Origin of the sequence: Janthinobacterium leeuwenhoeki (assembly GCF_051380795.1) — a bacterium.
Lineage (GTDB): Bacteria > Pseudomonadota > Gammaproteobacteria > Burkholderiales > Burkholderiaceae_D > Janthinobacterium.
Genome location: NZ_JBNYXT010000010.1, coordinates 56,333 through 113,051 on the forward strand (window position 1 = coordinate 56,333; position 56,719 = coordinate 113,051).

Annotated in this window: 50 protein-coding genes (2 of these 50 cut by a window edge); 23 read left to right on the forward strand and 27 right to left on the reverse strand. The window is 62.7% G+C overall.

The window, feature by feature from the left end; genetic code table 11:
- Together ACQ4WS_RS10945 and ccoS are read left to right on the forward strand one after the other, a co-directional pair.
- Positions 1–268: the final stretch of a heavy metal translocating P-type ATPase gene (locus ACQ4WS_RS10945; protein WP_436476124.1), read on the forward strand. It extends 2,159 nt beyond the left edge of the window; 268 of the gene's 2,427 nt are visible here — the last part of the coding sequence; its start codon lies off the left edge, out of view; it ends in the stop codon at positions 266–268.
- Positions 269–271: 3 nt separating this feature from the next.
- Entirely contained in the window at positions 272–457 is a 186-nt protein-coding gene (gene ccoS, locus ACQ4WS_RS10950; RefSeq protein ID WP_436476126.1) for a cbb3-type cytochrome oxidase assembly protein CcoS, read from the forward strand.
- Here ccoS and ACQ4WS_RS10955 read toward each other — a convergent pair.
- From ACQ4WS_RS10955 to ACQ4WS_RS10970, 4 genes are read right to left on the reverse strand one after another with little or no spacing between them, the layout of a single operon-like run.
- Positions 445–1,767, reverse strand: a complete 1,323-nt coding sequence (locus ACQ4WS_RS10955) for a hypothetical protein (RefSeq protein ID WP_436476128.1) — start codon at positions 1,765–1,767, stop codon at positions 445–447. The genes ccoS and ACQ4WS_RS10955 overlap by 13 nt on opposite strands.
- Positions 1,768–1,784: 17 nt before the next feature.
- On the reverse strand, positions 1,785–3,107 hold the full coding sequence (locus ACQ4WS_RS10960) for a hypothetical protein (protein ID WP_436476130.1): 1,323 nt from the start codon (positions 3,105–3,107) through the stop codon (positions 1,785–1,787).
- A gap of 17 nt (positions 3,108–3,124) precedes the next feature.
- A complete protein-coding gene (locus ACQ4WS_RS10965; RefSeq protein WP_436476132.1) occupies positions 3,125–4,597 on the reverse strand; it encodes a virulence factor in 1,473 nt (490 codons plus the stop codon).
- Positions 4,597–6,681, reverse strand: a complete 2,085-nt coding sequence (locus ACQ4WS_RS10970) for a T6SS effector phospholipase Tle3 domain-containing protein (RefSeq protein ID WP_436476134.1) — start codon at positions 6,679–6,681, stop codon at positions 4,597–4,599. The genes ACQ4WS_RS10965 and ACQ4WS_RS10970 overlap by 1 nt, the downstream gene beginning before the upstream one ends.
- A gap of 297 nt (positions 6,682–6,978) precedes the next feature.
- Here ACQ4WS_RS10970 and ccoN point away from each other — a divergent pair, with 297 nt between their 5' ends.
- From ccoN to ACQ4WS_RS11000, 6 genes are all read left to right on the forward strand, one after another.
- Entirely contained in the window at positions 6,979–8,406 is a 1,428-nt protein-coding gene (gene ccoN, locus ACQ4WS_RS10975; RefSeq protein WP_436476136.1) for a cytochrome-c oxidase, cbb3-type subunit I, read from the forward strand.
- Between the two features lie 15 nt (positions 8,407–8,421).
- The gene (gene ccoO, locus ACQ4WS_RS10980) at positions 8,422–9,036 is read left to right on the forward strand and encodes a cytochrome-c oxidase, cbb3-type subunit II (protein ID WP_436476138.1); all 615 of its coding nucleotides are present in this window, start codon (positions 8,422–8,424) and stop codon (positions 9,034–9,036) included.
- A 1-nt stretch (position 9,037) separates the two neighbouring features.
- Positions 9,038–9,241, forward strand: coding sequence for a cbb3-type cytochrome oxidase subunit 3 (locus ACQ4WS_RS10985; RefSeq protein ID WP_436476140.1), 204 nt, complete (start codon positions 9,038–9,040; stop codon positions 9,239–9,241).
- Positions 9,234–10,154: a cytochrome-c oxidase, cbb3-type subunit III gene (gene ccoP / locus ACQ4WS_RS10990; protein ID WP_436476142.1), complete on the forward strand. Its 921-nt coding sequence runs from the start codon at positions 9,234–9,236 to the stop codon at positions 10,152–10,154. Before ACQ4WS_RS10985 ends, ccoP begins: the two co-directional genes overlap by 8 nt.
- A 4-nt stretch (positions 10,155–10,158) precedes the next feature.
- Positions 10,159–11,541: a cytochrome c oxidase accessory protein CcoG gene (gene ccoG, locus ACQ4WS_RS10995; protein WP_436476144.1), complete on the forward strand. Its 1,383-nt coding sequence runs from the start codon at positions 10,159–10,161 to the stop codon at positions 11,539–11,541.
- A 146-nt stretch (positions 11,542–11,687) separates the two neighbouring features.
- Positions 11,688–12,212, forward strand: coding sequence for a FixH family protein (locus tag ACQ4WS_RS11000; RefSeq protein ID WP_436476146.1), 525 nt, complete (start codon positions 11,688–11,690; stop codon positions 12,210–12,212).
- Between the two features lie 3 nt (positions 12,213–12,215).
- Here ACQ4WS_RS11000 and fnr read toward each other — a convergent pair whose 3' ends face one another.
- A complete protein-coding gene (gene fnr, locus ACQ4WS_RS11005) occupies positions 12,216–12,974 on the reverse strand; it encodes a fumarate/nitrate reduction transcriptional regulator Fnr (protein WP_034782711.1) in 759 nt (252 codons plus the stop codon).
- Between the two features lie 240 nt (positions 12,975–13,214).
- Between fnr and ACQ4WS_RS11010 the strand changes: the two genes are divergently transcribed.
- On the forward strand, positions 13,215–16,289 hold the full coding sequence (locus ACQ4WS_RS11010; protein WP_436476148.1) for a response regulator: 3,075 nt from the start codon (positions 13,215–13,217) through the stop codon (positions 16,287–16,289).
- Positions 16,290–16,360: 71 nt separating this feature from the next.
- Here the strand turns inward: ACQ4WS_RS11010 and ACQ4WS_RS11015 are convergent, their stop codons facing one another.
- The 4 genes from ACQ4WS_RS11015 to modA are packed head-to-tail and all read right to left on the reverse strand — an operon-like array spanning position 16,361 to position 19,320.
- Complete coding sequence (locus ACQ4WS_RS11015) at positions 16,361–17,128, reverse strand: TOBE domain-containing protein (protein ID WP_436476259.1); 768 nt, start codon at positions 17,126–17,128, stop codon at positions 16,361–16,363.
- 25 nt (positions 17,129–17,153) lie between these two features.
- Positions 17,154–17,855: a sulfate/molybdate ABC transporter ATP-binding protein gene (locus ACQ4WS_RS11020; protein ID WP_436476261.1), complete on the reverse strand. Its 702-nt coding sequence runs from the start codon at positions 17,853–17,855 to the stop codon at positions 17,154–17,156.
- 17 nt (positions 17,856–17,872) lie between these two features.
- Positions 17,873–18,544, reverse strand: coding sequence for a molybdate ABC transporter permease subunit (gene modB / locus ACQ4WS_RS11025; RefSeq protein ID WP_436476150.1), 672 nt, complete (start codon positions 18,542–18,544; stop codon positions 17,873–17,875).
- Between the two features lie 17 nt (positions 18,545–18,561).
- Positions 18,562–19,320 carry a molybdate ABC transporter substrate-binding protein gene (gene modA, locus ACQ4WS_RS11030; protein WP_436476152.1) on the reverse strand — a complete coding sequence of 253 codons (759 nt, stop codon included), beginning with the start codon at positions 19,318–19,320 and terminating at the stop codon, positions 18,562–18,564.
- Between the two features lie 140 nt (positions 19,321–19,460).
- Here modA and ACQ4WS_RS11035 point away from each other — a divergent pair, with 140 nt between their 5' ends.
- Positions 19,461–20,693 (forward strand): putative DNA modification/repair radical SAM protein, encoded by a 1,233-nt coding sequence (locus ACQ4WS_RS11035; protein ID WP_436476154.1) that lies wholly within the window; start codon positions 19,461–19,463, stop codon positions 20,691–20,693.
- Complete coding sequence (locus tag ACQ4WS_RS11040; RefSeq protein ID WP_436476156.1) at positions 20,669–22,153, forward strand: UdgX family uracil-DNA binding protein; 1,485 nt, start codon at positions 20,669–20,671, stop codon at positions 22,151–22,153. Before ACQ4WS_RS11035 ends, ACQ4WS_RS11040 begins: the two co-directional genes overlap by 25 nt.
- On the opposite strand, the gene ACQ4WS_RS11045 is transcribed toward ACQ4WS_RS11040, so the two are convergent.
- From ACQ4WS_RS11045 to ACQ4WS_RS11065, 5 genes are all read right to left on the reverse strand, one after another.
- Positions 22,105–23,118: a bile acid:sodium symporter family protein gene (locus ACQ4WS_RS11045; protein WP_436476158.1), complete on the reverse strand. Its 1,014-nt coding sequence runs from the start codon at positions 23,116–23,118 to the stop codon at positions 22,105–22,107. The genes ACQ4WS_RS11040 and ACQ4WS_RS11045 overlap by 49 nt on opposite strands.
- Before the next feature lie 201 nt (positions 23,119–23,319).
- Positions 23,320–23,682, reverse strand: coding sequence for a BON domain-containing protein (locus ACQ4WS_RS11050; protein WP_436476160.1), 363 nt, complete (start codon positions 23,680–23,682; stop codon positions 23,320–23,322).
- Positions 23,683–23,960: 278 nt separating this feature from the next.
- Positions 23,961–25,328, reverse strand: coding sequence for a sigma 54-interacting transcriptional regulator (locus ACQ4WS_RS11055; RefSeq protein WP_436476162.1), 1,368 nt, complete (start codon positions 25,326–25,328; stop codon positions 23,961–23,963).
- The gene (locus ACQ4WS_RS11060; protein WP_436476164.1) at positions 25,325–25,867 is read right to left on the reverse strand and encodes a hypothetical protein; all 543 of its coding nucleotides are present in this window, start codon (positions 25,865–25,867) and stop codon (positions 25,325–25,327) included. The genes ACQ4WS_RS11055 and ACQ4WS_RS11060 overlap by 4 nt, the downstream gene beginning before the upstream one ends.
- Positions 25,864–27,276, reverse strand: coding sequence for a HAMP domain-containing sensor histidine kinase (locus ACQ4WS_RS11065; RefSeq protein WP_436476166.1), 1,413 nt, complete (start codon positions 27,274–27,276; stop codon positions 25,864–25,866). Before ACQ4WS_RS11065 ends, ACQ4WS_RS11060 begins: the two co-directional genes overlap by 4 nt.
- A gap of 299 nt (positions 27,277–27,575) precedes the next feature.
- Here ACQ4WS_RS11065 and ACQ4WS_RS11070 point away from each other — a divergent pair, with 299 nt between their 5' ends.
- On the forward strand, positions 27,576–30,446 hold the full coding sequence (locus ACQ4WS_RS11070) for an insulinase family protein (protein WP_436476168.1): 2,871 nt from the start codon (positions 27,576–27,578) through the stop codon (positions 30,444–30,446).
- Between the two features lie 28 nt (positions 30,447–30,474).
- Here ACQ4WS_RS11070 and ACQ4WS_RS11075 read toward each other — a convergent pair whose 3' ends face one another.
- Positions 30,475–30,879: a VOC family protein gene (locus tag ACQ4WS_RS11075; protein ID WP_436476263.1), complete on the reverse strand. Its 405-nt coding sequence runs from the start codon at positions 30,877–30,879 to the stop codon at positions 30,475–30,477.
- Between the two features lie 304 nt (positions 30,880–31,183).
- Here ACQ4WS_RS11075 and ACQ4WS_RS11080 point away from each other — a divergent pair, with 304 nt between their 5' ends.
- Positions 31,184–31,936, forward strand: coding sequence for an SDR family oxidoreductase (locus ACQ4WS_RS11080; RefSeq protein ID WP_436476170.1), 753 nt, complete (start codon positions 31,184–31,186; stop codon positions 31,934–31,936).
- Here ACQ4WS_RS11080 and ACQ4WS_RS11085 read toward each other — a convergent pair.
- Positions 31,933–32,115 carry a hypothetical protein gene (locus tag ACQ4WS_RS11085; RefSeq protein ID WP_436476172.1) on the reverse strand — a complete coding sequence of 61 codons (183 nt, stop codon included), beginning with the start codon at positions 32,113–32,115 and terminating at the stop codon, positions 31,933–31,935. The two genes, ACQ4WS_RS11080 and ACQ4WS_RS11085, sit on opposite strands and share 4 nt — an antisense overlap.
- 28 nt (positions 32,116–32,143) lie before the next feature.
- Here ACQ4WS_RS11085 and ACQ4WS_RS11090 point away from each other — a divergent pair, with 28 nt between their 5' ends.
- Positions 32,144–32,734 (forward strand): MFS transporter, encoded by a 591-nt coding sequence (locus ACQ4WS_RS11090; RefSeq protein WP_436476265.1) that lies wholly within the window; start codon positions 32,144–32,146, stop codon positions 32,732–32,734.
- Here the strand turns inward: ACQ4WS_RS11090 and ACQ4WS_RS11095 are convergent.
- Positions 32,731–33,390 carry a helix-turn-helix transcriptional regulator gene (locus ACQ4WS_RS11095; protein ID WP_436476174.1) on the reverse strand — a complete coding sequence of 220 codons (660 nt, stop codon included), beginning with the start codon at positions 33,388–33,390 and terminating at the stop codon, positions 32,731–32,733. The genes ACQ4WS_RS11090 and ACQ4WS_RS11095 overlap by 4 nt on opposite strands.
- A gap of 123 nt (positions 33,391–33,513) precedes the next feature.
- Here ACQ4WS_RS11095 and ACQ4WS_RS11100 point away from each other — a divergent pair, with 123 nt between their 5' ends.
- From ACQ4WS_RS11100 to ACQ4WS_RS11115, 4 genes are all read left to right on the forward strand, one after another.
- The gene (locus ACQ4WS_RS11100) at positions 33,514–33,996 is read left to right on the forward strand and encodes a DUF2165 family protein (protein ID WP_436476176.1); all 483 of its coding nucleotides are present in this window, start codon (positions 33,514–33,516) and stop codon (positions 33,994–33,996) included.
- Between the two features lie 66 nt (positions 33,997–34,062).
- Positions 34,063–35,163: an efflux RND transporter periplasmic adaptor subunit gene (locus tag ACQ4WS_RS11105; RefSeq protein WP_436476178.1), complete on the forward strand. Its 1,101-nt coding sequence runs from the start codon at positions 34,063–34,065 to the stop codon at positions 35,161–35,163.
- Between the two features lie 15 nt (positions 35,164–35,178).
- Positions 35,179–38,277, forward strand: coding sequence for a MexW/MexI family multidrug efflux RND transporter permease subunit (locus ACQ4WS_RS11110; RefSeq protein WP_436476180.1), 3,099 nt, complete (start codon positions 35,179–35,181; stop codon positions 38,275–38,277).
- Positions 38,274–39,662, forward strand: a complete 1,389-nt coding sequence (locus ACQ4WS_RS11115) for an efflux transporter outer membrane subunit (RefSeq protein WP_436476182.1) — start codon at positions 38,274–38,276, stop codon at positions 39,660–39,662. Before ACQ4WS_RS11110 ends, ACQ4WS_RS11115 begins: the two co-directional genes overlap by 4 nt.
- Before the next feature lie 183 nt (positions 39,663–39,845).
- On the opposite strand, the gene ACQ4WS_RS11120 is transcribed toward ACQ4WS_RS11115, so the two are convergent.
- Together ACQ4WS_RS11120 and ACQ4WS_RS11125 are read right to left on the reverse strand one after the other, a co-directional pair.
- Positions 39,846–40,244, reverse strand: coding sequence for a DUF4440 domain-containing protein (locus ACQ4WS_RS11120; protein ID WP_436476184.1), 399 nt, complete (start codon positions 40,242–40,244; stop codon positions 39,846–39,848).
- The gene (locus ACQ4WS_RS11125; RefSeq protein WP_436476186.1) at positions 40,241–41,662 is read right to left on the reverse strand and encodes an MFS transporter; all 1,422 of its coding nucleotides are present in this window, start codon (positions 41,660–41,662) and stop codon (positions 40,241–40,243) included. The genes ACQ4WS_RS11120 and ACQ4WS_RS11125 overlap by 4 nt, the downstream gene beginning before the upstream one ends.
- Before the next feature lie 127 nt (positions 41,663–41,789).
- Here ACQ4WS_RS11125 and ACQ4WS_RS11130 point away from each other — a divergent pair, with 127 nt between their 5' ends.
- Together ACQ4WS_RS11130 and ACQ4WS_RS11135 are read left to right on the forward strand one after the other, a co-directional pair.
- Complete coding sequence (locus ACQ4WS_RS11130; protein WP_436476188.1) at positions 41,790–42,692, forward strand: LysR family transcriptional regulator; 903 nt, start codon at positions 41,790–41,792, stop codon at positions 42,690–42,692.
- Positions 42,693–42,831: 139 nt separating this feature from the next.
- Positions 42,832–43,665 carry a hypothetical protein gene (locus tag ACQ4WS_RS11135; RefSeq protein ID WP_436476190.1) on the forward strand — a complete coding sequence of 278 codons (834 nt, stop codon included), beginning with the start codon at positions 42,832–42,834 and terminating at the stop codon, positions 43,663–43,665.
- Positions 43,666–43,687: 22 nt separating this feature from the next.
- Here the strand turns inward: ACQ4WS_RS11135 and ACQ4WS_RS11140 are convergent, their stop codons facing one another.
- The 4 genes from ACQ4WS_RS11140 to ACQ4WS_RS11155 all read right to left on the reverse strand — a co-directional run bounded on the left by ACQ4WS_RS11140 (position 43,688) and on the right by ACQ4WS_RS11155 (position 47,707).
- The gene (locus ACQ4WS_RS11140; protein WP_436476192.1) at positions 43,688–44,743 is read right to left on the reverse strand and encodes a bifunctional nicotinamide-nucleotide adenylyltransferase/Nudix hydroxylase; all 1,056 of its coding nucleotides are present in this window, start codon (positions 44,741–44,743) and stop codon (positions 43,688–43,690) included.
- Positions 44,740–46,455 (reverse strand): NAD+ synthase, encoded by a 1,716-nt coding sequence (locus ACQ4WS_RS11145; protein ID WP_436476194.1) that lies wholly within the window; start codon positions 46,453–46,455, stop codon positions 44,740–44,742. Before ACQ4WS_RS11145 ends, ACQ4WS_RS11140 begins: the two co-directional genes overlap by 4 nt.
- A 95-nt stretch (positions 46,456–46,550) precedes the next feature.
- Positions 46,551–47,063, reverse strand: coding sequence for a ClbS/DfsB family four-helix bundle protein (locus ACQ4WS_RS11150; RefSeq protein ID WP_436476196.1), 513 nt, complete (start codon positions 47,061–47,063; stop codon positions 46,551–46,553).
- Complete coding sequence (locus ACQ4WS_RS11155) at positions 47,063–47,707, reverse strand: ArsR/SmtB family transcription factor (RefSeq protein ID WP_436476198.1); 645 nt, start codon at positions 47,705–47,707, stop codon at positions 47,063–47,065. Before ACQ4WS_RS11155 ends, ACQ4WS_RS11150 begins: the two co-directional genes overlap by 1 nt.
- 59 nt (positions 47,708–47,766) lie before the next feature.
- Here ACQ4WS_RS11155 and ACQ4WS_RS11160 point away from each other — a divergent pair, with 59 nt between their 5' ends.
- The gene (locus tag ACQ4WS_RS11160; RefSeq protein WP_436476200.1) at positions 47,767–48,255 is read left to right on the forward strand and encodes a DUF2938 domain-containing protein; all 489 of its coding nucleotides are present in this window, start codon (positions 47,767–47,769) and stop codon (positions 48,253–48,255) included.
- Here the strand turns inward: ACQ4WS_RS11160 and ACQ4WS_RS11165 are convergent.
- Complete coding sequence (locus ACQ4WS_RS11165; protein ID WP_436476202.1) at positions 48,252–50,696, reverse strand: DUF3772 domain-containing protein; 2,445 nt, start codon at positions 50,694–50,696, stop codon at positions 48,252–48,254. The two genes, ACQ4WS_RS11160 and ACQ4WS_RS11165, sit on opposite strands and share 4 nt — an antisense overlap.
- Before the next feature lie 268 nt (positions 50,697–50,964).
- Here ACQ4WS_RS11165 and ACQ4WS_RS11170 point away from each other — a divergent pair, with 268 nt between their 5' ends.
- Together ACQ4WS_RS11170 and ACQ4WS_RS11175 are read left to right on the forward strand one after the other, a co-directional pair.
- Positions 50,965–52,644 (forward strand): methyl-accepting chemotaxis protein, encoded by a 1,680-nt coding sequence (locus tag ACQ4WS_RS11170; RefSeq protein ID WP_436476204.1) that lies wholly within the window; start codon positions 50,965–50,967, stop codon positions 52,642–52,644.
- A gap of 242 nt (positions 52,645–52,886) precedes the next feature.
- The gene (locus tag ACQ4WS_RS11175; protein ID WP_436476206.1) at positions 52,887–53,966 is read left to right on the forward strand and encodes a DUF1295 domain-containing protein; all 1,080 of its coding nucleotides are present in this window, start codon (positions 52,887–52,889) and stop codon (positions 53,964–53,966) included.
- A gap of 307 nt (positions 53,967–54,273) precedes the next feature.
- Here ACQ4WS_RS11175 and ACQ4WS_RS11180 read toward each other — a convergent pair whose 3' ends face one another.
- The 3 genes from ACQ4WS_RS11180 to msuE all read right to left on the reverse strand — a co-directional run.
- Complete coding sequence (locus ACQ4WS_RS11180; protein ID WP_436476208.1) at positions 54,274–55,299, reverse strand: methionine synthase; 1,026 nt, start codon at positions 55,297–55,299, stop codon at positions 54,274–54,276.
- Positions 55,300–55,324: 25 nt separating this feature from the next.
- Positions 55,325–56,302: a DUF1852 domain-containing protein gene (locus ACQ4WS_RS11185; protein ID WP_070283014.1), complete on the reverse strand. Its 978-nt coding sequence runs from the start codon at positions 56,300–56,302 to the stop codon at positions 55,325–55,327.
- Between the two features lie 65 nt (positions 56,303–56,367).
- On the reverse strand, positions 56,368–56,719 hold the 3' portion of the coding sequence (gene msuE, locus ACQ4WS_RS11190) for an FMN reductase (RefSeq protein WP_436476210.1). 227 nt of this gene lie beyond the right edge of the window; the window shows 352 of its 579 coding nt (coding positions 228–579); its start codon lies beyond the right edge, outside the window — the gene reads right to left on this strand; its stop codon occupies positions 56,368–56,370.

The following is a 56,719-nucleotide window of genomic DNA, read 5'->3' on the forward strand; positions in this document are numbered from 1 at the left end:
CGCCATGGGTTCCGGCGCCGCCCTGGCGCAGGCGCATGCGGACACGGTGCTGCTGTCGAGCCAACTGGTGTCCGTGCTCGATACGGCGAAAACGGCCGCGCGCAGCATGCGCATCATCCGCGAAAACCTGGGCTGGGCCACCCTGTACAATCTGACGGCCATCCCGGCCGCCGCGCTGGGTTTCCTGAACCCCTGGCTGTCCGGCGTCGGCATGGCTGCCAGCTCGGCGGTCGTCATCGCCAACGCCCTGCGCCTGCGGAAAGCCTGAACCATGGAAGCACTCTACCTCCTCATCCCCTTAAGCGTCGTGGTCGTCTTCATCGCCCTGTGGGTGTATTTCACGGCCTCGGACAGCGGCCAGTTCGACGACCTCGTCGGACCGGGCCTGCGCGTGCTGCAGGACGACGATACGCCGCCGCCCGAAGCGGCCGCCCCTGCGCCCACTCAACGCGAATAGCCTTGCGACCCCGGCCGCGCATCGAAGCGCCGGCCCCACCACGGTAAAAACACGGTATTGCCGCCACGTGCGCGGAACCACGGCTGTTCGTGGTCGACGGGCCGCACCACGGCCGGCGGCGCCACCACCACGGCAGTCACGCTCTCGCTGTCGCTGCTGCCAGCCACCAGCACGGGCCGGCCCACGTGGTTGGCATAAGCGATGGCCAGCGCCACGTTCGTCAGCACCGTGCCGGCACCCGTCTCGCCCAGCAGCGCCGGCATATTGAACGTCTGCTTGTTGAAGTCGAAGTCGGGCAATTGCTGCGTCAGGCTTTGCGCCAGCGGGCCGAGCCGTTCTGACGAGAACGGATAGACGGCACCCGCATCGTGGATGACGTAGCCGATGGCGTCATCGTTCAATTGCGCATTGCGGGCGGCAGCGTCGATGGCAGCGCTCCACGCCTGCACGGCGCGCGGGGACTGTCCCTTGTCTGCGCTGAAATCGGCGACCTTGCGCGTGGCGGGAAAGCCCAGCCAGGCCAGCGGCGCGCGGTCCGTCTTGTAGCCGGGACCGGCCAGCACCAGCAAGACCATGTTTTCATTGATCTGCTCATCCTTCGGCGGATAACTGGGCGCATCCCAGTTCATCACCCACACCGTCTTGTCGGGATTGGCTTGCAGGTAAGCCAGCCCCGCCGCCAAGGACGTAAAGCCCGCGTTGGCGCCGCCCATGGTGATGCGCACGTCGGGTGGCGTGGCCGTGGTCCAGGAATCGGGGAAGGAGGGGTTGCCGATGCTGAAGGTATCGACAATCTCCTCGCGCACATATTGCGCCGCTTCTACTGGATCAAGCCGTCCAGCCGGCAAGGCATATTCGATATGGATGCCGGCCAATTCGCGGCGCGTGGATTTGTCGGTCAGCGAATGGGCGTTGTAAAAATATTCTTCGTTCGAGAAATAAATATCATGAAACAGCGTGATCAATTCCTCCACATACTTTTCATGATACCCATTGAATGTTTCCCGCCCCTTGTTGCCGGAAGCAATCATGCCTATCGATTGCACCTTGCCAAAACGCACAGGGTTCTCTTTCACTTTGCTATCGTCCTTGTTCGGCTTGGCCAGGCCCAGTGTCCGCAACAGTTGCCATTCAGTCGGATAGTCGCGCCGCTGCAGGGGATTGAGCCACTGCACGCCCACGACTTGCGCCATGTACGGCTGCGCAGGCACAGCGGGTACGACGACGGCAACCGGTGCCACGACAGGCACCTTGCTGGCGCAAGCCGATAGCAGCATGGTCAGCATCGTTAGCATCAGAAAACGCTTCATCGCTGCTCCTGTCGAGATTAGCGCGAGTACCCTTGCGACCCCGGCCGCGCATCGAAGCGCCGGCCCCACCACGGTAAAAACACGGTATTGCCGCCACGTGCGCGGAACCACGGCTGTTCGTGGTCGACGGGCCGCACCACGGCCGGCGGCGCCACCACCACGGCAGTCACGCTCTCGCTGTCGCTGCTGCCAGCCACCAGTACGGGCCGGCCCACGTGGTTCGCATAAGCGATGGCCAGCGCCACGTTCGTCAGCGCCGTGCCGGCACCCGTCTCGCCCAGCAGCGCCGGCATATTGAACGTCTGCTTGTTGAAGTCGAAGTCGGGCAATTGCTGCGTCAGGCTTTGCGCCAGCGGGCCGAGCCGTTCTGACGAAACAGGATAGGTGCTGCCGGCATCGTGGATGACGTAGCCGATGGCGTCATCGTTCAATTGCGCATTGCGGGCGGCAGCGTCGATGGCGCCGCTCCAGGCCTGCACGGCGCGCGGGGACTGTCCCTTGTCGGCGCTGAAATCGGCGACCTTGCGCGTGGCGGGAAAGCCCAGCCAGGCCAACGGCGCGCGCTCCGTCTTGTAGCCGGGACCGGCCAGCACCAGCAAGACCATGTTTTCATTGATCTGCTCATCCTTGGGCGGATAACTGGGCGCATCCCAGTTCATCACCCACACGGTCTTGTCGGGATTGGCTTGCAGGTAGGCCAGGCCCGCCGCCAGTGACGTAAAGCCCGCATTGGCGCCGCCCATGGTGACACGCACCTCGGGTGGCGTGGCCGTGGTCCAGGAATCGGGGAAAGAGGGGTTGCCGATGCTGAAGGCATCGGTAATCGTTTCAACGACATACTTTCCCGCCTCGTCCGGATCAAGGCGTCCAGCCGGCAAGGCATATTCCACATGAATACCAGCCAGTTCACGGCGCGTGGATTTGTCGGTTAGCGAATGAGCGTTGTAAAAATACTCTTTGCTGGAAAAATATATGTCATGAAAGTGATAGATTAATTCGGTAATATATTTGTGATGGTAGCCTTTAAAGGTTTCGCTACCCTTATTACCGTAGGCAATCATGCCGATCGATTGCACCTTGCCAAAACGCACAGGATTTTCCTTTACTTTGCTATCGTCCTTGTTCGGCTTGGCCAGGCCCAGTGTCCACAGCAATTGCCATTCGGTTGGATAATCGCGCCGCTGCAGGGGATTGAGCCACTGCACGCCCACCACCTGTGCCATGTACGGCTGCGCGGGCACAGCGGGTACGACGGCGGCAACCGGTGCCACGACAGGCACCTTGCTGGCGCAAGCCGATAGCAGCATGGTCAGCATCGTTAGCATCAGAAAACGCTTCATCGAAGCTCCTGTCGAGATTAGCGCGAATAACCCTGCGACCCCGGCCGCGCATCGAAGCGCCGGCCCCACCACGGTAAAAACACGGTATTGCCGCCACGTGCGCGGAACCACGGCTGTTCGTGGTCGACGGGCCGCACCACGGCCGGCGGCGCCACCACCACGGCAGTCACGCTCTCGCTGTCGCTGCTGCCAGCCACCAGCACGGGCCGGCCCACGTGGTTGGCATAAGCGATGGCCAGCGCCACGTTGGTCAGCGCCGTGCCGGCACCCGTCTCGCCCAGCAGCGCCGGCATATTGAACGTCTGCTTGTTGAAGTCGAAGTCGGGCAATTGCTGCGTCAGGCTTTGCGCCAGCGGGCCGAGCCGTTCTGACGAGAACGGATAGACGGCACCCGCATCGTGGATGACGTAGCCGATGGCGTCATCGTTCAATTGCGCATTGCGGGCGGCAGCGTCGATGGCGCCGCTCCAGGCCTGCACGGCGCGCGGGGACTGTCCCTTGTCGGCGCTGAAATCGGCGACCTTGCGCGTGGCGGGAAAGCCCAGCCAGGCCAACGGCGCGCGCTCCGTCTTGTAGCCGGGACCGGCCAGCACCAGCAAGACCATGTTTTCATTGATCTGCTCATCCTTGGGCGGATAACTGGGCGCATCCCAGTTCATCACCCACACGGTCTTGTCGGGATTGGCTTGCAGGTAAGCCAGCCCCGCCGCCAAGGACGTAAAGCCCGCATTGGCGCCGCCCATGGTGACACGCACCTCGGGTGGCGTGGCCGTGGTCCAGGAATCGGGGAAAGAGGGGTTGCCGATGCTGAAGGCATCGGTAATCGTTTCAACGACATACTTTCCCGCCTCGTCCGGATCAAGGCGTCCAGCCGGCAAGGCATATTCCACATGAATACCAGCCAGTTCACGGCGCGTGGATTTGTCGGTCAGCGAGTGCGCGTTGTAAAAATACTCCTGATTAGAAAAGTAAATATCATGAAACAACATAATCATTTTGTACACATATTTCTCGTGAAACCCTACGAATGATTCTTCACCATCATTACCAGAAGCAATCATGCCGATCGATTGCACCTTGCCAAAACGCACAGGATTTTCCTTTACCTTGCTATCGTCCTTGTTTGGCTTGGCCAAGCCCAGTGTCCACAGCAGTTGCCATTCGGTTGGATAGTCGCGCCGCTGCAGCGGATTGAGCCACTGCACACCCACCACCTGCGCCATATACGGCCACGCGGGCACGGCGGGTACGACAGCAGCAACCGGTGCCGCGACCGGTGCCTTGCTGGCGCAGGCCGAGGTCAGAAAAAGCACGGCAAGCGCCAGCAGGGCTGGCATCAACAATAGTCGTTTCATCAGCAATCCTTCTTCAAGAGGAACGTCGATTGGCGGGGCCTGCAATACCGACCAGAGTGCAATGCCAAACGCCAGGCTAAATACGCACATGCTCCAGCCCAGCCTGCGCGGAAGAGTAGCAATCAAGTTGCGCATCAGGAGGTCTCCGGGCGCTTGTACATACGCTCATCCACTATCTCGGCAGGCATCCTTCCCGTACTGCCATCACATTGAACCCATTCCAGCAAAGATAATTGATTAAATTTTCCAGTGGAGAAATACTCAAAAAAGCTCTTGCTGGGCTTATCTTTCCCAACATCTTCCAACAACCGCCAATCTGCAATCACTCGTAAATTTCGCATCGCCTTCTCGCCGATATGACACACCCCAATCGCCACGTCATACGCCAGCGCCTTTTCAGCGTGCCGGGGATTGGTCAGGATGGTGGAGTGGTCGGTGGCATGCGTGTCGCAGGTTGCCGCCAGTTGCGCCTGGATTTCCTGCTTGCGCCATTCCAAATATTCCGGCGTGGCGGTGGACAGGTCGTCCTCCATCATCGCCTTGCCGTCATTGCCGTCCAGCTTCTCGCGGCGGGCCTTCATGCGCAGGCGGGCATGGTCTTCGTAGCGCAATGCCGCCTCTGTGTCGCGGTTGCCCTGCGGCGTGCCACCCACGCTTGTATCGGCATACGGCTCGCCTTTCTGACGCACCTTGTCCGCCTGGCGGTGCGTGCCGGGCGGCTCGATATCCTGATCGAACTGTAAGCTGGGTACGCCAAAGCGCATGGCCTGCGGTGCAAACACTTCCGGCAAGGCGAGCGCCGTCACGGGGATGCGCCAATCATCGGGCGGCACGGCATTGATGGGTGTCTTCAGCATCTTCATGAGGGCCGACATGGCGGCGGCCGTGCGCACGCTCGCCGCCTTGCCGGCCACACTGGTGCTGGCGCGCATGCCCTTGTCAGGATCGTATTTGGAGATCGGCGAATGCGGATGCCAGAAATCGGCGCTGCCCCGCGCGGGCTGGCGATAGTGATTGCTCCAATAGTCATAATCGCCGTGCTGGCCCACGGGAAAGCCTTGCGCAAACACCCGCTGGGTAAACACGCCGTCACCGCGCGTGGCCTTGATCTCTTCGGCGCTGAGACCCAACCAGCCGATGCCCTGGATGGGCGTGGCGGAAATCACCTGGTCGTGCGGATTGCAATACAGGGTGACGCGCCCGCGCGTGCCTTTCTGCGGGCCGCAGCCATGGCTGGCCTTGTCCTTGTCCAGGCTGAAATCATGTGTCTCGTTGTCCGCCATGCGGCGCAGGCAGGGATCGATGGCCGGTTCCGACGCCTGGCCCCGCACGATGTCGAAAAATGCCGCCAGGGTCTGGCGGCGCGCCTTGCCGCTTTGCCGGCCCACATTGCCATCGACATCCCTGACTTGCCCCTGCAACCAGCCTTCCGTGTCGTTTCTGCGCAACAGGCTGTACGGAGGGTTGCACAAGACATAAGTATCGGCCACGCAACGGCCACTTTTGCCTGCCGCATCCCGCACGTCGGGCATCTTGTTGCCCAGAAACGCGGCAGCGATGCCCACCATATTGCCCTGGCTGTGACACACCAGCGTGATGGGCACGTCGGCCTGCTGCCGGCGGATGGCCGCCACCAGGTGCGCCAGGCGCAGCGCGGCCAGCACAAAGTAGGGGCGCGGCGGGCAGGCATACACGATGCGGTCGTTGACGGGATTGAGATGCTCGATATGAATGAACAGGAAGAGGGCGTCCGACAAGCCCTCGCCCCACAGGTCCGGCAGCGAGGAGCAGCCATTGGCGAACGGGCCGCCGCCCCAATAATCGTGTTCGTTCAGGTAGACCGAATCGCCATACTGCTGCAATTCCTTGTCGCTGGCCTTGTAGCCCCAGCGGAACTGGATCACGGGCGAGAAGTGCGCTTGCGGCTCGATGAAGGTGCTGGCCGTATAGTCGGGATCGACATAGCCGTCATCGCTCAACTCGCTCCGGTAGCCCACCGGCGTCAATTGTCCGGCCTCGGGCGTGGCGTGGCACAGGTGCTCGTCGCAGCGCTTCATGCGCGTGTTCAGGCCCTTGCACAGGCCTGCTTCGGCCGCGCGGTACCACTCGCCGTCGGAATTGACGCCATGCACGAAGATGACGATGCCCGGCGACGGCATTTGCTGCAGGCAGTCGAGCAGGCTGTAGCTGAACAGGGACGTTCCGTTGAACTTTCCCACAACCAACTTAATATCTTCACCATCCGCTGGCGCGCTATCGGCATGACTCATGGCTAGCCCTCATCATGACTGGACTGTCCACTGTAAACCGTTGCTAATCTACATGTTTTAAGCTACATCAAGCCAGCGGTTGCAGGGATCTTGCATGGGTTTTTTGACCGAAATATCACTATATTTCGATGCCAGTTCGCTACGCTTATTTCATATAGGGAATTTTGATCCACATCAAAGTTTTTTCGCGGTCAAACACTTACTCTCTGGCCACCATCATAAATAGTAATTCCAGGGAGAGTCTTTGTGGATCAATCGCTGAACTATAACTACAAGATCGTGAAGCAATTCGCGGTCGCTACTGTGGTATGGGGCATCATCGGCATGCTGGTTGGCGTTATCATCGCCGCTCAGCTGGCCTGGCCTGCCCTGAACCTCGACATACCATGGCTGACATACGGACGCTTGCGTCCGCTGCACACGAATGCGGTGATTTTCGCCTTCGGCATCTGCGGCCTGTTCGCCACCTCGTACTACGTCGTGCAACGCACCTGCCAGGTGCGCCTGTTTTCCGACAAGCTGGCCGCCTTCACCTTCTGGGGCTGGCAAGCAGTGATTCTGGCAGCGGTGGTCACCCTGCCGCTGGGCATGACGCGCGGCAAGGAATACGCCGAGCTGGAATGGCCCATCACCATCCTCATCGCCGTCGTCTGGATCGCCTACGCCATCGTCTTCTTCGGCACCCTGATCAAGCGCAAGGTCAAGCATATCTACGTGGCCAACTGGTTCTTCGGCGCCTACATCCTGGCCGTGACGATCTTGCACGTGGTCAACGGCGCCGTCAGCCCCGCTTCAGCCACCAAATCCTACTCCGCCTACAGCGGCGTGCAAGACGCGATGATCCAGTGGTGGTACGGCCATAACGCGGTGGGTTTCATCCTCACCGCCGGCTATCTGGGCATGGTTTACTACTTCATCCCGAAACAGGCCGAGCGCCCCGTGTACTCGTACCGCCTGTCCATCGTCCACTTCTGGGCGCTGATCTTTACCTACATGTGGGCCGGCCCGCATCACCTGCACTACACGGCCTTGCCTGACTGGACGCAATCGATCGGCATGGTCTTCTCCCTGGTTCTCTTGGCACCAAGCTGGGGCGGCATGATCAACGGCATCATGACCCTGTCGGGCGCCTGGCACAAGCTGCGCACCGACCCGATCCTGAAATTCATGATCGTCTCGCTGTCGTTCTACGGCATCGCCACCTTCGAAGGTCCGATGATGTCGATCAAGACCATCAACTCGCTGTCGCACTACACCGACTGGACCGTTGCCCACGTACACGCGGGCGCCCTGGGCTGGGTGGGCTTCATCACCATGGGTTCGATCTACTACCTGCTGCCGCGCCTGGCGGGCCGCACGCAGATGCACAGCACGCGCCTGGTCGACGTGCACTTCTGGGTGGCCACCATCGGCATCGTGCTGTACATCGCCGCAATGTGGATCGCCGGCGTGATGCAGGGCCTGATGTGGCGCGCGGTCAATCCGGACGGCACCCTGACCTACACCTTTGTCGAGAGCGTGAAAGCAACGTATCCGTACTACGTGGTGCGCGTGGCCGGTGGCCTGCTGTATCTGTCGGGTATGTGCATCATGGGCTACAACACCTGGATGACCTTGCGCGGCAGCAAACTCCCCGTCGCCCGCATTCCGGAACTGAACGCGGCGCACGCCTGATAGGAGCGAAAGCAAATGAAATTTTCACATGCATGGATTGAGAGAAACCCCTGGCTGCTGATCGCCCTGGTCACGGTAGTGATCAGTATCGGCGGCGCTGTCGAGATCGTCCCCCTGTTCTTCCAGAAGAGCACGACGGAGCCGGTCGCCGGCCTGAAGCCGTACTCGCCGCTGCGCCTGGCTGGCCGCGACATTTACGTGCGCGAAGGCTGCTACAACTGCCACTCGCAGATGGTGCGCCCGCTGCGCGCGGAAACGGAACGCTATGGCCACTATTCGGTCGCTGGCGAGTTCGTCTACGACCGTCCGTTCCAGTGGGGTTCCAAGCGCACGGGGCCGGACCTGGCCCGCGTGGGCGCGCGCTACAGCGACGAATGGCACCGCACGCACTTGAACAACCCGCGCGACGTGGTGCCCGAGTCGAACATGCCGGCCTACCCATGGCTGGCGAAAACCAAGCTGGTGCCTGACGAGATCATGCCAAAGATGCGCGCGCTGAAACGCCTTGGCGATCCGTACAGCGATGCGGAAATCGCCGCCGCGCCGGCCCAGCTGCAGGACAAGACGGAAGAAGACGCCCTGGTCGCCTATCTGCAAGGCCTCGGTACATTAATCAAAACAAGGAATTAGCATGGCAATCGAAAACCTGTTTGACAGCGCCAGCAGCGTCATGACGGTGGTTTCCTTTACGACGTTCGTGGGCATCCTGTGGTGGACGTTCAGCCGCAGCAACAGCGACTTCGACGCGGCGGCGCGCCTGCCGTTCGACGATGACGCATTGGACTATCCGGCCGAGGCCGAGATGAGCGTGGCGAAGGAGCGCAACCATGGCTGATTTTACCAATGGCTTCTGGAATATCTACATCATCGTGCTGTCCCTGCTGGGCATCATCGGCTGCGGCGTGCTGCTGTACTCGCAGTCGAAAATCAAAGTGGTCGACGGCGCCCCTGCCGATGGCACCACGGGCCACGTCTGGGACGAGGACTTGAAGGAACTCAACACGCCGATGCCGCGCTGGTGGATGTGGTTGTTCTACATCACCATCGTCTTCGCCCTGGCGTACCTGTTCCTGTACCCGGGCCTGGGCAACTATGCCGGCAGCCTGGGCTGGAAATCGACGGGCCAGTACGAGGAAGAGCTGAAGAAGGCGGAAGCCGACTACGGCCCCCTGTTCAACAAGTACCTGAGCCAGGACTTGAAGACGGTGGCCGCCGATCCGCAGGCGCAAGCCATCGGCCAGCGTCTGTTCCTGACCTACTGCGCGCAATGCCACGGTTCGGATGCGCGCGGCAACAAGGGCTTCCCCAACCTGACCGACAAGGACTGGCTGTATGGCGGTGAACCCGACATCATCAAGACCACCATCCTGCATGGCCGCAATGGGCAGATGCCACCGATGGGCGCCGCCCTGGGTTCCGAAAAGGATGTCGAGAACGTGGCCCATTATGTGCTGAGCCTGTCCGGTTCCACCTCGGATCCCGTCAAGTCGGTGCTGGGCAAGGCCAAGTTCGGCGCCTGCATGGCTTGTCACGGCGCCGATGCGAAGGGCAACCCGATGCTCGGTGCGCCTAACCTGACGGACAAGATCTGGCTGTACGGCGGCAGCGCCGATACCATCATGGAAACCGTGCGCAAGGGACGCAGCAACACCATGCCGGCCTTCAGCGATTTCCTCGGCGAATCCAAGGTACACGTGCTGTCGGCGTATGTCTGGAGCCTGTCGAATCCCCAGACGCCCGTGAAATGACGTAATGGAACCTCAAGTCATCAAGATGTATGCGGCCCGCGAGCAGATCTACCCTCGCGAGGCCAAAGGACGCTACGCTACCTGGCGATGGGTATGCGTATGGCTTACCCAGCTGGCGTTCTACGGCTTGCCGTGGTTGACCTGGAATGGCAGGCAAGCCCTGCTGTTCGATTTGACCACGCGCAAGTTCTACATTTTCGGCGTCGTGCTGTGGCCCCAGGATTTCATCTATCTGGCGGCCCTGCTGATCATCTGTGCGTATTTGTTGTTCCTCGTCACGGCCATTGCCGGGCGGGTGTGGTGCGGGTTCTCTTGCCCGCAAACGGTATACACGGAAATTTTCCTGTGGGTCGAACGCCGCATCGAGGGCACGCGCAGCGCGCGCATGGCCCTCGACAAGCAGGGCCCCTCCGTGCGCAAGGCCTTCAAGAAGACGGCCAAGCACCTGGCATGGGGCGCCATCGCCCTGTGGACGGGCTTTACCTTTGTCGGCTACTTCACGCCGATCAAGGAACTGGCGCGCGAGGTGACCACCCTCAATTTCGGTCCCTGGGAATGGTTCTGGGTCTTGTTCTACAGCCTGGCAACCTACGGCAACGCAGGCTGGCTGCGCGAGCAGGTGTGCAAATACATGTGCCCCTACGCGCGCTTCCAGAGCGCCATGTTCGACCAGGACACCCTGATCATCACCTACGATACCAAGCGCGGCGAACCACGTGGCGCCATCAGCAAGAAGGCCGGCAACAACGACAAGCTGGGCGATTGCATCGACTGCACCCTGTGCGTGCAGGTGTGTCCGACCGGTATCGATATCCGCAACGGCCTGCAGTATGAATGCATCGGCTGCGCCGCCTGCGTCGATGCCTGCAACAGCGTGATGGACAAGGTCGAGCGGCCGCGTGGCCTGATACGCTACAGTACCGACCATGCGATGGAAAACAACTTCAATTCGAAGCAGATCCGCCAGCGCGCCATGCGCCCGCGCGTGCTGATCTACACTTCCATCCTGGCCCTGATCATCATCGCCGTATGTACTTCGCTGGCCCTGCGCACGCCCCTGAAAATGGACGTGATCCGCGACCGCGGTTCGATGGGACGCGAAGTGGAAGACGGCATGATCGAAAACGTCTACCGCCTGCAGATCATGAACACCTCGGAGCAAATCCAGCATTTTAAAATCAGCGCTTCCGGCTTGCCGGGCCTGACCTTGCTGACGCGCGAAGAAGTGACCTTGCAGCCGACGGAAACGCTGGGCTGGCCGATACGCCTGCGTGCGCCGCACGGCGTCGGCGAGAAAGGCTCGAACAAGATTGCGATCGAATTGCACTCGCTGGACGACCCGTCGCTGCATGTGCGTGAAAGCGCGGTATTCATCGTGCCGCGGTGATGTTGATTCGGGGTCGGACCCTCTGGGTCCGACCCCGGTATTTCGCCGTAGGGGTAGCATCAAACATGCGTTAGCTTTACTTTATTTTCAACCCAGAAGCAAAAGCTGGGGTCAGACCCAAAGGGTCTGACCCCAAGGAGAACAAAATGTCCGACAGTCTCAAGCTGCAAGCCCCCGTTGCCCCGTGGTACAAGCATCGCTGGCCATGGTTGCTGATGATCGGCCCCGGCCTGTCCGTGGTCGTCGGCAGCTTCATGGGCTATATCGCGTTTACGCAGCCCGATGCGCTGGTGGTGGGCGACTATTACAAGCAGGGCAAGGCGATCAACCAGGATTTGAAGCGCGACACGATCGCCAGCGACCTGGCGATGGATACCAGCTTGTCGTATGACGTGGCGTCAGCGCGCCTGACCGGTTCCGTGCACAGCTTCGGCAAGGCTTACCAGGGGCCGTTGCAGCTGCACCTGGCGCATGCGACCCTGCCGGAAAAGGATATCAAGCTGCTGGTGCAGCCCGATGCGGCCGGCAATTTTAGCGTGGCGCTGCCGATGCTCGAGCGCAGCCGATGGCAAGTGCTGGTGGAAAACGACAAACGCGAGTGGCGCCTGTCCGGCATCTGGACCTGGCCGCTGCAGCGCAGTATCGCGCTGCATGCGGATGAAGAACTGTAAGTCTTATTTGCAAACGTCCGTGCCGGCGGTGATGGCTTTTAATTTGGCCGGCTGCAGGATTTCGATCTCGCGGTTGGAGACGCGCAGCCAGCCTTCCTTCTTGAATTTGGACAGCAGGCGACTGACGCTTTCGATGGTCAGGCCCAGGTAGTTGCCGATTTCCTCGCGCGACATGCGCAACTGGAAATTGCTGCCCGAATAACCGCGCGCCTCATAGCGCGAGGCCAGGTTGACGATGAAGGCGGCAAAGCGCTGCGTCGCCTGCATATTGCCCAGCAAGAGCATGACGCTTTGCTCGCGCGTGATTTCCTGGCTCATCATGCGGTGGAAATGGCGCAGCAGGGTCGGCATATTGCCCAGCAACTGTTCCAGGCTGGAAAAGGGAATTTCACACACTTCGCTGTCTTCCAGCGCCACCGCATTGCAGTGGTGGCGGTCGGCGCTGATGGCGTCCATGCCCAGCAGTTCGCCGGCCATCTGGAAACCCGTCACCTGCTCTTCGCCGCCCGGATTGATCTGGTATGTCTTGAAGTGCCCCAGGCGGATTGCATACAGGTTCTGGAACGAGTCGCCGATGCGGAACAGCGAGGCGCCGCGCACGATCTTGCGGCGGCGGCCGATGATCTGGTCCAGCCTGTCCATATCGCCCACATCGAGGCCCATCGGCAGACACAATTGATGCATGCTGCAGGTCGAACATCGCGCACGCAACGCCTCCACGTTCACTGTAGGCAAGGTGGGAGTGAGTAGCGCTTCAGTCATGTCGGTACCTTTTATAAAATGCAATAACAAGTTTACTGCATACACGGTTGCCGTGTGCCAATTTCACCGCAATTGCGCTGAATAAACGACGTTCTGACTTTAATTACATGGCAACATCGTCAAAAGCCCTTGCGGGGAAGGGCAATTTACGCGGCGCCGCTTGCCAAGTTAATGTTTTGATAGGAAAATTCCTGACAGCGTCGTCTGCCGCCTGTGCCGCCCGGTACTGAAAAGGAAATCATGAAGCCTCTCGGCATTAAAGCAAAAGTCGCGCTGGCCACCAGCCTGACCTCGATCGCCATGATCGCCCTGGTCACCATGATCCAGGTGCAACACATGCGCGACGACTTCACCCGAGTACTGCTGAGCCAGCAGTCGTCCCTGATCAGCCGCACCGCTGCCGAACTCGACGACAAGCTGGGCATGCTGCTGCAAATCGTCACGCTGACGGCCAGGCAGCAGCCGCCGGAACTGATCGCCCAGCCAGCCCAATTGCGCGAATATTATGCGCGCCGCTCTATGCTGGCGCTGTTCGATGACGTGCTGGTGCTCGACGCGCATGGCGCCATCGTGGCCGACATGCCGCAGGTGGCCGGGCGCATCGGCATCAACGTCGCCGAGCGCGAGTACTTCCAGACCGTGCTGCGCACGCGCCAGCCCATGATCACCGAACCCATGCTGGGCAAGTCGAGCGGCATGCCCATCGTGCAGATGGTGGCGCCCGTACTGGCCGCCGATGGCCAGGTGGCTGGCGTGGTGATCGGCGTGCTGCGCCTGTACAAAGACAACCTGCTGGGCCGCTTGCGTTCGGAAAAGATCGGCAAGAGCGGCTATTACTTCATCCTCACGCGCGGCGCCGTGCCGCGCTACGTGCTGCACCCCGATACCAGCCGTTTGCTGCAGCCGCGCCAGCCGAACGCCAACCTGAGCACCACCGAGTTGCTGAAGCAAGATGGCGAAGGCAGCATGGTCAGCACCAACAGCGGCGGCATCACGGCCGTCAACAGCTTCAAGCGCCTGAAATCGGTGAACTGGCTGCTGGCCGCCTCGCTGCCCGTCGCGGATGCCTTCGCACCGTTCGATGGCGTGCTGTACCGGCTGGTACTGTGGAGCATCCTCGCCTCGCTGCTGGCCGCAGCCGTGCTGGGCTGGGTCACCGTGCGCCTGCTGTCGCCGCTGGTGCGCCTGCGCGACACCCTGCTGGCCCTGCGCACCAGCGGCGGCCGTTTCACCCCCGTGCCGGTGCAGCAGCGCGACGAGATCGGCGAACTGACGGAAGCGTTCAACGGTCTGATGGGCGAACGCGACCGCCTGCAGCAGGAACTCGAAGCGCGCGCGGCGGAGCTGGAACAGGAACGCGACCGGGCCGAGGCGGCCAACCGCGCGAAAAGCGATTTCGTGGCCAACATGAGCCATGAAATCCGCACGCCCCTCAATGCCGTGCTGGGCATGGTGTATCTGCTGGGCAATACAAAGCTCGATACGGAACAGCGCAAGTATCTGACCATGGTGCGCGTGGCGGGCCAGTCGCTGCTGGGCATCCTCAACGACGTGCTCGACTATTCGAAGATCGAGGCGCGGCGCATGGAATTGTCGCCCGTCGAATTCGACCTCGACGAAGTCATGAATACCCTGGCGACGACGATGACGATGAATGCGGGCGAAAAGGAGCTGGAACTGGCCATTGCCGTCGAGCCCGACGTGCCGCGGCGCCTCATGGGTGACGCCCAGCGTCTGCAGCAAATCCTCGTCAACCTGGCCGGCAACGCCATCAAGTTTACCGAGAGCGGCGAAGTGGTGGTGGCCGTCAGCCTGGCCGAGAGCGAAAACGGGCGCGCCTGGCTGCGCTTCGAAGTGCGCGACACGGGCATCGGCATGACGGAACTGCAGCAACAGCAGCTGTTTTCCGCGTTTTCACAGGGCGACCAGAGCATCACGCGGCGCTTCGGCGGCACGGGCCTGGGCCTGGCCATCAGCAAGCAGCTGATCCACATGATGGGCGGCGATATCGCCGTCGCCAGCAGCGAAGGCAAGGGCAGCCGCTTCTGGTTCAGCGTGCCCTTCGACATGCTGGCGCAGCCGGCCGAAACGCGGCGCACGCCGGCCCTGGGCCAGCTGCGCCTGCTGGTGGCCGATGATAACCGCACCACGCGCGAACTGATCGTCAAGCTGATCGAGGCCTGGGGCTGGCTGGCCGACGAAGTGGACTCCGGCTTTGCCGCCATCGAGCTGTACCGCGAACGCCTGGCGCAGCAGCAGCCGTACGACGTGGTGCTGGCCGACTGGCACATGCCCGTGATGGACGGTCTGGCCACGGCCAAGGCCATCCGCCAGGCGGCCAGCGGCCAGCGCCAGCCCATCGTGGTGATGGTCAATGCCTTCGCCCGCAACCACCTGGAGGAAATCTCCAGCGCGGCCGAAGCCGATGTCGTGCTGATGAAGCCGATCACGGGATCGAGCCTGTTCGATGCCCTGCACCAGGCGCTGATCGCCAAGAACGATGGCGACGAGCAGCGCATGCTGCACCAGCCGCTGGGCACGGAACTGGCCGGCGTGCATTTCCTGCTGGTGGAAGACAATCATTTGAACCAGGCCGTGGCGCGCGGCATCCTCGAACACATGGGCGCCACCCTGGACGTGGTGGGCGACGGCTTGCAAGCCGTGGAACGGCTGCGCACGGAAGCGCTGCGCTACGACATCGTGCTAATGGACATGCAGATGCCCATCATGGACGGTTTCAGCGCCACCCACATCATCCGCACGGAACTGCGCTTGAGCCTGCCCGTGATCGCCATGACGGCCGGCGTGCTGGCGTCCGAACGCGAGCGCTGCATGACGGCCGGCATCAGCGATTTCATCGCCAAGCCCGTGGTGGTGGAAGAGATGATGGAAGTCATCCTGCGCCACCTGCCCAAGCACCCGCACATGCAGATGGCCGGGCCGGCACGTGTCGCCGATGAAGAGGTATTTTCCATGGCGCCGCTGATGCGCGTGATGGGACGCGACGCGAAGGGGCGCGGCGTGCTGCGGCGCATGGTGGAAGACGCGCTGAACAAGGGCATGACGCCCGTGCGCGATGCCGAAACGGCATTGCAGGCAGGCCGCCACAGCGACGTGGCGCGCATCCTGCACAGCGTGCGCGGCTCCGTGGGCACCCTGGGCACGAAACGCCTGATCCGCGCCGCGTTCGCCACCGAGGAAGCCATCGATGCGGGCCGCCTGGACGCCGTGCCGGCGCTGCTGGCGCAGACGGCGCAGGAACTGGAACTGACGCTGGCGGCAGCGTCCGAGTGGTTGTCGCGGTTGAAGGATTAGGCGCGTTTGAACCCAAGAGATAAAGGCCGGGGTCGTACCCTCAGGGTACGACCCCAGTCCTTGCTTTGGGTTTAGGCGGGCACCCCCAGGATCACACTGGACGCCTTGAACATCGCCGTCACATTGCTGCCGATTTCGATGCCCAGCTCGCTGCTGCTCTGGTTGGTGATGATGGCGGCGATCGTGCCGCCGCGTGGCAAGTCCAGCACCACTTCCGTGTTGACGGCGCCCGTCTGCACGCGCGTCACCAGCCCGGCCAGCTGGTTGCGCGCGGAAAAGCGCACGCCCTCGCTGTCCGCCACGAGGATGATGGACGAGGCCTTGATCAGTGCAAACGCTTCCGCGCCCGGCACCAGGCCCAGGCTGGCGCTGCTGCCCTGCGTGACGATGGCGACGATGTGCTGGCCACCGGGCAATGCCAGCGTGACTTCATCGTTGACGGCGCCCTGTTTCAGTTCGGTCACCTTGCCGAGGAATTGATTGCGTGCCGTGGTTTTCATGGCCATTCTCCGTATGAGTAAAAGATCGTCGGCGATGCCTTCGGCCTGGCTGCCCAGTTGGCGCAGATAGCGCGCATGCTCGCGCTCGATGATGCGGAAATTGTCGACCAGCTGGCGTCCCCGTGGTGTCAGCCGCGTGCCGCCGCCGCCCTTGCCGCCCGTCAGGCGCTCGACCAGCGGCTCGCCGGCCAGGTTGTTCATGGCGTCGATGGCGTCCCAGGCCGCCTTGTAGCTCATCTTGACGAGTTTGGCCGCCTGCGTGATGGAGCCGCATTCGGCGATGGCGCCCAACAATTCCACCCGGCCGGCGCCGCCCAGATGCTCGCCGCCCACCGTCATCCATACCGAGCCTTGCAGGCCGATTTTATCCAATGCGTTCCCCCAATGCCATGTGTTCTTCCCTGTTATCGATCTGTCCGTCGCGCAAGTACAGCACATGCTCGCCCAGGATGCGCGCATCTTCCGGATCGTGGGTGATCAGGATCATGGGCACGTCCAGGCGTTGCTGCCACTGGCTCAGTTCCAGCCGCATTTTGACACGCAGGGCCGGATCGAGGGCGGCAAACGGCTCGTCGAGCAGCAGCGCGGCCGGCTCGGCCACGAGCGCCCTCGCCAGCGCCACCCTTTGGCGCTGGCCACCGGACAACTCGTCGGGAAACTGGTGCGCCAGTTCCTGCAAGTGAAACGCGGCTAGCCAATGCTCGACCTTGGCCAGCTTTTCGCGCGCGCGCGGGTTGAACCAGCCCCGCGCCAGACCAAAGCCCACGTTCTGGCGCACCGTCAGGTGCGGAAACAGGGCGTAATCCTGGAACAGATAGGCGACATTGCGCTGCTGCGGCGGCAAATTGATGCCGGCGGCGGAATCGAACAGGGTGCGCCCGTTCAGGCGGATATGGCCCGCGTCAGGCGTGAAGAGTCCGGCAATGGCTTTCAGGGTCATGCTCTTGCCGGCGCCGGACGGGCCATACATGGCGATGCGCTGGCTGCTTGAGGTGCATTGCACCTGCATGTCGAAACGGCGCTTACCGGAGCGCAAGGTGGCGCGAATGTCGAGGTCGAGTTGCATGGGCGTCATCATGGCCGTCATTTGTGCGCGATGCGCCCGGGCGCCAGGCGGCCAGCCGACAGCAGCACCACGATGCAGACAAAGGAGATAATCAAGACCAGCGTATTGGCCACGTCGTCCTGGCCCGCCTGTACGGCTTCATACACAGCCACCGACAGGGTCTGCGTCTTGCCGGGGATGCTGCCGGCCACCATCAGGGTGGCGCCAAACTCGCCCAGCGCGCGCACAAAGCCCAGCAGCACGCCTGCGAGAATGCCGCGCCAGGCCAGCGGCAAGGTCACGCGGAAGAAAATCGCCATTTCCGAGATGCCCAGCACGCGGGCCGCCTGCTCCAGCTGGCCGTCGACGGCCTCGAAGGCGGCGCGCGCCGGCTTGAAGACGAGGGGAAAGGCGACCACGGTGGAAGCGATCACGGCGCCCTGCCACGTAAAGATGAGGTTGATGCCGAAGTTGTCCTGCAGCCAGACGCCCAGGGTGCCGCGCCGGCCCAGCAGCACCAGCAGGTAATAGCCCAGCACGGTGGGCGGCATCACCATCGGCAGGGTCAACAGGGCGTCGAGCAGCTCGCGCCCAGGAAAACGCGTGCGCGCCAGCAGATAACCCGTGCCGATGCCGAGCAACAAATTGAGCGCCGTGGCCCACGCCGCCACTTTGAGCGACAGGGCCAGCGCGGTCCAGGCGATATCCATGCGGGCGCGTGCTTAAGTTATGGTTTCTTGAATCCGTACTTGGCCAGGATGGCTTGCGCCGGCGCCGTCTGCAGGTAGCTGACGAAGCGCTTTGCTTCGGCCGCATTGCTGCTGCCCTTGATGGTGGCGATCGGGTACAGCACGGGCGAGGCCAATGGCACCTCCAGCACCACGTTGACTTTATCCTTCATGATGGCCGCGTCGGTGGCGTAGACAAAGCCCGCATCGACTTCGCCGCGCGCCACATAGTCGAGCGACTGGCGCACGTTCTGCGTGCCGATGGCCTTGGTCTGCACGGCGTCCCACAGCTTGGCCTTCTTCAGCGCGCCTTCGGAGTAACGGCCGACGGGCACGCTGGCCGGGTTGGCGATGGCCACGCGGGTCACGCCCTTGTGCGTCAGGTCGCTCAAGCTCTTGATGCCCAGCTTGCTATCGTGCGGCACGATCAGCACCAGGCTGTTGCTGACGAAGTCCATGCGGTCGGCCGGCAAGACGAGACCCTGCTTTTGCGCCGCATCCATGGTTTCCTGGTCTGCCGAGGCAAACACGTCCACGGGCGCGCCCTTGACGATCTGTTGCAGCAGCACGCCCGAGGCAGCGAAGTTCAGGGACACCTTGCTGCCCGGATACTGCGCCTCGTAGCTTTGCGCCGCATCCTTGAACGCATTCGTCAGGCTGGCCGCGGCCGACACCACTACTTCGCCGGCAAAGGCGGAGGTGGCGGCAGTAGCGAGCAGGGCGACGCCAAGCAGGCGGGCGAGGGAGGTGAGGCGCATGATCGTATCCTTGTAAGTGAACGCTGAACAAGGAGCGTAATATACACCCATATATAGCGTTCTGCCATGGCGCAAGTCAAGCCAACACAAGGTGGTATCCCTGATATACTGTATATAAACACAGTATATTGAGGTGAGCCATGGAATTGACGGACAAGCTGGAAATCCTCGCCGACGCGGCCAAGTACGACGCGTCCTGCGCCAGCAGCGGCGCGCCCAAGCGCGATTCCATCGGCAAGGATGGCTTTGGCGCCACCTCCGGCATGGGCATTTGCCACAGCTACACACCGGACGGACGCTGCGTCTCGCTGCTGAAAGTACTGCTGACCAATTACTGCCTGTACGATTGCCAGTACTGCGTCAACCGCCGTAGCTCGAACGTGCCGCGCGCGCGGTTTACGGTGGCCGAGGTGGTCAAGCTGACGGCCGACTTTTACCTGCGCAACTATATCGACGGCCTGTTCCTCAGTTCCGGCATCATCCAGTCGGCCGACTACACGATGGAGCAGCTGGTGCAAGTGGCGCGCGAGTTGCGCGAGGTGCACCAGTTCCGCGGCTATATTCATCTGAAAACCATTCCCGACGCCGATCCTGCCCTGGTCGCGCAGGCGGGCCGCTATGCCGACCGGCTCAGCGTCAATATCGAATTGCCGACGCAAGACAGCGTGCAAAAACTGGCGCCGGAAAAAAGCGTGCATACGATTAAACTGGCGATGGGCGCCATCCGCCGCAAGCTCGATGAGAAAGCGGAAGAACCGCGCTCGCCGCGCTTCGCGCCGGCCGGGCAAAGCACGCAAATGATCGTCGGCGCCGACGCCAGCGACGACCAGCAGATCCTCTCCACGGCCGAGACCTTGTACGGCAGCTACAAACTCAAGCGCGTGTACTACTCGGCCTTCAGCCCGATCCCCGACAGCCCGAAAAGCGTGCCGCTGGCGCCGCCGCCCATGCTGCGCGAACACCGGCTGTACCAGGCCGATTTCCTGCTGCGCAGCTATGGTTTCCAGGCCAGCGAACTGCTGCCCGCCACGGGCGGCAACCTGGCGCTCGATATCGATCCCAAGCTGGCCTGGGCGCTGGCACACCGCGAACATTTTCCGCTGGACTTGAACCGTGCGGCACAGCACATGATCGCCCGCGTGCCCGGCATTGGCCTGCGCAACGCGCAGCGCATCGTCGAGCTGCGCCAGCTGCGGCAAGTGCGCTACGCCGACCTGTCGCGCCTGCGCTGCAGCATGAAGAAAATTGCGCCATTCATCATCACGGCCGACTACTTTCCCGCGCGCGATACCACCGCCTCCGAACACCTGCGCCGGGCCATGGCGGAAGCGCCGCAGCAGATGCATTTATGGCCCGAACTGCAGGCGGCATGAGCCCTGTCGTGCGCTTGGCGCAGTCGTTCGACGAGTGGCGCGCTGCCGCGCGGGAACTGATCGCGCGCGGCGTACCGCCTGCGGACGTTGTCTGGCAGTCGCAAGCCGGTGATGGCGACCTATTTTCCTCCACGCCGGAGGCAACGGATACCAGCGCACCACTGCTGCGACTGCCCCGTCCCCTGGTGGAATTACTGGAAAGCGCCGCCTGTTTCAGCGCCCCGGATCGCTGGGCCTTTCTGTATCAGGTGCTCTGGCGCTGGCAGCTGGGCCAGCACGACGTGATGTCGCCTGCCGATACGGACGGCGCGCGCCTGCACGCCATGGCCAAGGCCGTGCGCCGCGAAGAGCACGACATGCACGCGTATGTGCGCTTCCGCGAACGCAGCGAAGCCGAGGGCGCGCCCCGCTTCGTGGCCTGGTTCGAGCCCACGCACGACGTGCTGCCGCAGGTGGCGCGCCACTTCGCCCGCCGCATGGGCGCCATCAGCTGGATGATCGCCACGCCCCAGGCCAGCATGCTGTGGAATGGCGCGACCTTGCACGCGGGACCGGCCCTGCTGCGCGGCGCGGCCGATATCGACGATGCGGGTGAAGCCCTGTGGCTGACCTATTACCGCAGCATCTTCAATCCCGCGCGCCTGAACGCCGGCCTGCTGCGCAGCCATATCCCCTCGCGTTTCTGGAAAAACCTGCCGGAAGGCGCCATCGTGCCCGCCATGCTCAGCGGCGCAGCGAATGGCGAGCGCCGCACGGGCCAGACGGCCAGCGTAGGCCAGCGCAGCGGCGCCACCATGATCCCGATTGCCGCCGAGCGCGCCCAACCCGCGCGCGCGGCAACCACCACCCTTGACCAGTGCCGCCGCTGCGAACTATGGAAAAGCGCCACTCAGGCCGTGCCCGGCGTAGGGCCCGAACAGGCGCACATCATGCTCGTCGGCGAGCAGCCGGGCGACAAGGAAGACCTGGCGGGCTTGCCGTTCGTCGGCCCGGCCGGTGCGCTGCTGGACCAGGCGATGCAGGAAGCGGGCATGGCGCGCGACAGCATCTATCTGACCAACGCCGTCAAACATTTCAAGTGGGAACCGCGCGGCAAGCGCCGCCTGCACAAGACACCCGCGCAGCGTGAAATTCTCGCCTGCCATGGCTGGCTGGAAGAAGAAATCGATCGTGTCAAACCACAGGTGATCGTGGCGCTGGGCAGCACGGCGCTGAAGTCCGTGCTGCAAGATGCGGCGGCGAGCATGACGCCGCTGGTCGGTACGCCCATCCATCACGATGGACGTTGGGTGGTGACCGTATATCACCCGTCGTATGTGCTGCGCGCGCCGGACGAGGCGAGCCGGCGGCAGGCGTATGCGGTGATAGTCGACGGCTTGTACCAGGCGATGCGGCTACTACAAGGCCAGGATCACAGCGTCGACGCTGGCACTTCCTGCCCCTCGTCACGCCGCGCGTAGCGCTGCGCAATCACGGCGCAGATCATCAGCTGAATCTGGTGGAACAGCATCAGCGGCAGGATCACCATGCCCAGCGAATGGGTGGCAAACAGCACCTTGGCCATGGGCACGCCGCTGGCCAGGCTTTTTTTCGAGCCGCAAAAGACGATGGCGATTTCATCCTCCTTGGAAAAACCAAGGCGGCGGCTGATGAACGTCATCAGGCCCAGAACCAGCGCCAGCAGCAAGATGCTGAACAGGCCCAGCGCTACCAGGGTTTCCACCGAGATCGTATGCCACAGGCCTACACTGACGGCTTCGCTGAAGGCCGTGTAGACCACCAGCAAGATCGAACCCTGGTCGACGAATTTCAGCATGGCCTTGTGGCGGTCGACCCAGCGGCCTATCCAGCGGCGCAGGAACTGGCCAGCCAAAAACGGCAGCAGCAGCTGCATGACGATGGAGAGTACCGCATCGACCGACGACTTGCTTTCCGCGCCCTTGGCCACCAGCAAGCCCACGAGGATGGGGGCAAGGAAGATGCCAATGAAGTTCGAGGCCGAGGCGCTGCAGATGGCGGCTGGCACATTGCCTCGCGCCATGGCTGTCAAGGCGATCGACGATTGCACGGTGGACGGCAGCGCGCACAGGAACAAAATGCCCACATATAAATCGGGCGTGAGAAACGTCAGCGCCAGCGGACGCAGGGCTAGGCCCAGCAGTGGAAACAGGATGAAAGTACTGGCCAGCACCAGCAAGTGCAGCCGCCAGTGCATGACGCCGGCCACCACGGCTTCACGCGACAGCTTGGCGCCATGCAGGAAGAACAGGGCGCCGATGGCGACGGTGGTGACGTGGCCGAAGACCACGGCCGTCGTGCCCGTACACGGCAGGAAACTGGCCAGCGCCACGGTAACGAGCAGGGCGATGGTGAAATTATCGGGTTGCAGATTGCGCAACAGGGCAGCGGGAGAAAAAGAAGACATGCGGTAGCCTGGTAACGGCGCAGCCTTGCAACGCTGTGCCGGGGATGACAAGCAGCGCCGGGAGCGGCGCCAGTGCCGGCTATTCTAACCCTATCGCCGGGCTACCTGCCTGGAAGCAGGCGTGGCTTGTGGACACAATGGCACAAAAAAATGCCCTGTCCGCAGACAGGGCAACCCGGAGTAAAGTACAGCGCGAGGGGTTTAGCCAGCGGCTTTGACTTTCAGCTCGTTCTTGATTTCTTTCACGCCGCTCACGGAGGCGACGATCTGCACGATGCGGTCACCCGCTTCGGCGCTCGGTACGTCGCCCGACAGGACGACCACACCTTGCTGGGTTGCTACCTTGACTGGCAGGGCAGCGGCTTGCGCATCGGCGCTCAGGGCGGCCTTGGCCGAGGAAGTGATGGTTTCATCAGGGACGGCAGCAGCAGCGTTGGCGGCCACTACAGTGTCAGCAGGAGCTTGTGCTTTTGGGGCGGAGTCAGCTGCATGCGAAGCGGTGATCGAGGCGCCCGACAGTACGATAGCGGCGACCAGGGTATTGAACAGTTTCGATGTTTGCATGGTAGTTCCTCTCAATGAAGTTAAAAGCTTCTTACTTGGCTATAGCAATAAACAGCAACACTTTGAAGCGTCACATCTACCCATACAGCAAGCACCGTGCCAGCTTTTAAATTGCATTCAAAATCAATGACTTACATGCAAACCCGATTTTTTTCTGCGCGTTTCAGACGAATCTGGCCGGCAAAACGGGGCTTTTTGTCGCCAGACAGCGACAGCTTGTGGCCAGAGCGTCAATATTTCGCGCCAAGCCCTTGATTTTCCACGCTTTATTTTTGTCGCTATTCAGCGACAGGGTCGCCATCCGTGCGGAACAGGGCCGGCGTCAGCTCGTATTTCTGTAATAAACGGTAGAACTCCGTGCGGTTGCGGTCGGCCAGGCGGGCCGCGTCGGCCACGTTGCCGTCCGTCAGGCGCAGCAGCTGAATCAGGTAGTCGCGCTCGAAGCGCTGCTTGGCTTCGTTGTAGCTGAGCGCTTCCAGGGACGGTACGCGCAGGGCCCGCTGCACCAGGGACAAGGGCACCAGCGGCGCCGTGGCCAGCGCGCACACTTGCTCGACGACATTGACCAGCTGGCGCACATTGCCGGGCCATGGCGCGGCCACCAGCGCAGTCAAGGCGTCGGGGGCGAAGCCGTTCAGGGGTTTCTGGTACTTGGCCGCCAGTTTCTGCAAGAAATGGTTCGCCAGCAGGGAGATATCTTCGCGCCGCTCGGCCAGCGGCGGCAGGGTCAAGGTCACAACATTGAGCCGGTAATACAGGTCTTCGCGAAACTGGCCTTCCGCCATGGCCACGTCGAGGTCGCGGTGCGTGGCCGACAAGAGCCGCACGTCGACCGGGCGCGTCTGGTCGGCGCCGACAGGGCGCACGGCCCGCTCCTGCAGCACGCGCAGCAATTTCACCTGTAGCGGCAAGGGCATGTCGCCGATCTCGTCCAGAAACAGGGTGCCGCCATCGGCCGCCTGGAACAAGCCTTCGCGGTTGCCGACGGCGCCCGTAAACGAACCTTTGACGTGACCGAACAGTTCCGATTCCAGCAACTGCTCGGGAATGGCGCCACAGTTGACGGCGATAAACGGCGCCTTGGCGCGGCGGCTGGCGTTGTGCAGGGCGCGCGCCAGCAATTCCTTGCCCGTGCCGCTGGGGCCGCGGATCAGGATGCTGGCGTCCGATCCCGCCACCAGCTTGGCTTCGGCCAGCAGTTCGGCCATCTGCGAACTGCGGCTGATCAGCTCGGCACGCCAGCTCTCGTCGCCGGACGCCGGCGCCGGCATGACGGTGGACAAGTTGATGGCATACGCCACTTTTTCCATGAGCAGCTTGCCATCGAACGGTTTCGTCAGATACGCAAACGCGCCGCGCGCCGTCGCGTCGACGGCGTCGGGAATGGTGCCGTGGGCCGTCAGCAGGATGACGGGCAGGGCCGCATGCTGGCGGCGGATTTCATCGAACAGGGCCAGGCCGTCGCGACCCGGCAATTGCACATCGGTAATGACCAGGGCCGGCAATTCCACGGCCAGGCGCGCCAGCGCCGCTTCCGCGCTGCCCACGGCCGTGACCCGATAGTTGCCCGCCTTCAGGCGGATGGTCAGCAAGCGCAGCAGGTCGGGATCGTCGTCGACCAATAAAATGTGGGCGTGCTCGCTCATTTCGACGCTCCCGCGGCTGGGCGCACGGACAGGCTGCGCTCGATGTTTTTCAGCGCTTCCAGTTTTTCATTGAGCAAGTCGTTACGGCGCTGGGCGTCGCGCAGCTGCGCATTGAGCTTGTCGATGCCCTCTTCCTGGCGGCGCAGTTCCGCATACTGGCTGCCCAGCAATTGCGCCAGCGGCGCCAGCAGTTGCGCGTCCTTGCCCGTGGCCGTGGCCAGCGGCTCGAGCAAGGCTTGCGCGCGGGCCAGGTCGCCGGGGCCGCGCAAGGCCGCTTGCAGCATGGCGCGGCGTAGCGTGTTGTGCGGCGCATGGTCGGCTTTCGCCAGGTCCAGCTGCGCTTTCACCAGTTCCGACGGCGTCATCAGGCGCAAGGCGCCTTGATACGCCAGCAGCTCGGCGAGCTGCGGGTCCATCACCACCACGACGCGCGGTGGCGTTTGCACCAGCACGGACGTCTGGGTGGGGGGCTTGGCGGCGCAGGCGCCCAACAGCAGCGCGCAGGCGGCCATGCCGGCCAGGGAAATTCTCGTCATCATAAGGGCAGTTCTATCCGAAAATGTGCGCCGGCCTGGCGCGGTAAAAGAGTGACGCTGCCATCGTGGGCGGCGATATATTCGCGCACGATGGACAGGCCGATGCCATTGCCGTTGCGCGCGCCGGCCGCCTGGCGCACTCCCTGGTAAAACGGTTCAAAAATACGCGCAGCATCCTCGGGCGCCACGCCGGCCCCCTCGTCGATGCAGTCGATGCGCACGCGGCCGCCTTCGCAAGACAGGGTGAAACGCACGGTGCCGCCTTCCGGGCTGAAGCGCACGGCATTCGACAGCAAATTCGCCAGGGCCGTCGCCAGCTTGTCGCGGTCGGCCTGCACGATCAGGGATACTCCCTGCACCTCGACCGTCAAACGGCGCGCCAGCCATTGCAGGCGCTGCGCGGCCACCACATCTTGCAGCAAGACCAGCAAATCGACCTTGCTGCGCGCCAGATGCTGGGCGTCAAAAGCGGCGGTATTGTAGCGCAGCAAGTCTTCGATCTGGGTTTGCAAGGACGCCGTGTTTTGCTGCAGGATGCCGGCGATTTCGCGCTGGCCATCGCTGAGTTTGCCGGCCACTTCATCTTCCAGCAAGGCCACGCCTTCGCGCAGGGCCGCCAGCGGCGTTTTTAACTCATGCGAGATGTGGCGCAGAAAACGTTCCTTGTCGGCATCGAGATCCGCCAGGCGCTGGCGCAACCAGTCGAGCTGCTGGCCCAGGCGGCGCGTGTCGGCCGGACCGCCGACGACGATGGGCTGGTCATAGCGCTTTTCGCCCAGGCGCTCGATGGCCGTCTCGATGCGGCGCAGCGGGCGCGACAATAGAAAGCCGAAGCAGGTGGCCAGCACGGCCGCCAGCAGCACGGCGCCACCCACCAGCACGCCCAGCAGGCGGCGCTGGCGTTCCAGCTCGGCCAGCAGGGCATCGTTGCGGCTGCCGATTTCCGTTTTGCTTTCGCGCGCCAGGCTGTCATTGATCTGCGTCATGCGGGCAAACGCGCGGTACACAACGGCGTGGCCATCGCGCTTGCGGCGCTTGCCTGCTTGCAAGACTTCCCACGCCGCTTGCGCCTGCACCGTCCATTCGTCGGCCAGCTGGGGCGCGAACTCGGGCGTGGCGCGGTTCAGCACTTGCAGCGCCGCCGTCGCTTCATCGCGGGCCGCCGCGTAGCGCTCGCGGAATACGGGATCATCGAGCACGAGGAATTGGCGCGCGCTGCGCTCCATGGCCAGGGTGCGCTCGGACAAGCGCTGCGACTGTTCCGTCAGGGCAATCGCCTGCGCCGCCGTCTCGCGCCCCAGCCGCGCCAGGTGTTCCAGGGTCAGCAGGGCTTGCACGGATGTGGCCGTCAAAATTCCCGTCGTCAAAATGAAGGCGGCAAATAACAGTTGGCGAAAGGACAGTCTGGACAAGGTAAGCGCCTTCGGTTCATTCAACAAGGGGGAAAAGGCGCATGGTACGCTAAGCTTACATTCGGAGACGCCAGCCACCCTGAAATGATCAATTTGTTAATTTTGTCGCTTTTCCGGCTGCCAGCAAGGCCCCGGCGGCGGCGCACGAATACTCCTAGTACAATAGGGAAAAACTTCACGCAGGCGTCAAAGTAGCCCTCCGCCTTGGCGACAGGCCCTGGCATTACGCCACTTTGCCCCCAGATGTGATGCAGCCCCACAGACTATCCGAATCACCTACCGCAGAGATCCCATACCGCATGAGCACATTTGAAAAAGTCAGCAGCAACTTCATTCCAGTCTTGCAGGCAACCATCGAGCAATATGTCGAGCCAGCAACGGGCATGCGCCATATCCACATGCATACCGAGCAGGCTGAGATGGTGTTCCTGGTGGCCTTTCCCACTGTGCCGGAAGTGAGCGACGGGCGCGCCCACATCCTGGAACACCTGGCCTTGTGCGGCTCGTCGCGCTACCCGGTGCGCGACCCCTTCTTCTCGATGCTGCGCCGCTCGACGGCCACCTTCATGAATGCGATGACCTATCCGGACCGCACCGTGTACCCGTTCGCCAGCACCGACCGCAAGGATTTTTTCAACTTGCTCGACGTCTACCTGGACGCGGCCTTCTTCCCGAACCTCGATTACCTGAACTTCCGCCAGGAAGGCTGGCGCCATGCGTTCGAGGGCGACAAACTGGTGTACCAGGGCATCGTCTTCAATGAAATGAAGGGCGCCTTCAACAGCCCCATGCGCGCGCTCGACAGCGGCATCGCCAGCGCCTTGCTCAAGGGCACGACGTATGAAGTGGAATCGGGCGGCGATCCGCTGAATATCCCCGAGCTGACGCATGAAATGCTGAAAGAATTCCACGCCAGCCACTACCATCCGTCGCAAGCCGTGATCATGACGGCCGGCAATATCGAAGCGTCGGCCGTGCAAGAACAAGTGGCCGAGCGCGTGCTGTCCAAGCTCAGCGGCTTCTCCGAACGCCGCCTGCCGCAGCTGGCCCCAGCGTGGACCGCGCCGCAGGAAAACATTGTCAAAATTCCGTCGCAGGAAGCGCGCGATGATGAGTTCGGCCTGCAATTCGCCTGGCTGATGGGCGAGTCGAGCGACCCCATCGCCTACTATCACGCGCATTTGCTGTCGCATGGCTTGCTGGGTGAATCGTCGGCGCCCGTCATGCGCGCCATGGAATCGGCCGGCTATGGCCGCCCATCGGACATGAATGGCCGCGACGCGGGCATCCGCCAGATGGTGTTCCACATCGGCATGGAAGGTTTGACCCAGGAACAGATCGCCGATGCGCACCAGCGCATCTGGACGGCGCTGGAAGAAACGGCGGAAGAGGGCATACCCGCCGCCGTGCTGCACGCCGCCTTGCGCGACATCAAATACAGCCAGCGCGAAATCAGCAGCGGCCGCATGCCTTACGGCCTGGGCCGCTTGCTGCACGCCTTGCCGCTGGCCATGTATGGCGGCGACGTGATGGACGCCTTCGACAATGCGGCGATTCTGGAAACCCTGGAACAGCAAATCGAAGACCCGGCATTCTTCAAGCAACTGGTGCGCGAGCTGATCGCCAATCCGACCCGCTTGACGACGCACGTGGTGCCCGACAGCGCCTACTTCACGGACCGCGCCGCCCAGGAAGACGCCAAGCTGGCGGCCCTGCAAGCGACGCTGACGGATGCCGAGCGCGAACACATCGTGGCCGAGTCCGCCGCGCTGGAAGCGCATCAGCAACTGCCATCGAATTCGGAAGTCTTGCCGCGCATCCGCCCTGGCGACGTCAGCGCCGCGCCGCGCCCGGCACTGCCGATCCCGCCCGCCGTCGATGGCGCCGTGGCGTTCAGCATTGCCTCGAACGGCATCAGCTATGCCAACGTGCTGTACGACGTGTCGAGCCTGCCGGAAGCGTCGTGGCCATGGCTGCGTCTGTACACGGACCTGGCGCCGGAACTGGGCGTGGGCGAGATGTCGTTCGACGATGCCAGCGCCTGGCGCCAGAGCATGGTGCCCTCGTTCCACATCGGCCTGGAAGCCATCCCGCGCCCAGAGCAGGCGATGCGCGTGGAACTGTCGTTCTCGGCCAGCGGCTTGCGCGAAGAACACGCGGCCATTGCCGCCGTGCTGTCGGCCTGGATCGCCAAGCCCCGCTTCGATGAAGAAGAGCGCCTGGCCTTCCTGATCGAAAGCCTGGTGCAAGACAAATTGAGCAGCCTGGCCGAATCGGGCAACCGCTACGCCATGCTGGCCTCGGCAGCTCCCCTGTCGCCCACGCGCCGCTTCGACGACATCGTCGGCGGCCCGGCGGCATTGCCGTTCTACCGACGCTTGCAGCAACTGAGCAAGACGTCGGCAGGCTTGCAGGAAATCGCCCGCGAACTCGACACCCTGCACGCGCACATCATCGCCCAGCAGCCGACCGTGCTGTGCGCCGGCCTGGAGCAGGATGGCATCACCCTGGCCCGCTTGCTGGAATTGCCGGCAGCCAGCACGGATACCGCTGCGCCGACAGAGGCAGCAGCAGCTGCCGCATTGCCGCTGGCCAACACGGCCCTGCATGCGACAAGCCAGATCAACCATTGCTTCGTTTCCTGGGCCGTGCCGGGCGTGCACAATCCGGATGCCTCGGCCCTGGCTGTCGCCGCTGAACTGATGACCAACCAGGTGCTGCATACAGCCCTGCGCGAAAAAGGCGGCGCATATGGCGGCAGCGCCAGCTACGCGGCCGGCGCCGGCACGTTTACATTGAGTTCCTACCGCGATCCGCGCCTGGCCGGCACGTTTGCCGACTTCGGCACGACCCTGGATCACATCCTCGATGGCGATTTCTCGCAAGAGCAGGTGGAAGAAGCCATCATCTGCGTCATCAAGGGCCTCGACAAGCCGCACTCGCCGTACGCGGAAGCGCTGACGGCGTGGAACATGCAGCAGCGCGGCACGACGGAAGCCGTGCGCCAGCAGTTCCGCACCGGCGTATTGACTTGCACCTTGAGCCAGATCAAGGACGTCACGCGCACCTGGCTGAAAAATGGCCAGCCTAGCCGCGCCGCGTTTGCGGGCAACACGACGCAAGACCTGGCCGGGCTGGAAGTGGTCGATCTGCTGGCGCTGGCCAGCTAAGAGCGCCGTACCGGATTCAATACCGCAACTATTGCGGTATTGAATTAGGTTCCATATACATCAGCTCCCACTGATGCCCATCCGGGTCCTGAAAACTGTGGCCATACATGAAACCGAAATCCATCGGCTCCTTGTAGATGCTGCCGCCTGCCTGGACGGCCTTCGCCACCAGGTCATCGACTTCGCCGCGGCTCTCGGCCGACAAACACACCAGCACTTCCGTCGCCACCTTGGTATCGCACAGCTGCTTGGGCGTGAATTGCTTGAACTTGTCGTGCGTCAATAACATCACGAAAATATCGTCGGCGACGATCATGCACGTCGCCGTTTCATCCGTGAAATGGGCATTGAAACTGAAGCCCAGCGCCGTGAAGAACGTCACGGAACGCTCGAGCGACTGGACGGGCAGATTGACAAAGATTTTGCGGGCCATCATGTCTCCTTGCTGTGAGATGAAAGATCCTGCCCGCCGATTCTACACCGGCTTTTCAGCCCTAAGCGCGCGCCACGGGCTGGCGGCCAGTGGAACAATACAGCGCCAGCGATTTCCCCATGCCGCCCACGCAAGTGCTCATTGCGCGTCCCTAACGATTATCATTTAATAATTATCATTTTTATAGTAGATGGCAGCACAAATGCGCTAAGCTGTGCCTGCAGCGTGGCCGCTGCCTGACGTGGCTCGCCAGCATTGATCGATGTTATCCGCAGCACTGCGCTGCCTCCACAAGGAATTCATCATGATTCAAACAATTGCAGGGAAAGTCGTCGTCATTACCGGTGCCAGCAGCGGCCTGGGCGAAGCCACCGCGCGCCACCTGGCCGCACTCGGCGCCAGCGTCGTGCTCGGTGCGCGGCGCATGGATTTGCTCAATACCATCGCCGAGGAAATCACGGCCGCCGGCGGCCAGGCCGCCATTGCCCAGACCGACGTCACGGTGCCTGCCGACGTCAAGAATCTGATCGACACGGCCCTGGCCGTGTTCGGCAAGGTCGACGTGCTGATCAACAACGCGGGACTGATGGCCATCGCGCCGATGAGCGCCTTGAAAGTCGACGAGTGGAACAACATGATCGATATCAACATCAAAGGCGTGTTGAATGGCATCGCCGCCGTCCTGCCACATTTCCAGGCGCAAAACAGCGGCCACTTCATCAATATCTCGTCGGTGGCGGGACAAAAAGTTTTCAGTCCGGGCGGCACCGTCTACAGCGGCACCAAGTTTGCCGTCAGCGCCATATCGGAAGGCTTGCGCCACGAGCTGGCTGCCAGCGGCGGCACCATCCGCACCACGGTCATTGCGCCGGGCGCCGTGGACACGCCACTGAGCCAGGGCAGCAGCCACGCCGAGAGCGCCAAGGCTGTCAAGGAGTTCTACGAGATTGCCATTCCCGCCGCTTCGGTGGCGCGCGCCATCGCGTATGCGATCGAACAGCCGGCCGACGTGGATATCAATGAGATCGTGCTGCGTCCCACGGCGCAGGCGTTTTAAGCGGCATCTTGTTGCAGCGACTCGATGATCAGGCCAGCCAGCCGCTCGACGGGCGGCCTGGACACGCTGGAGGCACGCAGCAGTTCCAGCGATAGCGGGGGCAGGGCGGGCAATCCCGCCGCCACGTGATCGAGCGCGCGCACGGAAGAGGGCAAGCCCAGGCTGGTGCGCACCGTCACGCCCAGCCTGGCATCGCGCTACGGCTTCATGCCCGTGTTTGGCGCCCTGGCCCTCGTATGCGGCCTGTCGGCGTTTTTCACTTGGAGATCGATACATGAGCCCGATTTCTCTTTCGAGGCCGCCACGGCCCCGCAAAACGCGTCCACGGGCCTGATTGGGGGAAGGCCTGCACCGCCCTTGCAAGGTCCACTCAAAAACCGCAAGGTCTGGCGCTTGGTGGCGGCCATCGGCTTGCTGTGCGTGCCACAGTTTGCCGTGCTCAGCTTCGCCACCGTCTTCCTGCACGACCATGGCCACCTGGGCCTGGCAGCCATCACGGCCGTGATGGTGGCCCTGCAGGCGGGCGCCATGGTGATGCGCATCTGGAGCGGACGCCACACGGACCGCCACGCGAACCGGCCCGCTTACCTGCGCGGCTCGGCCCTGGTGGCGCTGGCTTCGTTCGTTTTGCTGGGATGCATCGCCTGGCTGGACGCGCCGGGCTGGCTGTTGATGGCCGTCGTGGTGGCGGCCGGCATCGCCATCCCGCATTTGCTGGCGGCCAGCAGCTGGCCCGTCGTGTGGTGGCTGGCGGGGCTGGTGGCGCTTGCTACCCGCCCGCTGTTTCCGAAAGCTTAGGACAGCACCCGGATCCGATAAACGCAGCGCATGGCGTTAGCCAGCAAATGCTGCTCGCGCACGATGCTGGCGTTAGGCCCCACCACTTCCTGGAACAGCTGCAATTCGGAGCGGCAAAAGCCCTGGCAGGTGCGCGCGGCGGCGCAGATGGGGCAGTGGTCTTCGATCAGCAGCCAGTCAGTCCCGTCCGCTTCCACGCGCGCCATATAACCCTCTTCATCGCGCACGGCCGCCAGTTGCTGCAAACGCGTGGGCAAGTCCGGCGCCGAGCACGCAAGCGCATACGCGCTGCGGCTTTCCTCTTCGCGCTGCGTGATGAGTTTATCCAGCCCCGCTTCGCCGAACAACTGGCGTACCGAACCGATCAGCTTGATCGTCAGCTGCGCGTGCGTGTCGGGAAAGCGCGCATTGCCCGCCTCCGTCAAGACCCAGTTCTGGCGCGGCCGGCCTGCGCCCGCCTGCGCTTCCTGGCGCCCCTCGATCAGGCCCGCCGCCACCAGCTTTTGCACTTGCTGGCGCGCCGCCTCGCCCGTCATGTCCAGGGTCTTGGCCAGGGTGGCCGTGGAGACGGGTCCCTTGGTCTTGATGAAATACAGGATGCGCTCCGTCGTTTGCGGCGCCTCGCTATTATCCAAACGTTTACTTGTGTAATTCATTTCGCTCAACTATCATGGGGCCAGTTAACCAACTAATTGCTTGCATAATAGGCCGCTAGCTCTCCGCTGTCGAGGAGTTTCCACGTCCGCATGCAGGCAAGACACACTTTGGACTGGAATCCCATGCAGCTGCAGCACTCCATCTGGCTATTTCACGCCATCCTCGCTACCGGCCTGGCCATTTGGCTGCCCCTGGCCGCCATCAACAACTTGTACGCCTTCCATGGCGCCGTCTGGGCCATCGGCAACACCATGCGCATGGATCCACTGCGCCAGGACCCGACCATCCAGACGCCGCTGCTGCACCGCGCGCTCACGTCCTTGACCCTGCACCGGCTATCGCTGGGCGTGGTGCTGGCGCTGCAACTTGCCGCCGCCATCGCCGCCTGGACGGGCGTGACGCTGTTTCTCGGCGGCGGCCTGGCGCCTGCCTTGCCCTGGCTGAACCTGGCCCTGTGCGCCATGGCTGCCTTTTTGCTGCTGATGCACCTGGGCGGCCTGTGGTTCGGCTACTGGATCGCCCAGGAAGGCTTGCAGACGACGCATCTGGTGCTGCTGCTGTGGACCATCGCCCTGTTTGTACTTTTCAACGCGCAGCGGACCTGATCAGCCTCCGCTGCGCCTCTTCTTCCCGTTGTCTTTATCCCTTTGACTGCTGTAAAGGACTTCATCATGAATACGAAACTCGTCGGCGCCTCCGCGCTGGCCATCACCCTGGCCGTCGCGGGCGCCGCGCTGACCCCACGGGCCGACTCGCATGCGGCCGATGCCGCCGCCACTCCCGCCACCAAGGTAGCCCTGGTGCCCGTCGTGCTGGGCACGCAAGAGCGTTTTTTTGCCGGCGTGGGCGAACTGGAAGCGGCGCGCCAGGTGCAGGTGGCGGCCGAAACGGGCGGGCGCATCACGCAGATCCGCTTCGAGTCGGGCCAGACCGTGGCGGCCGGCGCCGTGCTGGTGCAGCTGAATGACGCGCCGGAACAGGCGGCCCTGCTGCGCCAGCGCGCGCAGCTGAAAAACGCGGAAAGCAGCCATGCCCGCACGGCGCAAATGGTCAGGGAGAAGGCAGCCACGCAGGAGCAGCTCGATAGCGCCCTGGCCGCGCGCGATGCGGCCCTGGGCGACGTGCGCCAGACGGAAGCGCTGATCGCGCAAAAGACCATCCGCGCGCCGTTCGCCGGGCAGCTGGGCATCCGCAAGGTGCACGCAGGCCAGTACCTGAACGCGGCCGATACGGTGGCCAGCCTGATCGACACGAAGTCGCTGCTGGTGAACTTCGCCCTCGATGAACAAAGTAGCACAAAGCTGGCGCCGGGGCAGGCCGTGCAAGTGCTGGTGGACGCCTACCCCGGCGACGTCTTCACGGCAAAGATCAACGCCATCGATCCGCTGATCGCCCGCTCGCGCATGGTGCAGGTACAGGCGACGCTCGCCCATCCCCGCAGCGCCCTGAAGGCGGGCATGTACGCCAATGTGCGCGTGGCGCGCGAGGCGGGCCAGCAGCTGACGGTGCCGGAAACGGCCGTGACCTACAGCGCGTACGGCGACACGGTGTTTGTCGCGCAGCAGGAGGGAAAACAGCCGCTCACCGTGAAGCGCGTGGGCGTGAAACTGGGCGAGCGGGCAGGGGGCCGCGTGGCTATCGTTGACGGCTTGCGCGAGGGCCAGCGCGTGGTCGCTTCAGGCCAGCTGAAACTGGCCGACGGCATGGCCGTGCAGGCGGTCGCCAATACCCTGGACGAGGCGAAACGCGCCGCGCCCAAGGCCGGCTCGTAAAGGAAAGACATCACCATGAAATTTACCGATTTATTCGTGCGCCGCCCCGTGCTGGCGCTGGTGATCAGCACCCTGATTTTGATGCTGGGCGTGATCGCCATCAAGCAACTGCCGATACGCCAGTATCCGATGCTCGAATCGTCCACCATCACGGTGCACACCACGTATCCAGGCGCCTCGGCGGAACTGATGCAGGGTTTTGTCACGCAACCGATTGCGCAAGCCGTATCGTCGGTGGAGGGCATCGATTACCTGACGTCCTCGTCGGTGCAGGGCAGCAGCACGGTGACCGTGCGCATGGAACTGAACCGCGATTCCACACAGGCTTTGACGGAAGTCATGGCCAAGGTCAACCAGGTACGCTACAAGCTGCCCGAAGGCGCCTTCGATCCTGTCATCGAGCGCTCGGCCGGCGATTCCTCGGCCGTCGCCTACGTCGGCTTTGCCAGCGAGAGCGTGTCCGCGCCCGCGCTGACGGACTACCTGGCGCGTGTGGTGCAACCGATGTTCGCCACCATCGACGGCGTGGCGAAAGTCGACGTGTATGGCGGCCAGCAGCTGGCCATGCGTTTGTGGATAGACCCCGCGAAACTGGCGGCGCGGGGCTTGACGGCGGCCGATGTGGCCGATGCCGTGCGGCGCAATAACTACCAGGCGGCGCCCGGCAAAGTGAAAGGGCAATTCGTCGTCTCGAACATCAGCGTCAATACGGATCTGACCAGCGTGGCGGAGTTCCGCGACATGGTCATCACCAAGGGCGGCGATGCCAAAGACAGCGCTGCCCTCGTGCGCCTGAAGGATGTGGGCACGGTGGAACTGGGCGCGGCCGCGACAGAAACGAGCGGCATCATGGATGGCGTGCCGGCCGTGTACCTGGGCCTGTCGCCCACGCCGGGCGGCAATCCGCTGGTGATCGTCGACGGCATCAAGAAGCTGCTGCCCGAAATCCAGAAAACCCTGCCGCCAGGCGTAAAAGTCGAGCTGGCGTTCGAGACGGCGCGCTTCATCCAGTCGTCCATCGACGAGGTGACACACACCCTGCTCGAAGCGCTTCTCATTGTCGTCATCGTGATCTACCTGTGCATGGGCTCCTTGCGCTCCGTGCTGATTCCCGTGGTGACGATTCCGCTGTCGATGCTGGGCGCGGCGGCGCTGATGCTGGCCTTCGGCTTCAGCATCAATTTATTGACCTTGCTGGCGATGGTGCTGGCCGTGGGCCTGGTGGTCGATGACGCCATCGTGGTGGTGGAAAACGTGCACCGGCATATTGAGGAAGGCAAGACGCCCGTGGCGGCCGCGCTGGTGGGCGCGCGCGAAGTGGCCGGTCCCGTGATCGCCATGACGATCACCCTGGCGGCCGTGTATGCGCCCATCGGCATGATGGGGGGTCTCACGGGCGCGCTGTTCAAGGAATTCGCGCTGACCCTGGCCGGCGCCGTGGTGGTGTCGGGCGTGGTGGCGCTGACCCTGTCGCCCGTGATGAGTTCCTTGCTGCTGCAGCCGAAACAGTCGGAAGGGCGCATGGCGCGGGCCGCCGAGCACTTCTTCGAAGGCTTGACCTCGCGCTATGCGCGCCTGCTGGACCGCTCGCTGCACCACCGCTGGCTGAGCGCCGGTTTCGCCGCGCTGGTGATGCTGAGTTTGCCGTTTTTGTACCTGCTGCCGCAGCGCGAACTGGCGCCGGCGGAAGACCAGGCCAGCGTGCTGACGGCGATCAAGGCGCCGCAGCATGCCAACCTCGATTACGTAGAACGCTTCTCGTACAAGCTCGATGACATCTATAAGAACGTGCCGGAGACGGCGTCGCGCTGGATCATCAACGGCGGCGAAGGGCCCGCGTCGAGCATCGGCGGCATCAACCTCACGCCATGGGCCGAGCGCTCACGCAACGCGGCCGTCATCCAGGCCGAATTGCAGCACGCCGTGGGCGATGTAGAAGGCACCAGCATCTTCGCCTTTCAGCTGGCGCCCTTGCCGGGATCGAGCGGCGGCTTGCCCGTGCAGATGGTCTTGCGCAGCGCGCAGGATTACGCGACGCTGTTCCGCACCATGGAAGACGTCAAGCAGCGCGCCCGCGACAGCGGCCTGTTTGCCGTCGTCGACAGCGACCTCGATTACAACAACCCCGTGGTGAAGGTACGCGTCGACCGCTCGAAGGCGAACAGCCTGGGTATCCGCATGCAGGATATAGGCGAATCGCTGGCCGTGCTGGTGGGCGAGAATTACCTGAACCGCTTCGGCATGGATGGCCGCGCCTACGACGTCATCGCGCAAAGCCCGCGTGAACAGCGACTCACGGCGCAAGCCCTGACGCAGCAGTATGTGCGCGCCGACGATGGCAGCCTGCTGCCCCTGTCGGCCGTCGTCTCGGTGACGGAACAGATCGAGCCGAACATGCTGACGCAGTTCAACCAACAAAATGCGGCCACCTTCCAGGGCGTGCCGGCGCCGGGCGTGACTCTGGGCGATGCCGTGGCCTTCCTCGACGGTGTGGCGAAAACCCTGCCACCGGGCTTCAGCTACGACTGGCAATCGGACGCGCGCCAGTTCGCCACGGAAGGCAATGCGCTGCTGCTGGCTTTTTTGGCGGCCGTCGTCGTGATTTACCTGGTGCTGGCGGCGCAGTATGAAAGCCTGACGGACCCCTTGATCATCCTGATCACGGTGCCGCTGTCGATTTGCGGCGCGCTGATTCCGCTGGCGCTGGGCTACGCCACCGTGAACATCTACACGCAGATTGGCCTCGTGACCCTGATCGGCTTGATCAGCAAACACGGCATCTTGATGGTGGAGTTTGCCAACGAATTGCAGGTGCATGAAAAGCTGGACCGCATCACGGCCATCCGCAAGGCGGCGCAAATCCGCTTGCGCCCCATCCTGATGACGACGGCCGCCATGGTGGTGGGCCTGGTGCCGCTGCTGTTCGCTTCCGGCGCGGGCGCCAACAGCCGCTTCGGTCTGGGCGTGGTGATCGTTTCCGGCATGTTGATCGGCACCTTCTTCACCCTGTTCGTGCTGCCCACCGTGTACACCTTTTTGGCCCGCCGCCATACGGCCGACCATGCCACGCCGCGTGCGCGCGACCTGTCGCAGGCGCTGAAGGAATCCCTATGAAAAATTACCGCTATCTTGTCGCCCTTTTCCCCCTGCTGGCCGGCTGCGCCGTCAGTCCCGCCTACGTCACGCCAGGCACGCCAGACGTCCATCTGGCCAGTCCGCAGCAAGCGCAATTTGCGCCTGGCGCGAGCGCCGTCAGCGAGGCCGCCTGGTGGACGTTTTTCGACGATGCGCGCCTGTCGCAACTGATCGCCAGCGCGCTCGAACACAACCTCGATATCGCCCAGGCGCAAGCGAATCTGCTGGCTGCGCGCGCCCACTTCGACGAGCGCCGGCTCGATGAACTGCCTGCCGTCACAAGCCAGGCGGGATGGCAGCGCCAGGTGCAGCAAAACTCAGCCGATAGCCGCGCCGCCAGCACCAGCACGCGCGTGGGCTTCGATGCGCAATGGGAGATCGACCTGTTCGGCCGCCTGGCGCATATCAGCCGCTCGGCGCAGGCACGCGCCGATGCGGCACAGGCGGACTTGCGGCAGGTGCAGCTGACGATTGCCGCCGAGGTGGCACGCAATTACTACGAGGCACTGGGCTACCAGCAAAATCTGGCGCTGACGCAGGCGCAGGTGCAAAGCTGGCGCGATACGGTGGCCCTGATCGACGCGCGCATCCGCGCCGGCAGCGGCTTGCCGGAAGAACGCCATAACGCGCTGGCCAATCTGGCGCGCAGCGAGGCGATGCTGCCGCCCTTGCAGGCGGGCTTGCGCCAGGCGCAGTACCGGCTCGATGTCTTGAGCGGCCAAGCGCCGGGCGCCATCGCCCTGGCCACTCAGCCGCAGCAACAGGCGCCGCTGGCGGGCCAGCTGCCGCTGGGCGACGTCAACCAGCTGATCAAACGCCGTCCCGACGTGGTGCGCGCCGAGCGCCTGCTGGCAGCCTCCAGCGAAGACGTGGGGGCCGCCACGGCCGACCTGTATCCGCGCCTGAGCCTCGGTGGTTTCCTGGGCTTCTTTGCGCTGCGCGGCAGCGGCGTGTTCGACGGCGGCGCGCGCGCCTTCGAGGTGGCGCCATCCGTCAGCTATCCAGCCTTCCGCCTGGGCAGCGTCAAGGCACGCTTGCGCGGCACGCAGGCCGAAGCGCAGGGCGCGCTGGCGCGCTATGCACAAGCCATCCTGGTGGCGCAGGAAGACGTGGAAAACGCCGTCACGCAGCTGGCGGAAAACCAGACGCGATTGGCCTCCCTGCTGCAGTCGGCGCGCCACGGCAATGTCGCCCTCGATATCGCCAGCACGCGCTATCAAGGTGGTTCCGGCAGCTACCAGGCGGTGCTGGAAAACCAGCGCGCGCTGTTCGATATCCGGCGCGAAGCGCTGCGGGCGGAAACGGCGTCCTACATCGATGCGATTGCCCTGTACAAGGCGCTGGGATGGGGGCAAACTATGTGATCTTTTTAGCTCAGAAACGCGCGCGATGTTCACACAAGGCAGCTGGCTGCAGATGCTGCGCATCGACGAAAAAATTTATTGAGCACGGTATTAGGGCTGAAAAAAGGCGGTGGCCTGGCAGTGATTTCCCCCTTTTTTCCATCGCTCCGGCGCAGCAAAAAGATTTGCACGATGTAAGCTGGATCAAGCGGCCCACGTCTCGTGCAAATGGCGCCACAGCAGGGAGCCAGCCGGTGTTTTTTCATACACGACGGTCGATAGCCGTTCGGTGCTGTCGCTGCCCGGCAGCGACTGGTATTCGCGGTAGGACACGGTGGCGCCGGCTGCGCTGTCCTGGATTAAAATGAGGTCGGAAAGTCGCATCTGCAAACCCGGACGGCTGCCGCCGGCGGCGCGGAAAAACGTTGTCAAGCCGGCGTGATCGAGCTGCTTGCCACCGGGCGCCACCATCGTGAAAGCGGGTGAAAAACGCGCCAGCAATTCGGCGCAATGTGCTGGCGCCGCCGCCTCGCCAGAAAGCCATGCACAGATCAGTACATGCGTGGATAAAACGTCGTCAAAATAGGGGTTCGATGCATTCATTTTTTGCTTGCTCCATGGTGATGTAAAAGGTCGAGAACGGCGCGGTTATCGATGCGCGTGCACAGCCCCAAAGGCAGCACGCACGAAGCTGCGGCGAGGGCAAAGCACCAGTGAAAGACCTGCGCCACGCGCAGGTGCCGGGCGGGGTCATCCAGCGAGCCTATGCCCTGCGCCGCCAGCAAGCCATTCAGGAGTACGCTGAGCAGCGCCACACCCAGGCAAAAGCCCAGCTGGCGGTTGATATTCCACACGGCGCTGGCCTGGCTCAGTTGCCCGTCCGGCGTGCGCAAGAAGGCCGTGCTTTGCGCCGTGCTGCTGCACAAGCCGCCGCCAAAACCCATCACGGCATACGCCCAAGCGAGCCAGAATAATTGACCCGCCGAGTCCACCCGCAGCAGCATCAGCATGCCCGCCGCCTGCAGCAAGGCGCCAGCGATGAACAGGGGTTGCGGACCCACGCGGCGATAGCTTTTACCGGTCAGCGAAATGGCGGCAAACGAGGCCAGCGCCCACGGCAGCATCAGCGCGCCCGCCGTTGACGCCGACATGCCCAGTACGCCCTGCAGGTACAGCATGGCCAGCAGGCTCACACCCATGAAGACGCCCGGCACCAGCAAATACATGAGCATGGAGACGCGCAGCAGGGGTTCGGCGGCCAGGCGCAGGTTCAGCAGCGGCGTGGATTTGCGCAGCGCGCCGCGCACATAGCCCCATGCGCAGGCGGCGCCCAGCGCCAGCACGCCGGCGCCGGCGGCCAGCTCGCCCGGCGTACCCAGCATGGTCAGGCCCAGCAACAGCAGCAAAATCGCCGTGCTGCCCGCCAGCAGGCCGCTGACGTCGATGCGGGGAACGGCCCCGCGGGGCGGATCGGGACGCAGCCAGCAGGCGGCCAGCAGCAGCGCCAGCGCGGCAAATGGTACGTTCAAATAAAAGATCGCCCGCCACGACAGGCTGTCGACGATGACGCCGCCCAGCGCGGGCGACAGGGCTGGCGCCAGCAAGCCCACCAGCATGATGACGGAGGACAGGCCGGGGCGCTCGGCAGGCTGGTATAGCTGATAGGTCATGCTTTGCCCCAGCGGAATGAGCAAGCCACCACCCAGGCCCTGCACGCAGCGCCAGATAATCAGCGTCTCGATCGAGGGTGCCAGGCCGGCGCCGATGCTGGCGCATAAAAAAGTTAGCAACGATGCCATGAACACGGTTTTGCTGCCATAATAGGCAGCAAGCCAGGCGCTGGCCGGGATGACGATGGTCAGGCCGAGAATGTAGGCGGTGCTGATCCAGGCTAGCTGCGCCACCGAGGCGTGCAAGGCATGGCCGATGTCGGGGTAGGCGACGCTGGTGATGAACATGTTGATCAGGTCGACGAAAAAACCCAGCAGATAGATGGCCGCGACCTTTTTGCGATAGTCCATGGTGCTCCGAATGGCAAACAGCCAGCTTAAGCGCGCAGCGCCATTTGCGTAACGGGCCAGGCCAGATTACACTGTCAAAGAAATTTTGACAAACCTCTACAACCCGCATGCCTCCTCATTCTTATTTATGATCAGTCTTGACCGCCTGGGTATTTTCATCGCCATCGTCGATGCCGGTTCGCTGACGGCGGCCGCCGCCGTGCTGGGCCAGAGCAAGGCCGTTGTCAGTTTCAACTTGAAACAGCTGGAAGCGGAACTGGGCGTGTCGCTGCTCACGCGCAGCACGCGCAGCCTGGCGCTCACCGACGTGGGGCGGCGTTTTTACGAGGATTGCCAGCGCGTGCTGAGCGAAGCGCACGGCGCCATCGAAACGGCGCGCCAGGGCCACCAAGGCTTGCGCGGCACCCTGCGCCTGACCACCACCGTCGAATATGGCAGCCGCACGGTGATCCCCGCGCTGATCGCCTTTGCCGCCGCCCACCCGCAGTTGCAGATCCAGCATTCCTCGTCGTCGTCGCATGAAGACCTGATCTCCGGCGGCTACGACCTGGCCATCCGCATGGGTTCCCTCAACGATTCGAGCTACCGCGCCGCGCTGATCGAGCCATACGCGATCTGGCCCGTCGCCTCGCCCGCCTATCTGGCCAGCCTGCCCGCCAGGGACATCGCCACCTTGCCCGACTTGCAGCGCGCGCGCTGGCTGGCGCACAGCCGGCTCAGCACGCCCCTGCGCTGGGACGTGCAGACGCCCGACGGCCCCGCCGCCTTCACCGCACAGGACGCCGCCGCCATCCACTCCGATTCTGCCTCGGCCCTGCTGGGTTTTGCCCTGGGCGGCTGCGGCGTAGCCCTGCTGCCGCAATGGCAGGTAGAAGGGGAGGTGCGCGCGGGACGCCTGCGCCGCCTGCTGCCCGATGTCGTCTTCCCGGAACAGGGCGTGTATGCCGTGTATCCGAACACCCAGCACATCGCGGAAAAGGTGCGCGCCTTTATCGACTTTTTGCGCGCGTTCGTGGGCACGCCCGCCTGAGGTTTCACGTGGCGCCACGGCATCCATATCACGTCGTCAATATTTGTTGAACACAACGATTTCCAAGGGGCAAACGGGCGCCCCTTTCGCCTGGCACGGCCTACACTGGAAGGACGTTGTTCACCGATTGGAGATCATCATGGCACATACATTGGCAGCAGTTTTCGCACTGCGCGACATGGCTGAGCGCGCCCGGCACGACCTGATCACGGCTGGCTTTCCCGGCGCCAGCATTCGCCTGCACGATGCGGGCAGTGATGAATTTTCCGCCACGGAAAATATCCGCCGCGACGATAGCGATAGCCTGCTCGACAATATCAAGCATTTCTTTACGGACTTGTTCGGCAGCCACGCCGACCGCCACATCTATGCGGAAGCCGTGCGGCGCGGACATGTCGTGCTGACACTGGAAGGCGCGAGCGACGCCGATATCGACCGCGCCACCGACCTCGTCGAGCGCTACGCGCCGCTCGACATCGATGCGCACGCCGAGCACTGGCGCGCTGGCGGCTGGCAGGGCGCGCCGCAAGACGACAGCGCGAGGCGCCAGGGCGCCAGCATGCAGTCAAGCGTGTCATCGCAGCAGGGCGCATCCGCCGGCAACCTGAACGAGACGGCGGCAAGGTCGCAGCAATTTGCGGGCGGCATGGCCCCGCCGCCACCGTCCGGCGAGGGCGCCAGCGCGCGCCGCTATCCCGGCGCCGACAAGCTGCCAGACAGCAGCTACGACGACGAGCAGTACTACCGCAGCCACTGGAGCGCCACCTATGTCGCCACCGGCGCGCGCTTCGAGGACTACGATCCCGCCTACCGCTATGGCCATTCGATGGCGAACAGCGACAGCTACCGGGGCAGTCCGTGGGACGACGTGGAAGCGGACCTGCGTTACACGTGGGAGCACACGTATCCGCAATCGGCGTGGGACAACTTCAAGGCGGCCGTCAAACATGGTTGGGAACGCATCACGTCCTGACACCGGGGGCTATGGCCCCCTCTCAGCTGCCCTCGTGCGTCAGCTTGAGGAAGTGGTTCAGGATGTGAAAATGGTCTTCGAAGAATTGCTCTTCCATGGCCGGCAGCGAGGCCACGGGCACCCACTGCGCCAGCGCCGCATCGTCGGCCGCCTTCACGGCCGGCAGCTGGCGCGTCTTCAGGTCAAAATAATGCGCATGCGTGATGGTGCGCCCGCGCTGGCTGCGGTCCGGATGGTCGAACACGGCCACGCCGACCAGCGCCTCGACGAGGGTGGGCGCCAGCACGCCCAGCTGGGTTTCTTCCGCCAGTTCGCGCAAGGCACCTTGCAGCAGGCGTTCGCGCGGCTCCAGAAAGCCGCCGGGCAGGGCCCACAAGTCCTTGCCCGGATAGCCGCCGCGACGCACCAGCAAGACGTGGCCACCCGTCTGCACCAGCGCGTCGACAGTGCAAAAGATGGGCGCATACGGCGCCGCGCGCCAGCGTGCCTTGTACGCTTCGATGGCGCGGTATTCCTGCACCAGCGGCGCGTGCCACGGCAACAAGGTCCACGCCTTCACATACTGGCCGATAGCCGCCGGCAGCAGCTGCGCCACTGCGCTCAGCGACACGTCGACGTCTTCCGCCTCGAACAACACGTTGCGAATCGCTGTCGCGCCGATAGGCGCACCAGGATCGATCTCCAGATTGAATAACTGCCAGTGCGGGAAGTGGTGCAGATAGTAACTGGTGGCGTCCTTGAAGCAGGCCACCAGGGTGATGCGTTGCGCCGCGGGCACGGCGCCCGCCACGGCGCGCCGCACGGCATCGGCCCACAGGCCATCGTCGTAGTAATCGCGCACGGCCACGTAATGCACGCGCGCGCGCTGCGCCTCGGGCAGGGTGGCGGCGATCATGGCGGCCCGCTCCTGCCACGTAAACGGGTTCTTCGGACTGCGCGCATGGAAGGCGGAACCGAGCACCACCACCACTTGCGCGGCCGTCATCAGGGCCTTTTGCAGCAAGCCCGCATGGCCATTGTGAAAAGGCTGGAAGCGGCCGATCAGGATGGCCGCATCGGCGGAATAGGATAGGGTCATGCGTCGTCTCCGGTGGGGTAGTGGGCGGCGATCGGCAATTGGCGCCCGCTGCCAAAGGCGCGCGAACGCACGCGGATGATGGGCGCCGCCTGGCGCCGTTTGTATTCATTGCGGGCGACCATGCCGAGGATACGCGTCACCAGCGCCCGCCCCTCGTCCGTCTCGCGCAACTGGTCGACCAGGCTCAAAGCTTGCGCGCTTTCCGCCGCTGGCAGGCGACGCCCCTCGATATGCCACTTCAAGATTTCATCGAGCACGGGGTACGGCGGCAAGCTATCGGTGTCGCGCTGGCCCGGCGCCAGTTCCGCCGACGGGGGTTTCTCCAGCACGGCGGCGGGGATCAGTTCGCGTCCGGCACTGGCGTTGAGGTGGCGCGACAGGGCGAACACCTCCGTTTTATACAGGTCGCCGATCAAGCCCAGTCCCCCATTCGTGTCGCCGTACAGGGTGCAGTAGCCCACCGAGATTTCGCTCTTGTTGCCGGTGGTGAGCAGCAGGGCGCCGAACGCATTCGAGTATTCCATCAATATCGTGCCGCGCACACGCGCCTGCAGGTTTTCCAGCGGCAGTCCCTGCAGCGTGCCGTCGAAGGCCTGGGCGTAACCGGCTGCGTATTGCGCCACGATGTCGCGGATGGCATGCGTATGCAGGGCGATGCCGAGGTTGGCGCACAGGGCGACGGAATCGGTGACGGAGCCGGCGCTGGAAAACACGGACGGCATGGTAATGCCAACCACATTTTCGGCGCCGAGCGCTTCGACGGCCAAGGCCAGGGTCAGCGCCGAATCGATGCCGCCCGAGCAGCCGACGACGACTTTCGTAAAGCGGCAGCGGCGCGCGTAGTCGCGCAAACCGAGCACGATCTGGCGCCGCGCAAATTCCACGGCGGGGATGCCATCCGGATCCGGTACGGGAAACGCCGCGCCATCGGTACGGGTAAAACGGCCATCGGCAAAGCGCAGCAGTTGGAAATCTTCGACGAAGCGGGCCGCCTCGAATTGCACGCCCAAGGTGGGCGAGATGGCGAACGAGGCGCCGTCGAAGACGAGTTGGTCCTGGCCGCCCACCTGGTTGACGAAGAGCAGGGGCAGCTTGACGCGCGCGCAGGCGGCTCCAAACACGGCGTGGCGCTGCGCGCGCTTGCCGATGTCGGACGGGCTGGCGTTGATACTGACGACCAGGTCGGGCCGCGCCGCGTGCAGGGCCTCGAAGGGATTGACGGCGTAGGCGCGGCCATCGTCGTTCCAGCCATCCTCGCATATCATGAAGCCGACCTTGCAGCCGGCGATATCGAGGATGCAGGCGCCGGGCGGGCCCGGCTCGAAATGCCGGCCCTCGTCGAAGATGCCATACGTCGGCAGCAGCTGCTTGTAGTATTCGGCGACGATGCGCCCGTCGCGGATGGCCAGCAAGGCGTTGTACAGGGGCTTGCCGACGCCGGAGTTCGGCCGCGCCGTGCCGATGACGGTGACGAGTTCCGGCCAGCGCGTGGATGCCTGTAGCAGGGTATCTAACGCCTGCTGCAGGCCGCGCAGGAAGGCGGCATCCTCGAACAGGTCGCCCGGGTAATACGCGCACAGCGACAGTTCGGGGCATACAAGCAGGTCGGCGCCATCGCTGCTGGCGCGGCCCATGCGCGCGATGATGGCGGCACAATTGGCGTCGAAATCGCCCACGGTGGGATTCATCTGGGCGAGGGCGATGGTCAGCATGGTGATCCTTCATTGATTACGCTTGAAACCACTATCCTGCCTGAAAACGTTTCTGATGGTACTGATGCAATCGTGCAAGCCTGCGTAACGTTGTGTTACAGGGTCTTCAACCAGGCCCGCAAGCGCATGCGCGCATTCGCATACGGCGACGCCGTATTGAACTGGATCATGCGCCCCATCGTGTAATGCGAGTACCAGGGCTGGCCATACAGTTGCGCGTCGTCGTGCCCTTCGATCAGCGCCAGCAGCTGGTCTTTCGCCTGCTCCAGACGCTGCAGCAAATCATCCATGCCCAGTTCAGCATAGTCGGCATAGAAACGCTGCGCCAGCTTCCCCAGAGCGTTCCACGTGAAACCTTCGGCGGGAAAGGCGATGTCCTCGATGCGTTTGCCGTCGCGCAGCTGCGCGTGCCAGTGCAAGACCAGCTCGTTCCAGCCCACCAGGTAGGCGAGCAGATCGCACACGCTCATGCGCGTGCCCGCCACTTGTCCTTCCAGCACGGGATCGCGCGCCAGCGCCGGCGGCACGCGCGCCAGCTCCTGCGCCAGTTTCGCATACGTGGTGCTAATCGCCTCGACCAATTCCTGCTTGCTGTTGGGGATCGCCATCACGCCGCCTTCACCACCGGCAAGCCGGCCGCCTGCCAGTCGTCGTAGCCGCTGCCCAGGCGGCGCGCATGCAAGCCCTGCAGGCGCAGGGCCGCCACGGCCTGCACGGACAACACGCAATACGGGCCACGGCAATACGCGGCGATGTCCTGGTTGGCGGGCAGCTCGGCGTAGCGGCGCTGCAAGTCATCAAAAGGAATATTGATCGCACCGGGCAAGTGACCGGCGGCAAATTCCTGTGCGGGGCGCACGTCGAGCAAGGTGATGCTGGCTTCGCGCATGCGTTCCAGCAACTCGTCGCCCGTGATCGCTTCCACGTGGTCACCCCGGCCCAGCGCCTGCAGTTCGCTGCGCTGGTGCTGCGCATACACGTCCAGCGCGGCCAGCAATTGCACGATGGGGCCGCTACCGAGACGGTACAGCACGCGCTTGCCGTCGCGCCGTGTCTGCACAAAACCGGCGCGCCGCAACTGCTGCAAATGCTGGGAGGTATTCGCCATGGACAAGCCCGTCAACGCCACCAGCTGCTCCACCGCATATTCGCCGTGCGTGATCTGCTCGAGCAGGCGCAAGCGCGGCGCGCTGCCTAAAATATGGGCAAAAGCGGCGGAACCGGTTAGGAATTCGATATCAGCATTTTTCATTGACACGATGCTAGCACCCTTATAACATTCAAGCAATCAATTGAATGTTAGGAGCAACAATGCACATACTCTGGCTCGATGCCCTGGCGATCGGCGTGGGCGCGACGGCGGTGATGGATGTGTGGGCGGTGGCCTTGAAGCGCTTCTGGTGTATCCCCTCGCTGAACTTGGCGATGGTGGGGCGCTGGCTCGGCCATCTGCCGCGCGGCACGATCACGCACACCAATATTGCCCAGGCGGCGCCCGTGCGCGATGAAGCCATCCTGGGCTGGACCGCCCATTACCTGATCGGCGTGCTGTTTGCAGCCGTGCTGCTGGCGCTGGTGGGGCAGGAGTGGGTGCAACAGCCGACGTTCGCGCCGGCGCTGCTGGCGGGTGTGCTGAGCGTGGCCGCGCCGTTTTGCATCTTGCAGCCGGGCATGGGTGCCGGCCTGGCCGCCAGCAAGACGCCACATCCGACGGCCGCCCGCCTGCGCAGCCTGATGGCCCACATGGCGTTCGGCATCGGCCTGTACCTGGCGGCGCTGCTGTGGTCGACCGTGCGTTAAGTCATTGGCGGCACGGGTGCGGACGCCATCGTCGCTGCAGGTACAGCCGCCGAGATGGCCGGCGTCTCCGGCTGCGCCGGCACGGTGCTCAGCACCATCGTGCTGGGCTTGGCAATCGCGATATGCGCCTCGTCCAGGCGCTTGAGCAGTTCGAACAGCAGGGCGCTGCGGATGCCCGACGTCAGGCGTGGCGACGATGCATAGCCGGTGGCGTTGAACAGCAACAGGCCGTTGTCGATGCCGTCGAGCTGCACGTTCGGCGCCGGCGTATCGAGCACGTCAGGATTATCGACAAAGGCGGCCAGGATCAGCGCGCGCGCCGCCTGCGCATCCGTGCCCAGCGGCAGCGGCAGCTTGACCTGCACCAAACCAAGGGGATTGGCGTGCGTGACGTTGCGCACCGTCTTGGTGATGAATTCCGAGTTCGGCACGATCACCGTCGAGCGGTCGCCCAGTTGAATTTCCGTGGCGCGCACATTGATGCGGCGAATGTCGCCTTCCACGCCGCCCAAGGATACCCAGTCGCCCACCTTGACGGGGCGCTCGGCCAATAAAATCAGGCCGGAAACGAAGTTCTGCACCACCGCCTGCAAGCCGAAACCGATACCCACCGACAAGGCCGACGCCACCCACGCGATGCGTTCCAGGCCGATGCCAGCCGCCGACAGGGCCAGCGCCACGGCCAGCACGCCGCCGATGTAGCCGAACAGGGTGATGAACGACACTTGCATGCCCGTATCGAGATTCGTGGTCGGCAAATAACTGTTTTGCAGCCAGCGCTTGAACAGGCCCAGCGCCACAAAACCGACGAGCAGCACCAGCAGTGCCTGGATCAGCGCGGCAGGGCGGATCGCCACCTCGCCAATGGCCAGGCCATCCTGCAGCTTGCCGACCCGCTGGAACAGCTCGCCCGGACCTTCGCCGAACGGCGCCAGCAGCAGCATCAGGGCCAGCAGCACGACGATGGCGCGGCCGATGCCCGACAGCAGCACGGCCGCCTGGTCGCGCGCCTTGGGCGTGGCCAGCACGGGATGGGCGGCGTCCGGCGGCGGCGGCGTGGAGGCCAGCAGCATGCAGATATCATCGACCAGCACCGTCAGCAGATAGGTGCTGCCCACCACCACGATGACCCAGGCGATTTGCTTGGCGACAAAACTGCCAAAGGCCACATAACCGACCAGCAAGCTGATGACGCTCGATGCCAGCGCCAGCCACAGCAGCACCGTGACGCAGCGCAACCACAGCGGCGTGACGAGTGTGGCAGGATCGGCCTCGCGCAAGAGGCGCCAGCAGCGCTCGGCGCGCATCAAGCCATAGGCGATGGTCGTGCTCATCACCAGGGCGACGATGCAATTGACGGCGACGGCCGTCGACAGGCCCGCATTGATGACGATGGTGACCCGTTCCGTGGCCCACACCAACACCACGATGAAGGCAAACGTCGACGGAAAATGGCGCAAGCGGTGCGCCAGCGCATCGGGCAGGGGCAGCAAGCGCCACGACACGCGCCAGGGCGACAGCAGCGCGTGGCCGAGGCCCGCCGTAAAACCGGCAAAACAGATGATGCCGATCAAGCTGCTGAGGAAAGTCGAGATTTTTTCAGACAGGCCGCCCTCCCAGCGCAGCCCCATGGCCAGCAATTCGGCCACCAGGCCCGGCGTGGCCAGCGCCAGCACCAGCACGGCCAGCGCATGCAAGGAGCGGCGCAAGCGGCCATGCGGCACGCGCGTGGCCGTCACCACCAGCAGATAGCGCGAAACCCAGACGCTGGCGCCGATCACCGCCACGATGGCGGCCAGCAAGCCGCCCCAGGCCGACCACGGCGTGGCGCTCGCCGCATTCGCCAGCTCCAGCTCCAGTGCCCGCAGGCGCTGCAGATTCTGCGGCAATTCCGCATGCAACTGTTTCCAGAACGAGCCAGCCAAGATCGAGGCCGTGCGCTCGCCCAGGCGCGCCTGCAACTGCGCGCGGCGCACCGTCGACACTTGCTCCGACGCCTGCGTCGCTTCCACGGCCAGCAAGCGCGCCAGTTTCACTTGCGCATCGAGCGCGCTGCTGGTGCGGTCCAGCTGACTGCGCTGCGCCGCCACGTCGGGGGCATCTTTCGTGCCCGCCACCGGCTGGCCCAGCTCGGCCAACCGCGCCTGCACGCTGGAGAGCGTGGGCGCGAGCGCATCGGCCACCTTGTCCGCCTCGGCGCTGGCCGCCAGCGCATCGGCGCGCATCTGCGACAGGGTCGCGTCATCGAGCTCCGCCTCGCCATCGAGCGCCTTCTGAATGCTCGTAATTTGCTTGCGCAAGCCATCGAGGCGCTGGTCGGCCGTGGCGGCGTCATCGACGGGCTGCGACCAGGCGGGCGGCGCAGATAGCGAGCACGCCAGCAGCAGGGCCAATAGCAGCGGCAGCAGGAAGGGGAAAAAACGGAGACGGAAAGAAGTCATGCGGACCTATGGCTGAAAATGAGAAAAACGGCCGGATTGGCAGCGGCGCCGGTCATGGCGTGCTGTCCGGCGGGTGCCTGCCAATATAGCTGAAAACACGCGCATGCCGCAGGATAGGCGGAACTGGCGTGTTCCCCGGGGAGTAACTAGGCATATTGCCCTATGGAAATATCACAAAAAAAGGTCTATGATCGTCGTCCGCTTGGCGGCGCGGCACCCATCTGCACGCCGTCGACCTTTTCACCATTCCCTCCGTATTGAGACAGCCATGAAGTTTTTATCCAACCTGAGCATCGGCACACGGCTCGCCACAGGCTTTGGCGCCATCGGCGCCATGCTGATTATCATCTCCTGTCTGGGCATCGCCATGCTGGGCAAGATCAACCAGGGCACCGACCATATCGTGCATGACAGCATGCCCAAGATTGCGCTCGCCAACAGCGTGTCGGACAACATCAACGACATCGCCATTGCCCTGCGCAACATGATGCTCAGCGCCGATCCGGCCGACCAGCGCAAGCAAACCGACGCCATCCTGGCCGCGCGCCAGGCGGCGGCCGGCAATCTCGGCAAGCTCGCACGCATGCTCGATTCCGACCGCGAACGGGCGTTGCTGGCCAAGATGAACGACGCCAACACGCGCTACGCACAGGGACAGGAGGCCTTGCTTGAACTGATCAGGAGCGGCACGCCGGACGACAGCAGCGCCTACCTGTACGGCCAGCTACGCCCCGTCTTGCTCGTCTACAAGCAATTGATTTCTGAACAGATCAGCTTGCAAAACACCCTGGCCAACACGGCGGGCGACAACGCCTATGCCACCTATGCCAACACACGCACCTTGCTGATCGGCATGTCGCTGGTGGCGCTGGCTATCGCGGCGGCGTTGGCATATGGCATCACGCGCTCCATCACCGGTCCCGTCACCACGGCGCTGCAGGTGGCCAACACGGTGGCCGCTGGCGATTTGCGCAGCCATATCACCGTGCAGTCGCGCGATGAAATGGGGCAACTGTTGCAAGCGCTCAAGCGCATGAATGACAACCTGGCGCAAACGGTGGGCACGGTGCGCACCGGTACGGAAACGATCGCCTCGGCCTCGTCCGAAGTGGCGGCGGGCAGCCTGGACCTGTCTGCGCGCACGGAGCAGCAAGCCAGTTCGCTGGAAGAGACAGCCTCTTCCATGGAAGAGCTGACCTCGACCGTCAAGCAGAATGCCGACAATGCGCGCCAGGCGCATGTGCTGGCCGACACGGCATCCGGCGTGGCGCAGCGTGGCGGCGCCGTCATCGCGCAAGTCGTGGCGACCATGCGGCAAATCGACGCCTCGTCGAACAAGATTGCCGACATCATCGGCGTCATCGACGGCATCGCCTTCCAGACCAACATTCTTGCCTTGAACGCGGCCGTGGAAGCAGCGCGCGCGGGCGAGCAGGGCCGCGGCTTTGCCGTCGTGGCCACGGAAGTGCGCAGCCTGGCGCACCGCTCGGCTGCCGCGGCCAAGGAAATCAAGACCCTGATCGACGACTCGACCCAGACCGTGGCGGCCGGCAGCGAGCTCGTACATCAGGCCGGCAATACCATGAGCGACCTGGTCGACAGCGTGCGCCGCGTCACCGACATCATGGAGGAGATCACGTCCGCCAGCGCGGAACAGACGGCCGGTATCGAACAAATCAACCAGGCCATCAGCGAAATGGACAACGTCACCCAGCAAAACGCGGCCCTGGTGGAAGAATCGGCGGCGGCCGCCGCGGCCATGCAGGAGCAGGCGGCTACTTTGGCGCAGGTGGTGAGTGCGTTCAAGCTTGACGCCGGTAAGCCGCAGGCCAAAGCGGCAGTCGCCACGAGCAAGGCACCGCGCCGGCAAGCCATCACACTACGCGTGCCGGCGGCGAGGAAAGCTGCCCGCGTTGATCCTGCGCCGTCGGACTGGGAAGAATTCTGACCAGGAGAGTCACGCGAAATTGCTAGCCAGCTCCGCCGCAAAATGCCAGTCTGACCTGGGCTAGGGCGCGGTGGACATGCCAGGCAAAATCTGAGCTGCGTCACTCGCCAAATTCACGTCCCAGGTACGCGCCACCGGACAAGACACACAGCTGAAGCACAAAATTTTTTGTGAGATTCGGCGAGATTTAAGCGTGCGCTGAACTGAGAAAATGCTTCTTTCCCAGACTGGAGTGACTCGCTTTGAAGATATTGAATAATTGGCTGACTACTCCCCGTAGCCGCTTGCTGTTTCTTGTTGCATTCATGATCGGTATCCTCATAGCCTTGAAGCTTGCGCAAGGAACTGTCTGGCAAGCGCGCATTGCTGGCCTGCTTGTAGGTGCTATCAGTGCTTTCTTGTTTTGGAGGTTCTGGGGCCATTGGAAGGCGTTAAGGTTCCAATTAATGCGTAAGGAGATGCATGTCATCAAAGCGTGGCGCAAATTTTTTCATATTAGCCCCATCGTAAAGGCTTTCCATATACTCGCGTTCGCGTTCTGCCTCCTGAGTGTCGCGGTGGGCATTGTCATAGGCATCAACGAGTCCAAGCCTGTTCTGTGGGTCGTCGGATTCATTTTAGCGTTGGCCGGCATCTGCGAGATGATGACGCAGGCCACAAGACTGCTGAAGAAAGCGTGGAGCCCTCTCCTCGGCAAAGTGCTGGCGATCTCCGTTGGCGTGGCGATTACCGTGATCGCCCTTTCACGAGCAAAACAGCTTGTGCACTCCTTGTCACCAATTGACACAAAGTATATGGTCGAATTCACGACATTAGTCACTGCCTTTTACTTGCCCATGGTGTTTATCACAGCCGTGGGTGTTGGGATGGCAATATATGCTTCATGCCAATTGCTAGTCTTGACGATTTTTACTGTTTATAGCAATCTAATGATGCAATCAAGCGCAGTGTTAGGTGAAAATTTTATTAAAAGACAGCAAATGTTTTGGTACAGAATAAAGGAGGGAAAACGTCCACCTGGAAAGATGCTTCCCCCCCGAAAATTCTTATCCCAGCTTGAGATTTCGATGCTGATGTCGCCGCTGTCAAAGATCGTCCTCGCATGGATTCTAGTGCAGGGTGTTGATGCTTCCACTACATCGTTTCCCTCGATGGCACCATGGTTGAAGACCCAGATAGTGGCCATTGAGTATCGGTCGGGCAGTGCTTGCAAGAATATCGATAAGGGGCTAGGAGTCGTCTACATGGATGACGGAAATGTTTCTGTTGCTCGACCTGGTAAGGATGGATACACCTTTAATGTCGAAGCGTGTCAGTTTTGATCGAAAGTGGAGAGCCGATGGCCTATGGCAGGCGGCGACGCTAGCCGCCTGCCTATCAATGGATGAGTCTTTTAAAGAAAAGGACTCCAACTCATGTGAAAGTTGAAGTCCTCCTACGCCCGCCTACCTTGCAGTGGGCTGGATTCAGAGGAAGTTCTCCCCTTGAGCATAACGCGATCAAAGCACAGCAATGAAACGCCTCTGTTTTCAGCCCGCACGTCACATCTGTCAATAAACAATACAGTGGCACACAATGCCGCTCAATACGGCAAGGCAAAACTCACCTATTCGGTATGTCCCAAGCCTGCTAGGAGATTTCTCTGCGAATGATTTCTGCGCCCGCGCTGAGCGCATTCAATTTGCCTCTTGCTACGCGACGTGACAAGGGCGCCATGCCACAGTTGGTGCTCGGGTAGAGCTTGTCGGCATCGACAAAGCGCAGCGCTTTGCGCAGGGTGTTGGCCACTTCCTCCGGCGTTTCAATGGTGTTGCTTGCCACGTCAATGGCCCCTACCATCACTTTTTTGCCGCGAATGAGTTCAATCAGGTCGATAGGCACACGCGAGTTGTGGCATTCCAGCGAGATGATGTCGATATTCGATTGCTGCAGCTTGGGGAAAGATTCCTCATATTGACGCCACTCGGAGCCCAGCGTATTTTTCCAGTCCGTATTGGCTTTGATGCCGTAACCATAGCAAATATGCACGGCCGTTTCGCATTTGAGCCCTTCGATCGCCCTTTCCAGGGTGGCAATCCCCCAATCATTGACCTCATCAAAGAAAACGTTGAATGCGGGTTCGTCAAACTGGATGATGTCGACGCCGGCAGCCTCCAATTCTCTGGCTTCCTGATTGAGGATCTTGGCGAATTCCCAGGCCAGTTTTTCGCGGCTCTTGTAGTGGCTGTCATACAGCGTATCAATCATCGTCATCGGGCCTGGCAGGGCCCATTTGATCGGCTGCGTGGTTTGCTGGCGTAAAAACTTGGCGTCTTCCACAAAAACCGCCTTCGGGCGGCTCACGGCGCCAACGACGGTCGGCACACTCGCATCGTAGCGGTCACGGATTCTGACGGTCTCGCGTTTGTCAAAATCAACGCCGCTCAGATGCTCGATAAACGTGGTGACAAAATGCTGGCGGGTTTGCTCGCCATCACTGACGATATCGATCCCTGCGTGCTGTTGTTCCTGCAGTGACAAACGCAAAGCATCCTGTTTGCCCTCGATTAATTCCTCGTCCTGCAATTTCCACGGCGACCAGAGTTTTTCAGGTTGGGCAAGCCAGGAAGGTTTAGGCAAGCTGCCGGCGGTCGAGGTAGGCAATAATTTTTTCATGGTGGTGATTTCGTGTGTTGGTTGGTCAGAGAGCGTAGCTGGCAGTCCACTGTTCAAGGACATTTTTGTATGGCTTGATGAAATGCTCTTCCGTATATTTTCCCTGCTTGACTGCCAGCTGGCTGCGCTCTTCCCGGTCATAGACAATTTGCGTCAATGAATAATCCTGATTCTTCAGGCTCGGCTGATACGACTTGCCTGCCGCCGAATTGGCGTTGTAAATCTCGGGACGGTAAATCTTCTGGAACGTCTCCATCGTGCTGATGGTGGCGATCAGCTCAAGATTGGTGTAGTCGCCAAGCAGGTCGCCGATGAAATAAAACGCCAAGGGGGCGGCGCTATCTGGCGGCATGAAGTAGCGAACCTGCATGCCCATTTTTTCGAAATATTGATCCGTCGAGGAAAATTCATTTTGTTGATACTCGACGCCCAATACAGGATGCTGATTCCCGGTCCGGTGATAGACCTTGCTGCTCGAGGCGCTGATGCAAATGACAGGCGGCTTGCTGAAGCGCTCTTTGTATGTATGCGATTTGACAAAGTGCCGGAACAGCTTGCCATGAAAATCGCCGAAATCGTCGGGAGCGGTGAAAGTGGATTGATTGTTGTTATGCTCAGGCAGCAGCACGCTGAAGTCGTAGTCGCGCACGTAGGAGGAGAAATTATTCCCCGCGATCCCATCGATGCGTTCACCCGTTTTTTTGTCGATAACGGTCGGTTTCAATATCTCGATCAACGGAATATTACTGCCTTCGACATCAATATTCAGCTCCACCGAGATGATTTCAAGCTCTACCGAGTAGCGGTCGCCGTTCGGGTTGTCCCAATGCGCCAGGTTGTTAAAGCGGTTGTCTATCATCCTCAGGGTATTGCGCAGGTTTTCCTGGCGACTGTTTCCCCGGGCCAGATTGGCAAAGTTGGTCGTCAGGCGCGTATTGTCTGATGGGTGATAGTTTTCATCGAAAACAATGCTCTTGATGCTGAATATAAAATCTTTGCTCATGGTGATCTGGTGTCCTGATTTCTGCGAAAAATGTATGTGTTGATGGCTGAGCGTCGTGATGCGTATCAGGCTGCGACCAGCTCTTCAGCGGTGACAGATCTCGCATGGCGCGTCAATTCGATCAACGGCAATGCCCGTTGGACCGCCAGTGTGGCCCGCTGGATCAGGGCCTCGTCCTGCACGCGGTAGTCGAGGAAATCCTTGTCGGTCGCGTAGACCCCCAGCGGTAATGTGCGGGCCTGGAAAAAGCTGAACAGCGGCCGCAACTGGTGGTCGATCATCAGGGCATGGCGCTCGCTGCCGCCGGTGGCCGCCAACAAGACCGGCTTGTCGATCAGGGCGTCCTGGTCAATGAAGTCGAAGAAGTGCTTGAACAGTCCCGTGTACGCGCCGCGGTAGACCGGGGTTGCCACCACC

Coding starts and splice junctions, on each gene's coding strand:
- ACQ4WS_RS11010 (WP_436476148.1), top strand. CDS start 13,215: ATGAAGCCTCTCGGCATTAAAGCAAAAGTCGCGCTGGCCACCAGCCTG.
- ACQ4WS_RS11105 (WP_436476178.1), top strand. CDS start 34,063: ATGAATACGAAACTCGTCGGCGCCTCCGCGCTGGCCATCACCCTGGCC.
- ACQ4WS_RS11115 (WP_436476182.1), top strand. CDS start 38,274: ATGAAAAATTACCGCTATCTTGTCGCCCTTTTCCCCCTGCTGGCCGGC.
- ACQ4WS_RS10960 (WP_436476130.1), bottom strand. CDS start 3,107: ATGAAGCGTTTTCTGATGCTAACGATGCTGACCATGCTGCTATCGGCT.
- ccoP (WP_436476142.1), top strand. CDS start 9,234: ATGGCTGATTTTACCAATGGCTTCTGGAATATCTACATCATCGTGCTG.
- ACQ4WS_RS11060 (WP_436476164.1), bottom strand. CDS start 25,867: ATGATGACGAGAATTTCCCTGGCCGGCATGGCCGCCTGCGCGCTGCTG.
- ACQ4WS_RS11045 (WP_436476158.1), bottom strand. CDS start 23,118: ATGTCTTCTTTTTCTCCCGCTGCCCTGTTGCGCAATCTGCAACCCGAT.
- ACQ4WS_RS11140 (WP_436476192.1), bottom strand. CDS start 44,743: ATGACCCTATCCTATTCCGCCGATGCGGCCATCCTGATCGGCCGCTTC.
- ACQ4WS_RS10955 (WP_436476128.1), bottom strand. CDS start 1,767: ATGAAGCGTTTTCTGATGCTAACGATGCTGACCATGCTGCTATCGGCT.
- ACQ4WS_RS11055 (WP_436476162.1), bottom strand. CDS start 25,328: ATGAGCGAGCACGCCCACATTTTATTGGTCGACGACGATCCCGACCTG.
- ACQ4WS_RS11080 (WP_436476170.1), top strand. CDS start 31,184: ATGATTCAAACAATTGCAGGGAAAGTCGTCGTCATTACCGGTGCCAGC.
- fnr (WP_034782711.1), bottom strand. CDS start 12,974: ATGACTGAAGCGCTACTCACTCCCACCTTGCCTACAGTGAACGTGGAG.
- ACQ4WS_RS11040 (WP_436476156.1), top strand. CDS start 20,669: ATGGCCCGAACTGCAGGCGGCATGAGCCCTGTCGTGCGCTTGGCGCAG.
- modB (WP_436476150.1), bottom strand. CDS start 18,544: ATGGATATCGCCTGGACCGCGCTGGCCCTGTCGCTCAAAGTGGCGGCG.
- ACQ4WS_RS11100 (WP_436476176.1), top strand. CDS start 33,514: ATGCAGCTGCAGCACTCCATCTGGCTATTTCACGCCATCCTCGCTACC.
- ACQ4WS_RS11165 (WP_436476202.1), bottom strand. CDS start 50,696: ATGACTTCTTTCCGTCTCCGTTTTTTCCCCTTCCTGCTGCCGCTGCTA.
- modA (WP_436476152.1), bottom strand. CDS start 19,320: ATGCGCCTCACCTCCCTCGCCCGCCTGCTTGGCGTCGCCCTGCTCGCT.
- ACQ4WS_RS11070 (WP_436476168.1), top strand. CDS start 27,576: ATGAGCACATTTGAAAAAGTCAGCAGCAACTTCATTCCAGTCTTGCAG.
- ACQ4WS_RS11020 (WP_436476261.1), bottom strand. CDS start 17,855: ATGCAACTCGACCTCGACATTCGCGCCACCTTGCGCTCCGGTAAGCGC.
- ACQ4WS_RS11130 (WP_436476188.1), top strand. CDS start 41,790: ATGATCAGTCTTGACCGCCTGGGTATTTTCATCGCCATCGTCGATGCC.
- ACQ4WS_RS11185 (WP_070283014.1), bottom strand. CDS start 56,302: ATGAGCAAAGATTTTATATTCAGCATCAAGAGCATTGTTTTCGATGAA.
- ACQ4WS_RS10965 (WP_436476132.1), bottom strand. CDS start 4,597: ATGCGCAACTTGATTGCTACTCTTCCGCGCAGGCTGGGCTGGAGCATG.
- ACQ4WS_RS11075 (WP_436476263.1), bottom strand. CDS start 30,879: ATGGCCCGCAAAATCTTTGTCAATCTGCCCGTCCAGTCGCTCGAGCGT.
- ACQ4WS_RS11150 (WP_436476196.1), bottom strand. CDS start 47,063: ATGGCGATCCCCAACAGCAAGCAGGAATTGGTCGAGGCGATTAGCACC.
- ACQ4WS_RS11090 (WP_436476265.1), top strand. CDS start 32,144: ATGCCCGTGTTTGGCGCCCTGGCCCTCGTATGCGGCCTGTCGGCGTTT.
- ACQ4WS_RS11145 (WP_436476194.1), bottom strand. CDS start 46,455: ATGCTGACCATCGCCCTCGCCCAGATGAATCCCACCGTGGGCGATTTC.
- ACQ4WS_RS11155 (WP_436476198.1), bottom strand. CDS start 47,707: ATGAAAAATGCTGATATCGAATTCCTAACCGGTTCCGCCGCTTTTGCC.
- ccoO (WP_436476138.1), top strand. CDS start 8,422: ATGAAATTTTCACATGCATGGATTGAGAGAAACCCCTGGCTGCTGATC.
- ACQ4WS_RS10985 (WP_436476140.1), top strand. CDS start 9,038: ATGGCAATCGAAAACCTGTTTGACAGCGCCAGCAGCGTCATGACGGTG.
- ACQ4WS_RS11000 (WP_436476146.1), top strand. CDS start 11,688: ATGTCCGACAGTCTCAAGCTGCAAGCCCCCGTTGCCCCGTGGTACAAG.
- ACQ4WS_RS11015 (WP_436476259.1), bottom strand. CDS start 17,128: ATGACGGTGGGCGGCGAGCATCTGGGCGGCGCCGGCCGGGTGGAATTG.
- ACQ4WS_RS11160 (WP_436476200.1), top strand. CDS start 47,767: ATGCACATACTCTGGCTCGATGCCCTGGCGATCGGCGTGGGCGCGACG.
- ccoG (WP_436476144.1), top strand. CDS start 10,159: ATGGAACCTCAAGTCATCAAGATGTATGCGGCCCGCGAGCAGATCTAC.
- ACQ4WS_RS11135 (WP_436476190.1), top strand. CDS start 42,832: ATGGCACATACATTGGCAGCAGTTTTCGCACTGCGCGACATGGCTGAG.
- ACQ4WS_RS11120 (WP_436476184.1), bottom strand. CDS start 40,244: ATGAATGCATCGAACCCCTATTTTGACGACGTTTTATCCACGCATGTA.
- ACQ4WS_RS11095 (WP_436476174.1), bottom strand. CDS start 33,390: ATGAATTACACAAGTAAACGTTTGGATAATAGCGAGGCGCCGCAAACG.
- ccoS (WP_436476126.1), top strand. CDS start 272: ATGGAAGCACTCTACCTCCTCATCCCCTTAAGCGTCGTGGTCGTCTTC.
- ACQ4WS_RS11180 (WP_436476208.1), bottom strand. CDS start 55,299: ATGAAAAAATTATTGCCTACCTCGACCGCCGGCAGCTTGCCTAAACCT.
- ACQ4WS_RS11035 (WP_436476154.1), top strand. CDS start 19,461: ATGGAATTGACGGACAAGCTGGAAATCCTCGCCGACGCGGCCAAGTAC.
- ACQ4WS_RS11170 (WP_436476204.1), top strand. CDS start 50,965: ATGAAGTTTTTATCCAACCTGAGCATCGGCACACGGCTCGCCACAGGC.
- ACQ4WS_RS11110 (WP_436476180.1), top strand. CDS start 35,179: ATGAAATTTACCGATTTATTCGTGCGCCGCCCCGTGCTGGCGCTGGTG.
- ACQ4WS_RS11050 (WP_436476160.1), bottom strand. CDS start 23,682: ATGCAAACATCGAAACTGTTCAATACCCTGGTCGCCGCTATCGTACTG.
- ACQ4WS_RS11125 (WP_436476186.1), bottom strand. CDS start 41,662: ATGGACTATCGCAAAAAGGTCGCGGCCATCTATCTGCTGGGTTTTTTC.